Here is a 52,326-nt window from a genome sequence, read left to right on the forward strand (position 1 = left end):
ACGGTCGCGGCTCGCCGGGTCAGGTCAGCGCAAGCCAGGCCTGGATGCCGCCCTCGAGGTTGGTGGCCGGGATCCCCGCCGCGCGCAGCACCTCCGCCGCGACCTGCGACCGGCCGCCGACGGCGCAGTGGACGACGACCTCGCGGTCGCGGGGGATGTCGGCGAGCCCGCTGCCGTCCATCACCCGGCCGAGCGGGACGAGGCGTGCGCCGGGGATCGACGTCTGCGCGGCCTCCGCCGGCTCGCGGACGTCGACGAGGACGAGCGGGTCGGACGGGTCGGCGAGGCGCAGGGCGAGCGCGGCGGCAGAGATCGTCGGGACGCGGTCCTCGGGCACATCGGCATCAGTCACAGCAGCATCATCGGGCACGGGACGACGCGACGAGCCCGCCAGCGGAACCTCGCTCCACCGCGCACGCAGCGCGTCGATCACGAGCAACCGCCCGAGCAGCGGCTCGCCGACGCCGGTCACGAGCTTGACCACCTCGGTCGCCAGCACGGACCCGACCTGCCCGCACAGCGCGCCGACCACCCCCGCCTCGGCGCACGATGGCACCTCGTCGGGAGCGGGAGCCGTCGGGAACAGGTCGCGCAGGGTGACGCCCGGGCCAGCCGGCGGCCGCGACCAGAACACCGAGACCTGCGCGTCGAACCGCAGCACCGACCCCCAGACGACCGGGAGGCCGAGCCGCTCGCACGCGTCGGAGACGAGGTAGCGGGTGGGGAAGTTGTCCGTGCCGTCGACGACGAGGTCGAACCCGGCGAGGATCTCAGCCGCGTTCTCGCTGGTCAGACGCACGGGAATGGTCTCGACCCGGACGGTGGGGTCAAGGGCCGCGATCACGTCCGCGGCGCTGTCGACCTTGAGCCGGCCGACATCGGGCGTGCCATGGATGACCTGCCGCTGCAGGTTGGTGAGGTCGACGACGTCGTCGTCCACCACCCCGAGCGTCCCGACGCCCGCCGCCGCGAGGTACTGCAGCACGGGCGCCCCGAGCCCGCCGGCCCCGACCACGCACACGCGAGCGGCCCGCAGGCGGCGCTGGCCGTCGACGCCGATGCCCGGCAGCAGCAGGTGGCGCGAGGCGCGGGCCGTCTGCTCGGGCGTGAGCGGCGGACCGGGTGCGACGAGCGGGATCACGCCCTCAACCTACGACCCGGCCCGGACGCGGTCAGCCGCCGAACTCGAAGAGGTCGCCGAGCCAGGACTCCTTCTTCTTCTTGCGGGGCGGCTGGCCGGACGAGTCGTAGCGGCGGTCATCGGTGTAGCGGCGGTCGTCGGAGTACCGCGCCGGCGCGGGGACGGACGACGGGGCCGACGACGGCGCCCGGTCGATGATCTTGTCCAGCTCGCCGCGGTCCAGCCACACCCCGCGGCACGTGGGGCAGTAGTCGATCTCCACCCCCTGCCGCTCGGACATCACCAGCTCGGCCTGGTCGACGGGGCAGCGCATGGCATCGTCCTTCCGGTGGGCGGGCGACGACGCGACGCCGTCACCGATCCCAACGCGCGACCCGGGCGTCAGGTGCCCGACGAGCGCCCCAGTGACCCCTGCCACACCACGATCCGGTCCACGGCCTCGCGCACCACCTCGACCGACGACGCGAACGACAGCCGCACCCAGCGGTGCCCGTCCACGGGGTCGAAGTCGGTCCCGGGCGTGAGCGCGACGCCCGCCTCGTCGAGCAGCCGCGCACACCACGTGATCGAGTCGAGGCCGGACGACGAGATGTCGGCGTAGAGGTAGAACGCGCCGTCGGCGGGCGCGACCCGCGACCACCCGAGCTCCGGCAGCCGCTCGAGCAGCAGCGAGCGCGACGACGCGTACCGGGTCACGTTGTCGCGCGCGGCCGCCATCCCGGGGGCCGAGAACGCGGCGACCCCGGCGTGCTGGGCCAGGGCGGGCGGGCACAGCGCCACGTTCCCTGCGAGCGCGTCGACGGGGGCGACGAGGTCGTCGGGCAGGACGAGCCACCCGAGGCGCCAGCCCGTCATCGCCCAGTACTTGGAGAACGAGTTCACGACGACGGCGCCGCGGTCGAGGTACGACGCAGCCGTCGGCACGGACCCGTCGGCGTAGACGATCCCGTGGTAGATCTCGTCGCTGATCAGCCGCACACCGTGCTCGCCGCACCACTGCGCGAGCGCCTCGAGCTCGCCCGCGTCGATCATCGTGCCGGTCGGGTTGGCCGGGCTCGCGATGACCAGGCCCTCGACCGGCTCGTCGAGCGCCTCGAGCTGGGCGACCGTCGGCTGGTACCGCGTCTCCGGACCGCACGGCAGCTCGACGACCTCGCAGCCGAGCGCGCGCAGGATGTTCGTGTACGCGGGGTACCCGGGCCGGGCCAGGGCCACGCGGTCGCCCACGTCGAACGCGGCGAGGAACGCGAGCAGGAAGCCGCCCGACGAGCCCGTCGTCACCGCGACGCGCGCGGGGTCGACCGAGAGCCCGTACCAATCGGAGTAGTGCTGGGCGATCGCCGCACGCAGGCCCGGAGCGCCGAGCGACTCGGTGTACCCGAGGTCCCCCGCGGTCAGCAGCTCGATCGCCCGGTTCCGCACGACGTCGGACGCGCCGGTCGAGGGCTCGCCCGCGCACAGGTTGAGCACGTGCTCCCCGGCGGCGCGGCGCGCGTTGGCGGCGGCCAGGATCTCCATCACGGCGAACGGCGGGACGTGGGCTCTCGCGGCGACCTTCACGGGCGCCATTGTTCACCCCGGGCGGCTAGTCAGCCGGGCGGTAGCGCAGGCCGTCGAGCACGATCCGCAGCGCGCGCTGCGTCTTGGCCGGGTCGCGCCAGTCCGGCGCGGCCATGCAGACGCCCGAGACGGCGCGCAGCACGTCCATCGTCTCGACGTCGTCCCGGATGCCGCCGTCGGCCTGGGCCGCGTGCAGCAGGGCGTCGCCCGACGAGGTGAGACGGTCGTGGACATCGGCGAACACGTGCGACGCGTCGTCACCCAGAGCGGAGCGCAGCGCGCCCGCCAGCCCACGCTTCGAACCCGCGTACGCGACGAACTCGAGGAGCCAGGCCTCGAACGCCGCGCGCGGCTCGAGGGACTCGGCCAGCCGGGCGCCGGAGGCGCAGAGCTCGTCGACGTTGTGCCGGTAGACGGCCTCGATGAGCTCGATCCGCGTGGGGAAGTTCCGGTAGAGCGTCCCGACGCCCACGCCGGCGCGGCGGGCGATCTCCTCGAGCGACGCGTCCGTGCCGGCCTCGTCGAACATCTCGCGCGCCGCCGAGAGCAGCTTCTCGCGGTTGCGGGCGGCGTCGGCGCGCAGGGGTCGAGCGGTCGTCGTCGCGCCCTGCTGACCCACGTGCCCTACCTCCACCACGCATCGGAAACCGTGAACACTTGCGTAACCGGAGGCGGCCTCCGTATAGTTCTTAACCGGAGGCTCTCTCCACTTCCCCCAATACTACGCCGCGGAGGCCCTCGTGTCCGCACCCTCAATCTCCGCCGCCCGGCTCGCCTCTCCGCGACTCGTGCTGGCCGCCATCCTCACCACGCAGCTCATGCTCGTGCTCGACGCGACGATCGTGAACGTCGCCCTCCCGGACATCCAGCGCTCGCTCGGCTTCACCGCCACGGGGCTGTCCTGGGTCATGAACGCCTACACCCTGGCCTTCGGTGGCCTGCTTCTCCTCGGCGCCCGCGCCGGTGACATCCTCGGCCGCCGCCGCATGCTCCTCGCCGGCGTCACGCTGTTCACGCTGGCCTCGTTCGTCGGCGGCTTCTCGCAGTCGCCCGGCCAGCTCCTCGCCGCCCGCGCGGTGCAGGGGATGGGCGCGGCGCTCGCCGCACCGTCCGGCCTGGCACTGCTCATGGCCCGCTTCCCCGAGGGCCGCGAGCGCACGCGCGCCATCGGCTACTACTCCGCCGTCTCGATCGGCGGGTCCGCACTCGGCCTCATCGCCGGCGGGATGCTCACGCAGTGGGTGTCCTGGCGCTGGGTGCTGTACGTCAACGTGCCGATCGGCATCGCGCTGATCGTCGTCGCCCGGGCCGTGCTGCCCGAGACGCCCCGTCACCGCGGCCGGTTCGACCTGCTCGGCGCCGCCACCTCCACGATCGGCATGACGTCCCTGGTCTACGGCTTCGTCCGTGCCGCCACGGCCGGCTGGTCCGACCCGGAGACGCTCGCCGCGTTCGGCGTGGGCGTCCTGCTGCTCACCGCGTTCGTCCTGGTCGAGCTGCGCGCCGAGTCGCCGATCACCCCGCTGCGGCTGTTCGCCGACCGCACGCGCTCGTCGGCCACCGTGGCCCGCCTCCTGCTGGTCGCCGGGATGATGGGGATGTTCTTCTTCCTCACCCAGTTCCTGCAGGACGTGCTCGGCTACTCGCCGCTCGCCACGGGCGTCGCGTTCCTGCCGCTGACGATCATGCTGTTCGTCATGTCCCGCGTCAGCGCGACGCTCATGGCGCGGGTCGGGATGCGGGCGCTCATGGTCGGCGGCCTGACGATGTCGACCGCCGGTCTGCTGATCCTGTCCCAGCTCTCGGCCGACTCGAGCTACCTCGCGGTGCTCGTCCCGCTGCTCCTGTTCGGCGCGGGCAACGGTCTCGCGTTCGTGCCGCTCACGGCAGCCGGCCTGGCCGGCGTCGCACCTCAGGACGCGGGCGCGGCGTCCGGGCTGGTGAACGTCAGCCAGCAGGTCGGCGGCTCGCTCGGCCTCGCGATCCTCGTGACCGTGGCCAGCGCCGGGGCGCGTGGTGCGACCCCCACGGGGACGACCGCCGCCGAGATCGCGCAGCACGCGTTCGTCGTCGGGGCCGACCGGGCGTTCTTCGTCTCGGCACTGTTCCTCGCGGCGACCGTGATCCTGCTGGCGATCACCATCCGGCCGGCCAGGGCCACACAGGCCGCGCCGGTGCAGGAGCCGGAGCTCGCGCTCGTCGACTGAACCACCAGCACGGCAGAAGGGGCCCGTCCGCGGGTCCCTTCTGCGCGTCTCAGGCCAGCGCTCTCAGGCGAGGGCGATCCGCACGTGCTCGACGATCCCGTCCGCCGCCGCCTCGATCTCCGCGAGGCACCGCTCGAAGTCCCCCGGCCCGCCGTACCAGGGGTCGTCGACGTCAGGCGCGTCCGCGGTGGGGTCGAAGCTCCGGAACATGACCGGCTCGCCCCCGAGCCGCTGCAGCGCCCGCGCGTGCTGCGAGGTCATCGCCAGCACCAGGTCGCGCGACGGCAGGTCCGAAGCACTCACCTGCCGCGCGTGGTGCCCCTCCCCGGTCGGGTAGCCGTGCCGCGCCAGAACCGCCCGAGCCCGGCGGTCCACCGGGTTGCCGTGCTCCTCGTCGCTGATCCCCGTCGAGTCGACCTCGACGTCCAGCCCCGCGGCCTCGAACCGCGAGCGCAGCACGATCTCGGCCATCGGCGAGCGGCAGATGTTCCCCGTGCACACGGTCATCACGCGGTAGATCATGCGGCGTTCCGCACGAGCAGGACGCCGACGCCGCCCGTGAACGTGATGCCCGCGAACGAGTCGGAGCGGGCCACCTCGCGGAAGCCGTGCCGCAGGTGCAGGTCGAGGGACGGGCCGTTGGTCGCGTTGATCACGCTGCCCAGCATGTCGGACCGCGGCGCCGCCCACCCGATCAGGTCCAGGAGCAGCCGCTCCCCGATGCCGTGGCGCCGAGCGGCGGGCGCGACCGTCAGGCCGGACACGTAGAGGCCGTCGGGCACGTCGTCGAACCCCGCCCACGGGGCGGCCATGCCCCACCCGACGACGCCGTCGGACACGGCAACGACCACGCGCCGGTCCGGTTCGACCACCCACGCCGGGACGCGCGGTCCGAAGGCCACCGGCCCGCGCGAGGCAGCAACGGCCAGGATCCCGTCGACGTCGGACGGCACCGCGGCCCGCAGCACGACCGCGGGGTCCGGCACCCCGTGCCGGTCCGGCTCGTAGTCGGCGAAGCGGCTCACCGACCCATCCTGAGGTGCCGGGCGCGCCCTGGTCGAGCGCGCCCGGCACCGGCGGGCTCAGCGCACCCGGACCTTGTGGGTCGCGGTCACGCGGAGGTAGGACGAGGAGCCCTCGTAGGTCGCGGTGACCGTGGCCGACCTCGACAGCTTCGGCAGCGTCACGGAGACGCGGCCGTTCGCGACGGTCTTGGTCGCAACCTTCTTGCCGTTGACCTTGACCGTCACCTTGCCGGTCGGGGTCGTGGCCCCACGGACGGTCACCGTGACGACCGGACGCGCGTTCTTCTTCACGGTCCACGACTTCGCGGTGATCGCGACCCTCGGCTTGGCCTTGGCCACGGTCACGGAGGCGGCCGACGAGGAGGACCCCGCGACCGTCGTCGTGCCCGCGTACACCGCCGTGAGCGCGTGCTTGCCGACCGCGAGCGTGCGCGGCAGCGTCACCGTGACCTTGCCGGACGCGAGGCGACCGGTGGCGATCGTCTTCCCGCCGTCGCGGATCGAGACCGTCCCGGACGCCGCCCCGGTCACGGTGACGGTCGCCTTCGCGGCGGAGCCGTACGCGACCTTCGTCGGCGCGATGCGCAGCGCCGTCCGGCTCGTCGCCTTCGCGACCGTGACGGAGACCGCGGCCGACGACGACCCCGACCAGTCCTCGGCCGACGAGACGAACGTGGCCGTCAGCGCGTGCGTGCCGACGCCGAGCGCGAGGCTTGTCGTGGCCCGGCCCGCGGTGACCGCGGCGGTACTGAGGACGCGGGTGCCGTCGCGGAACGTGACCGTGCCCGTGGCGGCCGGGGTCACTGTCGCCGTGAGCGTCTGCTTCGACCCGTAGGTCAGCGCGCCGGTGACGGCCAGGCCGGTCGACGTGGCCACGGCACCGAACACGTGGGCCTTGCTGCCGAGGCGCAGGAAGACCGTCTCGCCGGTCGCGTCGAGCACGCCGTCGTTGTCCGTGATCGCGTACACCTGGCCGTCGATGCCGATCGTCAGGCCCTCGAGCTTCTCCTGCGTCCAGCCCGCGGTGCCCCGCAGGTCGGGCAGCACGTCGTGCGCGAGCTTCTTGGTCAGCGGTGCGACCGCGCCGGGCGCCGGGTCAGCCGGCACGTCGACCGTGTAGATGCGCTTGACCTGGGCGTTCGGGCCGTTGAGCTTGTCGCGCTCGATGACCGCCAGGGTGTCGGCGTCGACCGCGACGACCTCGGAGAGGCCGAGCCAGTCGCCCGTCGTGCTCGTCGTCTCGAGCGGGTAGGCGAACCAGGCCCACGCCTGGGTCGCGACGTCGTACCGGCCCAGGCGCGCGGAGCCCGCGAGGCCGCCCGGGTCCGTGGACAGGCCACGCTGCAGCGCGACCCAGACGTGCTCGCCGGACGCGTCGTCGACGGTGGTGACGCCCTCGATGCCCCACTTGTCGAGGCCGGCAGCGACCTCGGCGGGAAGGGACACGTGCTCGAGCACCTCGCCGGCCGCGGAGGTCCGGACCAGCTGGTTGGCCGCTCCGGTCGCCCCCTCGACACCCAGCCAGAAGCCGCCCGCGGGACGGGACGCGATGCCTTCGACGTCGAGCGTGACGCCCGCGCCGGCCTCGGTGACCCGCACCGCACGGTCGACGACCGCCGGCGTGGAGCTCACGTCGAGCGAGAGCAGGCGCGTGTCGGTGTAGGCCGCGTCGGTGGCGGACCACAGGTGCGTCGGGTCGCTCCGGTCCGGCGTCAGGGCGCCGAGCGCGCCCCAGCCGATCGGGTTGCCGGCGCTGTCGTCGGCCGAGACGACCGACGGGAACGTGGCCGGCGCGTCGGCGTACGCGGCGCCGCGACCGAAGACCGAGACCGACGAGCGCACGTTCTTGGCCGCGTCGTCGGTCTCGCTCGAGACCAGCAGCAGGTCACGCGAGGGGATCGGCAGGATGCCCTCGGGGCCGTTCGTCGTGGCCAGGACCTGCACGAACGCCGGGTTCAGCGCGTCGCTCACGTCGTACACGGCCACGAAGTTGGACCGCTCTGAGCCGACGAACGCGTACGGCGTGCCGCCGAGGGTCGCGACGGCGAGGCCCTCGATCTCCACGCCCTTCTTTGCGGCGCGGTCCTCGGAGTGCAGGCCTGTGCGCACGGCGAGGCGCTCGGGCGTGTTCCCCGCGTCCCAGACCGGCAGCCCGGTCGTCGTGTCGAAGACGGACCAGCCGCGCGTGCCGCCCTTCCAGTCGCCCTCGTTCGCCGTCGCGATGTGGGTCGCGTCGAGCCAGGCGACCGCGTCAGGCTCGCGCGGGGTGGCCGGGATGGACCCGGTCTGGTTGATCACGCCGTCCTTGGCCACGTCGATGCCGCTGACCGCGACCGACCCGGCGCTGAACACCTTGGTCACCGCACCCGACGCGATGTCGATGAGCGCGACGCCGTTGTTCTCCTGCAGCGTCAGCGCGACCGTCGAGCCCGTCGGGTCGATCGCCACGTACTCGGGCTCGGGGTCCGAGGGGGTGTCGACGCCCGCGAGCGCGGCCTCGGTCAGGTCGACCTTGCGCAGCTCCCAGTCCGCCGGTGAGTTCTTGGAGGGCAGGTCGAGGAGCTGGACGAAGCCGCCCGGCGCCTGGGGCAGGTCGCCCTTCTTGCCGCCGGTCGGCTTGAACTCCTCGTCGCGCTGGTTCTCGATGGCGATCGCGGCGTGCGTCTTGTCGGGCGAGAGCACGATCGAGTCGGGCTGACCGCCGAGGTCGAACCGGCGGACCACGCCGTGGGTGGCCAGGTCGACCACGACGAGCTTGCCGCTGGGCTCCGTGAAGGTCTCGGACGTGTCCACGACGACGAGCACGTACCCGCCGACGACGGCGACCGAGGTCGGCTCCGCCTGCGCGCCGACCTTCAGGTCCGCGGCAAGGTCCAGCGTGCCCTTCCCGACGGGGTTCGCCGGGTCGGTGATATCCACGAAGCCGATCCGGCGCGCGAGCGCATCGGTGTGGATGAACGTCTTTCCGTCCTCGCTGACCGCGGAGATCTCGGCGACCGTGGGGTCGGCGGCTGCCGCGGTCGCGGGGCGGTTGAGGTAGACGGGGTAGGTCGCCAGGCGGTGGAACGTCTGGTCGGCGGCCGGCGCGGTCCAGCCCGCGGCGGACCACCCGGGGGTGGGTGCGTCGGCGGCGTGCGCGACGAGCGCACCGCCGAGGGTCGAGACCGCGGCGACGGCGAGCGTCGTCGTCACGGCGGTCAGGGTGCGGCCGCGACGACGCGGGGGCACAGGCAGCATCGAGTTCCTCCAGGTGACGGGGGTGTCGGTCGAGGTTCTCGGCCCGCGGTGTCGTCGGGCGGAAGTCCGGCGGAAGAGCGGGTGAACACCGGCGGTCGAGCCGACTTCCCAGACGCGACATAAACGCGATATATTCGGTGCCGAACATTCGAGATCGAGGAGGAGACGTGGCCCGCACCCGCACCAACCCGTTGGCGCTCGCCGTCCTCGCGCTCCTCTGGGAACGCCCGATGCATCCGTACGAGATGTCGATGACGCTGCGCGAGCGGCGCAAGGACGAGTCCGTCCGGCTCAACTTCGGCTCGCTCTACTCGGTGGTCGACTCGCTCGTGAAGCACGGGCTCATCGAGGCGGCCTCCACCGAGCGCGAGGGGAACCGCCCGCAGCGCACGATCTACCGGATCACCGACGCGGGGGCGACCGAGGCGGTCGACTGGATGAGCGACCTGGTGCGCACCCCGGTCAAGGAGTTCCCGCAGTTCGAGGCCGCGCTCTCGTTCCTCCCGCTGCTGCCCCCCGACGACGTGGCCCGGCTGCTCCGCCTGCGGCGCGCGACGCTGGACCGGGACATCACGGTGCTCGCCACCACGGTCGACGCCGCGACCGCCCAGGGCCTCCCGGCGATATTCGCGATCGAGGCCGCCTACGAGCTGGCCATGCTGCGCGCCGAGCTGGCGTTCGTGGACGGGCTCGCCGCCGCCATCGCCGACGGCACCCTCGGCGGCGTCGACATGTGGCGCACGTTCCACGCGCGCTCGACCGACGGCCGCATCGATCCCGACGAGCTCGCCGCGGCCATCGCCCCCTACCTGGAGGGCGGCTGACCCCACACGTCCCGGGCAGGTCCCGGGCACAAGACCGGCCCAGGTGCGGCAACACCCGGGCCGATCGACGACGAACCGACCGGGTTCCCCCGTGCGATCCGCTGCACGCTCAGCATAGGTGGGCCCCGGTCGTCACCCCCTCCCGTCCGGGAGAGGGCGAGAAGCGACCCGAGAAGGCGATCACCCATGCCATCGACACCGGCCATCGAGGCCGACGACCTCGTCAAGACCTACCCCGGCGGCCGCGGCCGCCCCGACGTCCGGGCCCTCGACGGGCTCACCCTCACGGTGCCCGCGGGCACCGTGCACGGCCTGCTCGGCCCCAACGGCGCCGGCAAGTCGACCACCACCAAGGTGCTCACCACGCTGTCCACACCGACCTCGGGCACGGCCCGGGTCGCCGGGCACGATGTGGCACGCGAGGCGGGCGAGGTGCGGCGGCGCATCGGCTACGTCTCGCAGGGCACGGGCGCCGACCCGCTGCTGACCCCGCGGGAGAACCTCGTCATGACGGGCCGCCTGCGCGGGCTCGGGCGCTCGGCCGCCGCGGACCGGGCGACCGCCCTCGTCGACCGCTTCGGCCTGACCGAGCTCGCCGACCGCGGCACGGCCAAGCTGTCCGGCGGCACGCGGCGCAAGCTCGACGTCGCGCTCGGGCTCGTCGGCTCGCCCCAGGTGCTGTTCCTCGACGAGCCGACGACGGGCCTCGACCCCGAGGCGCGCGCGGCCATGTGGGACGAGATCCGCCGCCTGTCCGGCGAGGACGCGCTCACGGTCCTGCTCACGACGCACTACCTCGAGGAGGCCGACCGGCTCGCGGACGGGCTGAGCATCGTCGACCGGGGCAGGGTGGTCGCGGCGGGGACGCCCGACGAGCTCAAGGCCACGCTGGCCGGCGACACGCTCACGGTGGACCTCGTCGAGCCGGACGCCGACGTCGTCCGCGCCGTCGCCGCGGCAGTTCCGGGCCTCGGCGAGGTGCTCGTGCACGTCGAGGGGCCCGCCGGGCGCCTCGTCGCGCGCACCCCGGACGGGCCGCTGCTCGTCGGCCCGACCATCGCCGCGCTGCAGGCCGCCGGCGTGCGCCACGGCGCCGTCGCGGTCTCCCGGCCCACCCTGGACGACGTCTACCTGCGCCACGCCGGCCGCTCGTGGACCTCGGCCGACACGAGCTCGACGGGGGTGGCCCGATGAGCGCCACGTTCGCCACCCAGCTCGACCAGGTCACCCGCCGCTGGGTGACCGGCGCGATCCGCCAGCCGTGGGGGCTCGGCGTCGCGATCGTGCAGCCGGTCATCTGGATCGTGCTGTTCGGCAACGTGTTCCAGTCCGTGGGGCAGGTCCCCGGGTTCGGGCACGACGACTACCTGTCGTTCCTCGTGCCCGGCATCCTCATGATGACCGTCCTGTACTCCGGCGCCTGGGCCGGCACCGGCTTCATCGACGACATCCGCTCGGGCGTGATGGACCGGATGCTGTCCTCGCCCGTCTCGCGCCCCGCGCTCGTGCTGGGCCAGCTCGTCCAGCAGCTGCTGATCTGCGTGGTGCAGGGCGTGATGGTGCTGGTGATCGGCGCGCTCGCCGGCGCGCACTACGCGGGCGGCGTGCTCGGCATGGCCGTGGCGCTGGGGGCGTCGGTGCTGCTCGCGGCCGCGTTCTGCTCGCTGTCGGCCGCGGTCGCGCTGCTGGCCCGGGACCAGACCGCGCTGATCGGCATCTCGACGATCGTCGTGCTGCCGGCGACGTTCCTCTCGACCGCGCTCATGCCCGTGCAGCTGCTGCCCGACTGGGTCGCGACCGCGGCGAAGTTCAACCCGCTGACGTGGGCCACGTCCATCGCGCAGACCGCGATGTCGCCGGACGTCGACTGGGGTGTCGTGGCGACCCGCTCGGCGTGGCTCGTCGTGCTCGCGACGATCGTCGCGTGGTGGTCGCTGCGCGCCATGCGCAGCTACCAGCGCTCGCTCTGAGCCGTCGGTGAGGCGCGCCCCGGCCGTCACCTGAGACGATCGGGGCGTGCCCCACACGGATGCCCACGCCCACGCCGCCGACCTCGCCGACTTCGTCACCGCGTCGCCCTCGTCGTTCCACGCCGCCCACGAGGTGGCCCGCCGCGCGATCGCCGCGGGCTTCACCGCGCTCGACGAGTCCGCGGAGTGGCCGACGGGGCCGGGCCGGCACGTCGTCGTGCGCGACGGCGCCGTCATCGCCTGGGTGGTCCCGCCGACCGCCGGCCCGACGACGCCCGTCACCGTGCTCGGCACCCACACCGACTCCCCGGGCTTCAAGCTCAAGCCCACGCCCGACGCCTCGCGCGCGGGCTGGCGCCAGGCCTCGGTCGAGGTCTACGGCGGGCCGCTGCTCAACTCCTGGCTCGACCGCGAGCTGGCCGTCGCCGGCCGGATCGCGACCCGCTCCGGGGAGCACCTGGTGCGGACCGGGCCGCTGCTGCGCATCCCGCAGCTCGCGATCCACCTGGACCGGCAGGTCAACGACGGACTCACGCTCGACAAGCAGCGCCACACCCAGCCGGTCTGGGGGCTCGGGGACGCGCCCGGGCTGCTCGCGGCCGTCGTCGGCGACGTGTGCGACCCGGCCGACGTGCTGGGCTGGGACCTCACGCTCGTCGACACCCAGGCGCCGCGGACGTTCGGGGCCGACGACGAGCTGTTCGCCTCCGCGCGCCTGGACAACCTGCTCTCCACGCACGCCGCGCTCACGGCCCTGCTCGTGGCAGGCGAGACCGACACGATCACCGTGCTCGCGGCCTTCGACCACGAGGAGGTCGGCTCCGAGACGCGCTCGGGCGCGGCCGGGCCGTTCCTGTCGGACGTCCTGGCCCGGATCCGCTCCGGCCTGGGTGCCGACGCCGAGCAGGCGCACCGGGCGCTCGCGTCGTCGGTCTGCGTCTCGAGCGACGTCGGCCACTCCGTGCACCCGAACTATGCCGAGCGCCACGACCCGACCACCGTCCCGGTCGCGGGAAGCGGCCCGATCCTCAAGATCAACGCGAACCAGCGCTACGCGACCGACGCGGTCGGCATCGCGCTGTGGACCGACGCGTGCGAGCGCGCGGGCGTGCCGAGCCAGAGCTTCGTCTCCAACAACGCCGTTCCCTGCGGCTCGACCATCGGGCCGATCACCGCGACCCGGCTGGGCCTGCGGACGGTCGACGTGGGCGTGCCGATCCTGTCGATGCACTCCGCGCGCGAGTTGACCGCGGTCGTCGACCCCTGGTACCTGACGCGCGCGATGTTCGCGGTGCTCAGTCCCTCGCGGTGAGCACGACAGGCCCGTCGCGGGTGATCGCCACGGTGTGCTCGGCGTGCGCGGCGATCGAGCCGTCGGCCGTGCGGATCGTCCAGCCGTCGGGGTCGATCACGTAGCCGTCGCCGCCGGCCATGAACCACGGCTCGATCGCGATGACCAGCCCGGGGTTGAGCTTGAGGCCCGTCCGCGCGCGGCCCAGGTTCGGCACGTGCGGGTCCTCGTGCATCGTGCGGCCGACGCCGTGACCGCCGAAGTCGGCGTTGATCCCGTAGCCGCCCGCGCGGCCGATCTTCCCGATCGCCTCGGAGATGTCGCCCATCCGACCGCCCGGCTTCGCGGCGGCGATGCCGGCCGCGAGCGCGCGCTCGGTCGTCTCGATGAGCTTCGTCGCCTCGGGCGTCGTCGTGCCGATCTGGAACGTCAGCGCCGAGTCCGCGACCCAGCCCTGCACCTGCGCGGCGAAGTCGATGCTCAGCACGTCGCCGTCCCGCAGGACGTAGTCGCTGGGCAGCCCGTGCAGCGCGGCGTCGTTGACCGACGTGCACAGCACACCCGGGTACGGCATCGCGCCGAACGAGGGGTGGTAGCCCAGGTACACGGAGTGGGCGCCCGCCGCGTCGATCATCTGGTGCGCGTGCCGGTCCAGGTCCTTCAGGGTCATGCCCTCGCGCGCGATGTCGCGCAAGGAGGACAGGACGCTCGCGATGAACTTCCCGGCAGGGCGCATCGCGTTGACTTCGGCGGGTGTCTTGAGGGCCACGGCCCCACCCTGCCAGACACCGAGCAGGAAACAGCCCGTGGGCTGGGCCCCTTGTCAGGGCCCCGCCGCGAAGGACGAGGTCGCGGCTCCCACGGGCTGCGGTGACTGCCGAGTATTCGCTCGCCGCCCTGCCGGAGTGGTCCGGCGGAGCATGCGGGCGGATCAGCAATCCGTCCGAGTACTCGGGCGACTAGCGGGCAGTCACCTCACGCGTCCAAGAAGACTTCATGTCTCAGACCACCTCCTTCCAGTGTCCTTCGACCGTACGTCCGCCGCATGTGACGTGCCAAGGGTTTTCTCCGACGGGGAACACCGGCCCGCAGGGCGAGGTTGCGAGGTGCCATGACCACCATCGGAATCATCGGCAGCGGCCACATCGGCGGCACGCTCGCTCACCTCGCCGTCCAGAACGGCTACGACGTCGTCGTCTCCAACTCCCGCGGTCCCGAGACGCTCGTGGACCTCGTCGCCGAACTCGGCGACCGGGCCCGCGCCGCGACCGCCACGGAGGCCGCCGAGGCAGGCGACTTCGTCGTCGTCAGCGTCCCGTTCCTCGCCGTCGACCAGGTGCCCGTCGAGCAGCTCAAGGGCAAGGTCGTCATCGACACCAACAACTACTACTGGGAGCGCGACGGCCACCACGAGGCCATCGACTCCGCGTCGACGACCTCGGCCGAGGTCCTCGCCGAGCACCTCGGCAACGACCAGGTCGTCAAGGCGTTCAACCACATCCAGTCCGACCACCTCGGATCGCAGGGCAAGCCGTCGGGCACGCCCGGCCGCCGCGCGCTCGCGATCGCGGGCGACTCCCCCTCCGCGAAGGACCTGGTCGCCGCGTTCATCGAACGCATCGGCTTCGACGTCGTGGACGCCGGCGCCCTCGCCGAGGGCTGGCGCTACCAGCGCGACCTGCCGGCGTACGGCCCGGAGCTGGACGCTGCCGGTCTCACCGAGGCGCTGGCCGCCGCCACGCGCTGACCCCCCCGGACGCATCCCGCCGCACTTGTGACGGACGTGGCCTCCTGAGCACTCGATCGAGTCTCAGGAGGCCACTCCTGCACCAGGTACAGCGGGATCGGTCGCGGTCCGCGCCCCGGAGGGGAACCCTGGAGAGATGGACACCCCTCCGCGCGCCATCCCGAACACGCACGAGGGCCTCGAGTTCTCGATCTCGGCCGCCGTGCTCGAGTCCCGCGACGCCAACGCCCTCGCCGACTTCTACGAGGCCCTGCTCGGCTGGGTCCGCATCCACGACGAGCCCGGCTGGGCGATGCTCCGCCCGCCGCAGGGCGGCCCGGGCCTCTCGTTCAGCAGCGACCCGCTCCACGAGCCGCCGGTCTGGCCCGCGAACGCCGGGCACCAGCAGATGCAGCTGCACCTGGACGTGCTGGTCAGCGACCTGGCGCGCGGCGTGGAGCACGCGCTGGCCAGCGGCGCCCGGCTCGCGGAGTTCCAGCCGCAGGAGCACGTGCGCGTGCTGCTCGACCCGGCCGGCCACCCGTTCTGCTTCTTCGACGAGAACGGGTAAGCCCGGGTCTGCCTAGTCGGCGCCGGGTACTCGATGCCCGGTCGTGGTCGCCACGGCATCGAGGAGACGTTCGACCACGTCCCGCTGGTCGGCTGTAGTCCCGGCCTGGTCTCGCCCGCGAAATCGCCTGACGGCCTTGTCGAGGGCAACTGACGCTTCGGAGGTGAGCCCCGACCGCCGAAGTCCGCCAGCGAGCACAGCCAGGATCTCCTCCACGTCGCCGAAGGCCTCCCACGCTGCCTCCGTCGCGTCGTCCTGTGGCAGGAGGAAGGCCGCGGCAACGTCTCGCGTCGCCTCAACGACGCTCCTCCGAGCGGTAGGCACGGAGTGAATCTACTGATCCGGTCGGCGCACGGATGCCAGACTCGGCCGATGCCGACCCTCAGCACCCAGACACTCGCGGTCGTGCGTCGCGTGTGGGCCGCGCGGCTGCGAGTGGACGAGCGCGCGCTCGCCTCGTGCGGCGTCGCGCTCGTCGAGCGCGAGGACCTGGATGCGGTCGTCGTGGTCGCGCTGGGCGAGTCCGTCGTCGCCACCGGGCCGGCCGCCGCGCTCGGCACCCTCGCCTCGCTCGAGGTCGGCCAGCTCCTCGTCATCCCTGACCTGCTGGCCGCCCTGCGCGACCATGCGCCCGTGCCGATCGGCGCGGCGACGCTCGCGTACGCGGAGCCCTCGGCCGGCACGCCCACGGCTCCGCCACCGGCGACGAGATCCGCAGCGTGCTGGACGCCTGCAACGAGTCGGACCGGGACGAGAGCGGCCTGCGGGAGATGAGCACGAGGTTCGCTGTCCAGGACGACGGACGGCCCGTCGCCCTCGCGGGCTACGAGGTGTGGAACGACGAGGTGGCCCACCTCGGCGTCCTCGTCGTGCCCGACGCCCGCGGCCGCGGCCTCGCGCTCACCGCGGCGCGCACCGCGATGGACCACGCGCCCGGGCTCGTCCCGCAGTGGCGCGCGTCGGTCGAGAATCCGGTCTCGGCGGCGGTCGCCGACCGGCTCGGGTTCGTCCGGGCCGGCGGGCAGATCGCGATCGAGGTCAGTCGCTCTCGTCCGGCACGAGCGTGAGTCCGCGCGGCTGAGGCTCGGCCAGCAGCTCCGCCTCGAGCGCCTCGACGAACTCGGCTGGATCCGCCGACTCCTGCTCGGGCTCGTCGGTGCCGTAGATCAGCTCGACCCCGTCGTCGCGAACGACGCCCAGGTAGCGCGGCTGCACCATCGGGTCACGCGGTGCGCCGGGCGCCTTGCCTCCGGGGATCGACTCGAGCATCGGACAACCCTAAGCGGCGAGGCGGGTCGCGATGTCGATCGCGCGCGTGGCCAGGTGGTCGAGAGCGGCGAGCTCCTTCTCGCCCAACGGGGCGTCGTTGTTGGCGCCGCTCGCGTGCGAGACGCCGTACGGGTTCCCGTCGGCGAACTTCAGCGGGTCGGTGTAGCCGGGTGCGACGACGAGGCCGCCGAAGTGCGCCACCATCCGGTAGATCGAGAGCAGCGTCGTCTCCTGGCCGCCGTGCGCGGTCTGTGACGACGTGAACCCGGCGTAGACCTTGTCGGCGAGCTTGCCCTCTCCCCACAGCGGCCCGAGCTGGTCGATGAACTGCTGGAACTGGCTCGTGACGTTGCCGAACCGGGTCGGGGAGCCGAGCAGGACGACGTCCGCCCAGTCGATGTCGGCCGGCTCCGCGACGGGCTCGTCCGCCATCGCTGCGACGTGCTCGGCCCACTCCCGCCGCGACTCGATCGCCGCGCGCGGGGCGATCTCGCGGACGTGCCGTCGCCTGACCTCGGCGCCCGTGCCGGCCGCGGCCTGCTCCAGCCGCTCGGCCATGGCCTGCAGGCTGCCGGTGGCGGAGTAGTAGACGATCGCGACTCGGACGCTCATGAGGGGCTCCTTCGTGGTGGGGACCCTTCGATCGTCACCCGGCTCCGGCCACCCCGCACGTTGGTTGCACGCGTGGTTGAACGACACGCCGCGGGATGCACGGCGTGTCGTTCAACCATCGGTGCAACGCCCGACGAGGGCCGCCGGCTACCCCTGCTCGACCAGGAACTGCGTGTAGGCGGGGACCGTGAGGAACGTCGGGAAGTCCTCCGCGAGCGCGACCTGCTCGAACAGGTTCGCCGCGTCGTCGAACCGGTCGCCCTCGGACCGCGGGACCGACGCGAGGACGGAGTCCAGCACGTCGCGGACCAGCGCGTCCGTGATCGTCGTCCCCTCGGCCGTGACGACCCCCTGGTGGACCCACTGCCACACCTGCGATCGCGAGATCTCGGCCGTCGCCGCGTCCTCCATGAGGTTGTCGAGCGCCGCCGCGCCCACGCCGCGCAGCCACGACTCGAGGTAGCAGACCGCGACCGAGACGTTGCCGCGCAGCCCCGCGTCGGTGACCGAGCCGCCGGCCGACGGGATGTCGAGCAGCTCGGCCGCGGTGACGTGGACGTCGGAACGCAGCAGGTCACGCTGATCCACCCGCGCGCCGAGGAACGCGTCGAACGCCTCCCGGGCGACCGGCACGAGGTCCGGGTGCGCGACCCAGGTGCCGTCGTACCCCTGCCCGGCCTCGCGCCGCTTGTCTGCGCGGACCTGCTCGAGCGCCCGCGCCGTGACCTCGGGGTCGCGGCGGTTGGGGATGAACGCGCTCATCCCGCCGATCGCCTGCGCCCCGCGCCGGTGGCACGTCGAGACCAGCAGCTCGGTGTACGCCCGCATGAACGGCACCGTCATCGTCACCTGCGACCGGTCGGGCAGGACGAAGCGCGGCCCGCGGTTCCGGAAGTTCTTGATGACGCTGAAGATGTAGTCCCACCGGCCCGCGTTCAGGCCCGCGCAGTGGTCGCGCAGCTCGTAGAGAATCTCCTCCATCTCGAACGCGGCGGTGATCGTCTCGATGAGGACCGTCGCGCGGATGGTGCCGTAGCGCAGGCCGAGGTACGTCTCGGTGAACCGGAAGACCTCGTCCCACAGCCGCGCCTCGAGGTAGCCCTCGAGCTTGGGCAGGTACAGGTACGGGCCGCGGCCGGAGTCGATGAGCGCCTGCGCGTTGTGGAACAGGTACAGGCCCGCGTCGACGAGGCTCGCGGACGCGGCACCGTGTTGGCCGGCGCGGTCGACGAAGTCGAGGTGCTTCTCGGTCAGGTGCCACCCGCGAGGGCGGAACACGATCGTCGGCGTCTCCGACCCCACCGTGTAGGCGCGACCCTCGTCGGTGGTGAAGTCGACCTTCCCGCGGATCGCGTCGAACAGGTTGAGCTGGCCGCCGACGACGTTGGTCCACGTGGGGCTCATCGCGTCCTCGTGGTCCGCGAGCCAGACCTTCGCGCCCGAGTTCAGCGCGTTGACCGTCATCTTGCGGTCGGTCGGGCCGGTGATCTCGACCCGCCGGTCCTCGAGGCCGGGCCCCGGGCCGGCGACGCGCCACGTCGGGTCGGCGCGGATGCCCGCGGTCAGCGGCTGGAACTGGGGGTCCATCCCGTTGGAGAACCGGTCACGGCGGTGCTGGCGGCCCAGCAGCAGATCGTGGCGGCGGCCGGCGAACCGGGCGTGCAGGTCGGTGAGGAAGTCGAGCGCCTCCGGCGTGAGGATCTCGTCGGTCCCGGGGACGGACGGCCCGGTGATGTCGAGGCGCGGGCGGGCGAACGGGTCGGTCAGCCGGTTCCGGCTGGGCGACGGCGTGATGACGGTCATGGCGATGCTCCTGTCGAACAAAGATCAGTGGGTGAACTGGGCCGTCTCCGTGGAGCCCGCGAGCGCGAGGGTGGCGCTGTCCGGGCTGATGGCGGTGGCGACGCGGTCGAAGTAGCCGGTGCCGACCTCGCGCTGGTGGCGCGTGGCGGTGTACCCGGCGGCCTCGGAGGCGATCTCGGCCTCCTGCAGCTCGACGTAGGCGGACATGCCCGACGTGGCGTAGCCGTTGGCCAGCGCGAACATCGAGTGGTTGAGGGCGTGGAAGCCGGCGAGGGTGATGAACTGGAACGCGTACCCGTGGCCGGCGAGCTCGCGCTGGAACCGCGCGATCTCGGCGTCGGACAGGTGCTGGCGCCAGTTGAACGACGGCGAGCAGTTGTACGCGAGGAGCTTGCCGGGGTACTCGTCGTGGATCCGCTCCGCGAACTCGATCGCGAGGCCGATGTCCGGCGTCGAGGTCTCCACCCAGATCAGGTCGGCGTGCGGCGCGTACGCCGAGGCCCGCGCGACGACGGCGTCGAGGCCGGGCCGGACCCGGTAGTACCCCTCGGCGGTGCGCTCGCCGGTGAGGAAGGGCTCGTCGCGCTCGTCGACGTCGGACGTGAGCAGGTCCGCGCCCAGGGCGTCGGTCCGGGCGACGACGACGGTCGGCACCCCGGCCACGTCGGCGGCCAACCGCGCCGCGGACAGCGTGCGCACGTGCTGCGACGTGGGGACCAGGACCTTGCCACCCAGGTGCCCGCACTTCTTCTCCGCGGCGAGCTGGTCCTCCCAGTGCACGCCCGCGGCGCCGGCCGCGATCATCGCGTGCATGAGCTCGTACGCGTTGAGCGGGCCGCCGAAGCCGGCCTCGGCATCGGCGACGATCGGCGCGAGCCACTCGCGGGTGCGGCGACCGTTCTCGGCGACATCGATCTGGTCGGCGCGCAGCAGCGCGTTGTTGATGCGCCGCACGACGGCCGGCACGGAGTTGACCGGGTACAGGGACTGGTCCGGGTACGTCTGACCCGAGAGGTTCGCATCGGCGGCCACCTGCCAACCGGAGAGGTAGATCGCCTCGAGGCCGGCCCGGACCTGCTGGACCGCCTGGTTGCCCGTGAGCGCACCCAGCGCGGGGACGTGCGTCCGCGAGTGCAGCAGCTCCCAGAGGCGCTCGGCCCCCCTGCGGGCGAGCGTGGGCTCCTCGCGCACCGATCCACGCAGTGCGACGACGTCCTGCGCGGTGTGGGTGCGGCGGATGCCGGCCCACCGCGGGTCGAGCTCCCAGTCCGCGGCGAGCTCGTCGGCCGTCTGCGTCTGGTCGCCGGGGCGGACCGTCGTGCCACCCGACGTCGTTGCCGGGTGAGTCTGCGGGGTCATGACTGCCTCCTTCGATCTGTGCGTTCTTCTCGGCCCTGTGGCCTGACCACCACGTTCCTGCACCGCGACCAGCTCTTCCCCTGCCAACCGAGCAGAAGATCGGCGTTCCTTCTCCTGGACGGAAGCCTGGCGGCGTGTGACCGTGGGAGGCATGACGACGACGTCCCCCACGACCAGCTCCGGCGGCATCGACACGCTCGTGCTGGGCCGGCGCATCCGGCACCTGCGCACGGCGCGGAACATGACGCTCGACGACCTCGGTGCGGCCATCGGGCGTGCGGCGTCGCAGGTCTCGATGCTCGAGAACGGGCACCGGGAGCCCAAGCTGTCGCTGCTCGCGCTCGTGGCGGACGCGCTCGAGGTCCCGCTGGCCGAGCTGCTGCGCACGGATCCGCCCAGCCGCCGCGCCGCGATGGAGATCGAACTCGAACGCGCCCAGCGCGGCCCGCTGTTCGCCAACCTCGCGGTGCCCCCGGTCAAGGTGGGGCGCTCGCTGCCCGCCGATGCGCTCGAGGCGCTGGTCCGGCTGCAGAACGAGGTGCAGCGGCTGCTCACCGAGAACGCCGCGACGCCGGAGGAGGCCCGCCGCGCCAACGCCGAGCTCCGCGCCCGGATGCGCGCGCAGGACAACTACTTCCCCGAGCTCGAGGACCACGCGCGCCGGCTGCTCACCGCGATCGGCCACCCGGGCGGGCCGCTCTCGCAGCGATCGACCGCGGACATCGCCGCGCACCTCGGCTTCTCGCTGCACTACGTGCAGGACCTGCCGCACTCGACCCGCACCGTCACGGACCTGGCCAACGGCCGGATCTACCTGCCGCAGGGCAACCCGGGGTTCAGCGACGGACGCTCACCGCTGCTGCAGGCCATCGCGAGCCACGTCCTCGGCCACGCCGAGCCGGCCGACTACGGCGACTTCCTGCGCCAGCGGGTCGAGGCCAACTACCTCGCCGCGGCGCTGATGATCCCCGAGGACGGCGCCGCGCCCTTCCTGCAGGCCGCCAAGAACGAGCGGCGCCTGTCGGTCGAGGACCTGCGCGACGCGTTCGCCGTGCCGTACGAGACGGCCGCCCACCGCTTCACCAACCTCGCGACGCGGCACCTGGGCATCCCGGTGCACTTCATGAAGGTCCACGAGGGAGGCACGCTGCACAAGGCGTACGAGAACGACGGCGTCGTGTTCCCGTCGGACCCGCTCGGCGCGATCGAGGGCCAGCCCGTGTGCCGGCAGTGGACCGCGCGCGTCGTCTTCACGCTCGCGGACCGGTTCACGCCGTACTACCAGTACACCGACACCTCGTCGGGCACGTACTGGTGCACGTCCCGGGTGCAGACCTCGTCGCAGGGCGCGTTCTCGGTCTCGGTCGGCGTCCCGTTCGCGCACGTGCGCTGGTTCCGCGGCCGCGAGACGACCGAGCGCTCCGCGTCGCGCTGCCCCGAGCCGACCTGCTGCCGCGAGGCCCCGCCCGAGCTCGCCGCGCGATGGGCCACGCAGTCGTGGCCGTCCGCCCGTCCGCACGCCTCGCTGCTCGCGGCGCTGCCGGTCGGGGTGTTCCCCGGGGTGGACACCACCGAGGTGTACCGGTTCCTCGACCGGCACGCGCCGGAGGCGTGAGTCAGCGCTTCTGCTCGTCCAGGTACTCCTTGGCCTTCTCGACCACGTCGTCGACCTTGGCGTCCGTACCGTCGCCCGTCCGCGCCTTCACGGCACCGGCCGCCTTGTCGAGCGCATCCTTGGCCTGCTCCTCGTGGCCGCCGAGCGCGCCCTTCGCCTTGCTCACCAGATCGTCGAGCCCCATGGCCATCCCCTATCGCTGGTCGTGTGCGGACCTCCACCATGCCCCCGTCCGGCGGCGGGCGCACGTGTGGGTGGTCGGCGGGACGATGTCCGGAAGATCCCGATCGACGAGAGGCATCGCGATGGACATCCGCATCGAGCTCATCCTCGTCCCGGTCACGGACGTGGACAGGGCCAAGTCGTTCTACGCCGACCAGGTCGGCTTCGTCGTCGACCACGACGTGCGCGTCTCGGAGACGCTGCGCTTCGTGCAGCTCACCCCGCCGGGGTCGGCCTGCTCGATCGCGATCGGCGAGGGGATCATCGACACCGTCCCGGGCTCGATGAAGGGGATCCAGGTGGTCGTCGACGACGCCGACGAGACGCGGGCGTTCCTCGTGGCCAACGGCGTCGACGCCCCCGAGGTCCAGGAGCTGGCGTGGGGGCGGTTCACCGGGTTCACGGACCCGGACGGCAACGAGTGGTCGATCCAGCAGCTCCCCGCTCGCGGGTGAGGTGGTTGACGGGCGTCAGGCCTCGTCGCGCTGCGTGGGGACCTCGTTGATGGTGCGCTGCATGGGCGCGGTACGGCCCTCGACGCGCAGGTGACCCGTCTCGGACAGGAACGGGTTGGGCTCCGTGAACGCGTGGTTCACCGGGGCGGCGGTGGCGACGGCGCCGTTCGACTGCTCGCTCATCGTCGTCCTCCTCTCGTGCGTGGACTTCCATCAGAACCCCGCACCGGAGCGCGGAGGTGGGACCAACGGCCGACTGTAGCCACGGGCCCTGGGGGATCGACCTCGCAATTCAGGACACCTGGGGACAACTTGACGGACACCCGTGGCGGAAATCACCCCACCTTCTGGAACCCTGACGAGCGCGGAGGGGCCCGAAGTGCGGCCCGACGGCGCGGCGGTGGCAGTCGTGTCAGTGGTCGGGCGCACCCTGGTGACATGGTGACGATCTCCTGCTCGTGCGGCTCGGCCTCGACCACGCGCCGCAACCCGCTGCGCGGCCTGTCCCTCGAGGACCGGGTCGAGCTCGTCCGCGACGCGTACTCGGTGCACGCCGGGTTCGCGACGCTCGAGGTCGACGCGTCCTGGCACCCCGCACAGGACGACGCGTCCGAGGCCTGCGTGGTGCTGCTCGACCTCGACGCGCTCGACGCGACCGAGGGGTTGGACGACGCCGACGCCCGCTGCCTGCGCAACCTGCTCGAGGTCGCGCACGTGCGGGGACGCCTGCTCCCACCCCTGGTCGCGGTCGACGGTGTGCAGTTCCGCATCGCTCCGGACGACGTGTTCACGGGCGACGTGACCTACCTCGTGCACGACGGGTCGACGACGCTGCTCGAGCACACCGGCCCACTCGAGCGCGCACTGCTCGACGAGCTCGTCGGGCTGCACCGCGCCTTCGGGCCGGCCGCACTCGTGCAGGTGGACGGCCTCGCGCCGCGCCTCGGGCTCCGCGCCGCGGTCGACGGCGTGCTGCGCGCGAGGACCCCGTCGGTCGCTTGACCGCGGGCCGCCGTTAGGCCGATCGGGTGAGCCGACCGGTACGGTTCCGGCATGTCTTCTCCCGGACCCCAGCACGGACGCGCCGTCGGACCGACCCGCGCGACGGCGGTGCTCCGCGCCGTCGCGGTGATCGTCGCCGTCGTCGGCGTCGTGGCGGCGGCCGCTCTCGCCGGGCGGGGCGACCCGAGCCCGACGGTCGAGCCCCCGGTCGCCGACCGACCGACCGGTCCCGCGGCCACGGAACCGTCGTCGGCCGCAGTGCCCGGCACGACGAGCAGCCCGACGCCGTCCCCGAGCGCGACAGCGAGCGCAACGGCGACCCCGACCGCCACCCGGTCCCCGCGCCCGTCCACCACCCCGGCAAGCTCCCCCACGCGCACCCCCAAGGCCACCGCGAAGCCCCGCGCGACGCACGCCCCGAAGGCCGCGCCGGAGCCCACCCGTAAGGCGGCCAGCCCCCAGCCCACGGTCAAGGCAGAGCGCGCACCGCAGTCCCTGGTCGACGAAATCGTCACGCGCACCAACGCCGAGCGCACCAAGGCCGGCCTCCCGGCACTCAAGGTCTCGAGCTGCGCCGCCAAGCAGGCAGCAGCCCGCACCAAGGTGCTGGTCGAGGAGGACCGGTTCGAGCACGACCCGCTCGGCCCGATCGTCGAGGCGTGCGGGATCGGCACGGTCGGGGAGAACCTCGCCCTCGGCTACCCGACGGCCAAGGCTGTCGTCGCCGGCTGGATGGGGTCGGCGGGGCACAAGGCGAACATCCTCGGCGAGCAGTACACGAAGATCGGCGTCGGCTGCACGAAGGGACCGAAGGGGCAGCTCTGCGCGCAGGTGTTCCTGGGCTGATCAGCTCGCGGTGGTCACCGGCACGTCGGCGAGCTCGAACACCCCGGCGGTGACGATGACGTCGACCTTCGACGCCGCGACGACCGGCGCGGGGAACGTCGCGACGTAACGTGCGGGCGCGCCGGGCACCAGATCGACCGTGCCCAGCTGGTCGGTCGACCACGTCTGCCCGGTGTTCGAGAGCACCGAGTACTGCACGAGGTTCTCGCGGTCGATCACCAGGGGGCGCGAGAGGCCCGGCACCAGGTCACTGGCACGCACCGGCGCCCCGCCGACCTGCTCGACCAGCATGCTGACCTGCATGACGTTGCCGCGCACCACGACCGACTCGATCCCCACCCGCGCGGTCGCGCCCGGTGCCTCGGGGGACTCGGCGGTCGTGTCTGCCAGGACCCCGTCCCAGCTCGGCACGTCGCGCACGGTCAGCGGTCCGGTCGGGGCCGTCGTCGAGGCCGTCGACGCGTTGGCGGTCGGGCTCGGGGTGGCCGAGCCCTCGTAGCGCAGCTCGACCCGACGGTTGGCGGCCCGCGCCGCCTCGGCGTCCTCGCCCGACTCCTGCTCCTTGAGCCTCGACTCCCCGTAGCCGTGCACGTCGAGATCCAGATCGGGCCGGGCGTCGGCGACCGCGGCCGCGACGGCCTTCGCCCGGCGCTCCGAGAGGGCCTGGTTGTGGGCCGGGGTGTCCACGGAGTCGGTGTGCCCGTCCACCTGCACGGTCGCCGACTTCGGCACGTCGTCGACGAGCTCGCCGATCCGCTTCGTCGCGGCTGCGGAGAGCTTCGCGCTGTCGGAGGTGAACAGGATGTCGGAGGCGAGGGTGACCACGGTCTCGCCGGAACCCGCGGTGACGTCACCGAGCTGCTCGACGGCGTACGCCGGGTCGTAGGACCTCGTCGTGAGGATCCCCGTGAGGTTGTCGTACGGGCGGACGTTGAAGAGGCTCGTCAGCATCCCGTCGCTGATCGGGGGCAGGTCGTCGAGCGTCAGGACGTCGTCGGCCGCTGTCGCCGCCGACGGCGCGACGAGCACGAGGACGGCCGCGAGCGCGGCACTGCGGAGGTGGCGGCTCACGCGTCAGCCCTCGTAGGTGAGCGGGAGGTTCTCGAACGGTGGCCACGCCGCCGACAGCTGCAGGTCCAGCACCTCGGCCCGGGACTGCGGGGCCGCGAACCAGGCCTGGTAGAGCACCGGCGTTCCGTTGGTGACCTCCGTGGTGGTGTCGGTCTCCCAGTCGAGCCCCGTGTTGGAGAGCACGAAGTACTGCGTCAGGCCGATCGTGTCGTTGAGCACCGGCCGCAGGTTCTGGTCCGTCATCTCGTTGATCGTCACCGTGTCGTCGGGCGCGACCGAGGTGAAGTGCGGCGTGAGGACCACGCGCAGCTCGGTCGTCTTGCCCGACACCACGAGCGACTGGATCACCACGTCGACGGTGTCCTCGGGCGAGCCCGGCACCGCGAACGTCGCGCTCGCGATCCCCTCACCCGCGAGCGAGGCGGCGTCGTCCCCGACCGGCCCGGGCGTGCCGGACGCGCTCGGCTGCGCGGCCGTCGTGCCCGTCGGCGACGGTTCGTCGTCGCCTCCTGTGCAGCCCGCGAGCGCGAGGACCGCACTGACGACGACGGTGACGATGGCTGCCCTGCGCACGAATTGCCCCCCGGTGTCCGATCCGTGCTCCGCAGGCTAGCCGACGACGCGGAGCACGACCGTCCGTGACGCAGGTCACACCTGTCCGGCGTGACGAAACGATGCGCTCGGAGGACTTACCCCCGAGCGCATCGGAGGCGTCAAGGGGCCGCCTCCGGGCCTGCGACCACGTGCCGCCACCCGGGAAGCGTCCGGGTGGCGGCAGCGGTGGTCGGCGATCAGGTCGCGATCGGGACATCACCCGCCGAATGCCCCGCGCGACGAGTCTCGATGGGGCAGGATGACCGCGACCGACACTCGAGCTGCCCCCCTGCGCTCGGGTGTCGGTCCCTTTGTGCGTCCGGGTGCCCTCAAGTCCCGGCGCTCGATTCCCGATGTGCCTGACAATTGCTGCGAGCACGCGACGCCGGTTGTGCGCGAACGAGTACCAGCGCACGACGAACGGGGTCAGTCATCTCAGGGGCATCAGCTGCTCGACCAGCGGCGGAGTTCGAGGCGTTCTTCGCCGCGACCGCTCCGCAGGTGCGCCGGTACGCGCACCGCATGGTCGACCACGCAAGCGTCGACGACATCGTCGCCGAGACGTTCACCGTGGTCTGGCAGCGCTGGGCCGACGTCCCGACCGACCCCGACCGGCGTCGCGCCTGGGCGTTCCGCGTCGCGCACCACCGCGTGCAGCACTGGTACGAGGCCAAGCAGCGCGAGGTCCGCCTGCACCGCCGCCTGGGCCCGGCGCGCGCCGACGCGGTCGATCACGCTGCGGACGTCGTCGGCGAGCACGACGTCGCCGCGGTCCTCGCGCTCCTGCCGCCCGCCGAGCGCGAGGCCATGTGGCTCGTCGTCTCCGTCGGCCTCTCGCCCAAGGACGCCGCCTTCGTCCTCGACTGCGCACCCAGCGCACTCACCTCCCGTCTCACCCGGGCCCGCCAGCGGCTCGCGGTGGTCCTCGCCGAGCGCGTCGAGCAGGAGGTGAGCCGATGAACGACCTCCAGCGCGCCCAGGCCGAGGCCGACGCGATCACCGCGCTCCTCGTCGGGCACGGCTTCGACCCCACGGACGCGCCCGCCGAGCTCGGGCCGCAGGACGAGGCGCTGCTCGCGCGCATCCTGACGCCGCGCCCGCACCGCACCGTCCGCCGCGGATGGCTCCAGGTCGCCTCGGCGGCGTGCGTCGCGGTGCTCGCGCTCGTCGGCGTGCTCGGCGTGCAGTCCAAGCAGAGCCCCGCCGTCGCGGGCGTGCCGCCGGCGTTGAGGTTCGGGACCGCGTCCCTGGCCCAGCTGTTCGCGGGCACGGCACCGTCGGCGTCCGACGAGCTGCGCCGGCTCTCGGCCGTGGCCGCCGCCCAGCTCCCGAGGAGCGAGGTGGGCAGCCCGCACGTCGAGAGCTACGCATGGTGGTGGGCGAGCGGCACCGACGAGAACGGCGTCACCGTCTCGGCGTTCGAGCCTGTCTTCCGCAGCAGCTTCGTGCACGCCGACGGCTCGGTGACCAGCACCGAGGACCGGTCGTCGGGCCTCGACGTCAACGGCAAGGTCGTCGACCGCCGCGCGGACGCCGCCGCGGGCACGGTCGCCACGGACCACTTCCCCGCCGGGACGATGGATCCCCGCTGGGCGCTCGACCTGCCCCGCGACGACGCCGCTCTGCGCGCGGCGCTGCTCGAGCGGATGGGCGGTGAGGAGTTCTGCACCGCCACGTGGCCCGGGTTCGACGGCGTGCCCTTCTGCCTCGGGTCAGTGCTCCAGGAGCTCTACGGCTGGCATGTGGTCCCGTCCGGGCTCGCGGCCGCGCTGTGGCGCATGATCGCCGACGAGGGCGGCGCGTACCTGCTGGGCCCGACGGTCGACCGTGTGGGGCGCCAGGGCGTCGCGATCGCGATCATGGAGCCGCCCGGCCTCGAGGTACCGCGCGCCGACGTCTACGTGATCTCCCCGCAGACCGGCCAGCTGCTGTCGTGGGAGCTGGTCGAGGAGGCTCCCGCGGAACTCGCAGGCGGCACGGTCAACGGCTTCGAGGCCATCACGCTCTCGGAGCTCGTCAAGCCGTAGCCGGGGGACCTTCGACCCGCGCTCGGTGGTCCGGTCCACGCCACGGTGGGGCCATGACTGCGCTGCTCGTCTTCGAGTCCATGTACGGGAGCACCGCGGCGATCGCCGAGGCCATCGCCGCAGGCCTGGCCGACGTCCGCGTCGCGTCGACCGTCTGCGAGGTGGGCCTCGCCCCGACGAGCTACGCGCCGAGCCTGCTGATCGTCGGCGCCCCCACGCACCAGCGCGGGATGTCCACGCCGCGCTCGCGCGAGACCGCGCGCGGCGACGTCGAGCGGACGATCTCACCGGGCGACGGGGTGCGCGAGTGGCTCGACGAGCTCACGACCCACGCACGCGGCCTCTCGGTCGCGGTCTTCGACACCGCGCTCCCCGGCCGCCTCGCCGGGTCCGCCGCGCACACGATCGCCCGGCGGTTCACCAGGGCGGGCGCGACGCTCGTCGTGCCGCCCGAGTCGTTCGCGGTGACCGGCCGCAGCAGCGGCCTGCGCCCCGAAGAGCTCGAGCGCGCCCGCCAGTGGGGCCGCTCGCTGGCGCTCTTCGCGACGGCCGCCGCGAGCTGACTACGACGCGGTCAGGCTGCCGGGACTGTCCGCTTCCGACCGATCAGCGCGGCCAGGCCTCCCGCGACGCAGAGCAGGGCGCCCGCGAGCGCGGCGTCGACGGGCAGGGAGGTCGGGATGCCCAGGTAGGTCGTGAAGCCCAGGATGCGGTGCAGCCCCCAGGGGAGCAGCACCAGCTGGTCGTTCCACGTGCTGAGCACCGTCTCCAGCCCGATGCCGGCGACGACGAGGCCGCCCACGAGGAGCACCGCCCCGATCCCGAGCGCGACCACGCCGACCGCGCGGCGTCGCGTCGTCGAGCGGCCGCTGCGCAGCGCGGCGAAGGTCGCCACGAAGAGCCAGCAGAAGCCGGCGAACGCGACGGTCACGTAGAGGGCGCGCTGGCCCGGCAGCGTCCAGAACCCGTACCAGTAGCGTCCCGGGCCTCGCCACGCCAGCACCCCGAGCAGCAGCGCCGCGCGCAGCTGGGCGACCCCGCCGATCGCCGCCAGCACCGACCACCGCGCCTGCCGTCCCGCCAGTGCGCACGCCACGAGCGCGAACAGCAACCACGCGCCGATCGTCGCGACGACGTGGACGGGGGCGGCGAACCACGAGTAGGCGAGCCGTGAGAGGACGAGGACCGCGAGCGGGAGCGCCACGACGAGGACCTTGTCGAGCCGCCCGAGCGCGGGCGTCGTGCCGTTGAGCCGCCACGGTCGCGTCGCGCCGGTCCAGAGCACGCGCAGCGCCTGGTGACCCGCGAACCTCGGCACACCGCGCGACCACGCACCCAGGCCCAGCGCGACCAGCACGAGGACGAGCAGTCCCCGCGAGGTCCACGCCATCGCGACGTCCCGGTCGGCGCGCTCGAGGCCGAGATCGGCAGCGGTGAAGTTGTATGCGGGCAGCTCCAGGTCGTCGCCGTAGCGCGCCTCGTGGCCGGCGCGCGCCACGGCGAAGCGCGCCTCCGCCTCCCGCCACGCGGTCCGCGCGGAGGTCGAGCCGGTGTCGAGCCACTGCGCGCGGCGCAGCATCGTCTCGCGGTACGCGGCGAGGGTCGTCAGGAGGTCGTGCTCGTAGTCCGCGGCCGCCAGCAACGCCTCGCGCTGCGCCGGATCCCGCCACGACGAGGGTTGCGTGCTCGCGAGGACGTCCCGCATCGACGCCGCCGCCCGAGCAGCGTCATGGCCCTCGGCGATGGCCTCGTCCACACGGCCCTTCGTCAGCGCGTAGATCGTGTCGAACGTGGCGCTGTCACCCGAGACGATGTCCCACTCGAAGATCCACATCATGGGCGGCGGCTCGAGGCCGAGCGCTTTGACCGACTGGTCGGCGTACGGGCCGATGTACAGGCCCTGGGTGATCGCCGACCGGGACAGGGCGTAGGCCTGCGAGATCGCCGCGACCGTCGAGGGGTCCGACGAGAAGGTCTGGCGCACCCAGTCCGCGCGTGCACTCGCGACGTCGACGTCCGGGTCCGCGGCCAGCCGCGCGGCGAGGTAGGCGTTGGCGTCCCACGTCTGCCACAGGCCGTCCCGCAGGTAGAGCGCGCGCGGGCCGGCGTACAGCGGGCCGCCGGTCTGTGCCCAGTCCCAGATGCCCTCGATGTTCGGGTTGGCCGCGAGCAGCTCCCGCAGCGCCTCCTGCGTGAGCGCGCCGAGGTCGTTCGGCAGGACGCCCTGACCCTCGAACTCGCGACGCGCCTGCAGCTCGATGATCCGCCGCTGGCCGCCCACCTCCAGGGTCGGGTTGAGGGGCAGGTGGCTGTAGAAGTCACCCGCGGAGTACTTGGTCGACACGATCAGGTGCGGGTCGTCGATCCCGCCCAGCACGGTCTCGTACGAGTCCGGGTTCGTGTGCAGGTCACCGACGGCGCCGAACCCGACGGTCCAGGTCCGGAAGATGATGTCCTTGTCCGCCTCGCCGGCCGTCGCGAGCAGCGCACGCAGCATCGCCTGCACGGACTCCGGCGTCGTCACCGCGATCTTCGAGGTGTAGTCCCAGCCCGGGAGCTTGTAGGCGGAGCCGCCCTCGCCGATCCGGATCATCAGGCCGTCGACGAACGGCATGCTGCCGAAGAGCTCCTTCAGGGCTGACTGGTAGACCGACCAGAGCTCCGGCGAGCTGGTGTCCAAGCCACCGACCATGCGGTCGAGGTAGTCCTCGAGCTCGGGGTCGAGCGCGAGCATGTCGGTCATCAGGTAGACCTTCATGCCCATGTCGTGCGCGTACCGCCAGACGGGGCCGAACGCCTCGACCATGGCGCGGGCGCGCGCGACGTGCGGGTCTCCCGGCGGGTACACGCCGAGCTCGTCGAACGTCACGTACTCGAGGAAGCCCTGCAGCACGATGCCGTTGTATCCCTGCGCGAGGGCGTGGTCGACGAGGGCCCGGTACTCCTCGGAGATGGCCGCGACCGCGTCCGCGTCGACCCACGGAGCCTCGGGCAGCACCGCGGATCCGACGATGTCCGAGTTGAGCGAGTAGTTGTCACCGGAGGCGAACTGCTCGGGGTCGTCGTCGAGTCCGACGGCTCCGACGTCTGTAAGGCGCAGCCCGAGGCGGGGACCCTGCGTGACGTCCTGCTCGCCCGGCGGCACGACCGCGCCGGCCGACCGGATGCGATCGGCCACGGTGGTGAGCCCGGCCCGGGCGCCCGCGGCCGTGCCCGCGGTGATCGTCACGCCGGAACCCTCGTGCAGCCGGAACTGCTCGCCCGTGAGGCCGGTGGAGGCGTCGACCGCGGCGACGATGCTGCAGCACGAACCCCGGCCGTCGTCCTCGGACGAGACGCTCGGACGGCTCAGCCCTCGGGCCGCGTACGCCTCGGCGACGGACCGGGCGGCCAGCTGGAGCGCGGGGTCGTCGGGTGCGACGACCGCTCGGACCGCGGGCGGGGCGACGTCGGCGCGGGCGGGCAGCGCCGCGGCCCGCTCCGCCGGGACGTCAGCCGCGGTGTGACTCAGCCCGAGCAGGCCGCCGACCTGCCAGGCGACGACTGCTCCCAGCGCGAGGAGCAGCCCGATGACCAGGGCGACGGTGGCGGCTCGCGGCGAAGCGGCATCGGTCCGACGAAACACGCGCGCAGTGTGTCACGCGTCCTGGGCCGCCGAGGGAGAACGGCGGTTTCGGGATCACCGTCGGCCTGCACGCAGAACAGGCCGGAACCTGGGGGTCCGGCCTGTTCTGGTCGATGTCCGGCGAAGACATCATCTGTGCGCGAGGGGGGATTTGAACCCCCACGCCCTTTCGGACACTGGCACCTGAAGCCAGCGCGTCTGCCGTTCCGCCACTCGCGCGCGCCGAGAAGATTAGCACGGTCGGCGGGTGGTCCCGAACTGGCCCCGAGACGGGACCGGCAGGCCCCCAAGACCGGCACCCGCACGGGTGCAACTCGCGCCCGCCACGGGCCGTTGACCACGGGTTCACCGGTCACGTGGATACCATCAAGGCGGATCGACAGCGGCTGTCGTGCGACGAGCACGGCGGCCGCATCCCACCGACCGCACCCGCGGTACGGCCGACGGTGCAAGAAGGAGGTGGGCATGGGCTTCCTCGACAAGTTCGAGAACGGCGTGGAGCGCGTGGTCAACAACGCCTTCGCCAAGGCCTTCCGCGGCGAGCTCAAGCCCGTGGAGCTGGCGAGCGCACTGCGCCGCGAGGTCGACGAGCGGGCCGCCGTGGTGGGTCGTGACAGAACTGTCGTGCCGAACGAGTTCACGATCGAGCTCTCGACTGCCGACTACGACCAGGTGGAGGCATGGGGAGCGGAGGCGCTGGCGGACGAGTTCGCCGCGAACGTCACCGACCATGCCGCCAGCCAGCGCTACGCGTTCGTCGGGCCGGTGACGGTGAGCTTCTCGGAGGACACCGAGCAGGAGGCCGGCCGCTTCAAGGTGCACAGCGCCACCGTGCGCGGCGCGGTCGCCCCGGCGGCGAACAACGCACCGAGCGCGCGGCACCCGCTGGTCGACATCGACGGGCAGCGCTACCTCCTGACCGGGCCGATCACGGTCATCGGGCGCGGGAGCGAGGCGGACATCATCGTCGACGACCCCGGTGTCTCGCGGAAGCACCTCGAGATCCGCGTGACGCCCGAGGGCGTCGTCGCGAGCGACATGGGCTCCACCAACGGACTGTTCGTCGAGGGCCACCAGGTCCCCGCCGCGACGCTCCTGGACGGCAACACCCTCACCATCGGACGCACCCGGATCCTGTTCTGGACGGGTGGCGAACCGGACCCGGACGAGTGACGCCGACGCGATGAGCGAGCTGACGATCACCCTGCTGCGGCTGGGCTACCTGGCGCTGCTCTGGATCTTCGTGCTGTCCGCCATCGCCGTGCTGCGCCGTGACCTGTACGGGACGCGGATCGTGGAGCGCCGCGCCGCGCGCAAGCGGGCCGCGGCTCCCGAGGCGAGCGCGCCCGAGGCCGCACCGGCGCCGCGACAGCAGCGCACCCAGAACCTGCGCCTCGTCGTGACCGAGGGGCCGCTGACCGGCACGATTGTCCCGCTGGCCTCGTCGTCGGTCCTCATCGGCCGCGCGCCCGGCTGCACGCTCGTGCTGGACGACGACTACTCCTCGTCGCGCCACGCCCGCATCTTCCCGCAGGGCGGCGCCTGGTTCGTCGAGGACCTGGGCTCGACGAACGGCACGTTCGTGGGTGACCAGCGCGTCGAGGCGCCCACGCAGCTCGCGACCGGTACACCGGTCCGCGTGGGCCAGAGCGTGATCGAGCTGCAGAGGTGACCGTCGCGCTCCGCTACGCGGCCCGGTCCGACGTCGGGCTGGTCCGCAGCAACAACCAGGACTCCGGCTACGCCGGTCCGCACCTGCTCATGGTCGCCGACGGCATGGGCGGACACGCCGGCGGTGACGTCGCCTCGAGCGTCGCGGTCGCCGCGTTCGCGCCGCTGGACGGCGAGTCGCACGGGCCCGACGACGCGCTCGACGAGCTCGAGGCCGCGCTCGAGAACGCGCGCGACGAGATCATCGCCCGCAGCGAGGCCGAGCCCGAGCTCGCCGGCATGGGCACGACCGTCATCGCCATCCTGCGCGCGGGCAACAAGCTCGCGATGGTGCACCTGGGAGACTCGCGCGGCTACCTCATGCGCGACGGCGTCCTGACGCAGGTCACGACCGACCACACGTTCGTCCAGCACCTCGTCGACATCGGCCGGATCACGCCCGAGGAGGCCGAGCACCACCCGCAGCGCTCGGTCGTCATGCGCGTGCTCGGCGACTTCGACGCCGAGGTCACGCCGGACATGTCGATGCGCGAGGCGCGCGTGGGCGACCGCTGGCTGCTGTGCTCCGACGGCCTGTCCGGCTTCGTCAGCGCGGATACGATCGCCGAGACGCTGCGCACCCTCACCGACGTCGACCAGTGCGCTGACCGTCTCGTGCAGCTCGCGCTGCGGGCGGGCGGCGGCGACAACGTCACCGTGGTCCTCGCGGACGTCGTCGAGCTCGACGACCTCGCGGACGGCGCGGGCCCGACGACGAACGCGACGGTCGTCGGCTCGGCCGCCGCGACGTTCGACGCCCCGACGAGCGCGGCCGACGGCCCGGCCGCCCGGGCCGCGAACCTGACCAAGGCCGAGGCCGAGGTCGACGAGGACGAGCACGAGCACGACGAGACCCCCGCCCCCCGTCGTCGCCGGCGCGGCTGGATCGTCGCGGCGGGCGTCGTCGTGCTGCTCGTCGCGGTCGGCGTCGGCTCCTGGGCCTGGACGCAGACGCAGTACTACGTGGGAACCGAGAACGGTCAGGTCGCGATCTTCCGCGGCATCCCGCAGTCGCTCGGCCCGATCGAGCTCTCGCAGCTCGTCGAGACCACCGACGTCGCGGTCGACGACCTGCAGTCCGCCTACCTGCGCGTGCGCGTCGAGGAGACCATCCACGCGGACAGCCTCGAGGCCGCGCGCACGCAGGTAGACCTGCTCGTGCAGGACGCCACCGTGCCGGTCCCGACGCCCACCCCCACGCCGACACTCACTCCCGCGCCCACCCAGACGCCGCTGCCGACCCCGTCGACGGCCGTCACGGGCGATGCGTGAGCCGGTAGTCATGACCACGATCGAGCCGCACCGCGTCCGGGCGGGCCGGGGCACGGAGCTGGGGCTCCTGGCCATCGCGCTCATCATCGGCATCGGTGCCTACGCGCTGGTCGGCCTCGGGGTCGAGGGCGAGGTCCCGCCCGACGTGGTGGGCTACGCCGCGGGCCTCGTCGGGCTCGCGCTGGCCATGCACGTGGTGCTGCGCTGGCGGGCGCCCTACGCCGACCCCGTGATCCTGCCCCTGACCGTCGCGCTGAACGGCGTCGGCCTGGCGATGATCTACCGGCTCGACCTCGCCTACGCGGCCAAGCCGAACCACGACCACGGCTTTGCAGGGCGCCAGCTCGCCTGGACCGCGATCTCCGTGGCACTGGCCGCGATCGTGCTGATCCTGCTGCGCGACCACCGCACGCTGCGGCGCTACACCTACACCGCGATGGTCGTGGGTCTCGCGCTCGTGGCGCTGCCGCTCGTGCCCGGCATCGGGCAGCAGATCAACGGCGCGCGCATCTGGGTGCGGATCGGCCCGATCGGCATGCAGCCCGCCGAGTTCGCCAAGATCGCGCTGGCCATCTTCTTCGCCGGGTACCTGGTCACGCACCGCGACACCCTCGCGCTGGCCGGCACCAAGGTGCTGGGCCTGCAGCTGCCGCGCGCGCGTGACCTCGGCCCCATCATCATCGTCTGGGCCGCGTCGCTCGCGGTCCTGGTGCTCGAGCGCGACCTCGGCACCTCGCTGCTGCTGTTCGGCATGTTCGTCGCGATGCTCTACCTCGCGACCGAGCGGCTGAGCTGGGTCGTCATCGGCCTCCTGCTCTTCGTCGGCGGCGCCGCCGTGGCCGCGACCGCGTTCTCGCACGTCGGAGCGCGGTTCGAGGCCTGGCTGCACGCGCTCGACCCGGACGTCTACTCGCGCACCCCGGGCGGCTCCGGGCAGCTCGTGCAGGGCCTGTTCGGCATGGCGGCCGGCGGCCTGTTCGGCACGGGCCTCGGGCAGGGTCGGCCGGACACCGTCCCGTACGCCGAGTCGGACTTCATCGTCGCGTCGCTGGGCGAGGAGCTCGGCCTGACCGGCCTCATGGCCCTCCTGATGATCTCGCTCGTGCTCGCCGAGCGCGGCCTGCGCACCGCGATCGGCGTGCGGGACGGGTTCGGCAAGCTGCTGGCCGGCGGCCTCGCGTTCGTCGTCGCGTTCCAGACGTTCGTGGTCGTCGGCGGCGTCACGCGCCTCATCCCGCTGACCGGCCTGACCACGCCGTTCCTCGCGTACGGCGGCTCGTCCCTGCTCGCCAACTGGGTCATCGTCGCGCTCCTGCTGCGCATCTCGAACGACGCCCGCCGCCCCGCCCCGGTGCTGTCCGCGCTCACGCCCGCCGGCGGCATCCCCGCCCTCGACGAGCCGGAGGGCGACGACGAGCCCACCGAGCGGATCAGGACGGTGCGATGAACCAGCCCCTGCGCCGCCTCGCCACGGTCGTCATCGTCATGTTCATCGCGCTCATGGGCGCGACCACGTGGGTCCAGTTCTTCTCGGCCAAGGACCTCAACGCCGACCCGCGCAACGCCCGCACCCTGTACCGGGAGTTCGGCAACGCGCGCGGCCCGATCGTCGTGGGCGGCAAGGCGATCGCCGAGTCCGTCAAGGTCGACGACCCCTTCAACTACCAGCGCAAGTACGCCGACGGCGAGCTGTACTCCGCCCTGACCGGCTTCTACTCGATCGTGAACGGCAGCACCGAGCTCGAGTACGCGGAGAACGCCAACCTCACGGGCAAGAGCGACCAGCTGTTCTTCAGCCGCGTGCGTGACCTGCTCACGGGCCGGCAGCCGGAGGGCGCGGCGGTCGAGACGACGATCAACGCCGAGGCGCAGAAGGCGGCGTTCGACGGGCTGGAGGGCCAGGCCGGCGCGGTGGTCGCGATCGAGCCCTCCACGGGCCGCATCCTCGCGCTCGTCTCGACCCCGGGCTACGACCCCAACAAGCTCGCGTCGCACAGCAGCAAGAAGGCCTCGGCGGCCTACAGCAAGCTGCTCGACACCGACGGCAACCCGCTGCGCAGCAACGCGACCCGCGAGACCTACCCCCCGGGGTCGACGTTCAAGCTGGTCACGGCCGCGGCGGCGCTCGAGAGCGGCGAGTACCAGGCGTCGACCGAGCTGCCGGCGCCCGTGCGTCTCGACCTGCCGCAGACCACCGCGAGCATCGGCAACTTCGGGGGCGGCGGCTGCGGTGCCGACCCGATCACGCTCGCCGACGCGCTGCGCGTCTCGTGCAACACCGCGTTCGCGCAGCTCGGCATGGACGTGGGCGTCGACGCGCTGCGCGAGCAGGCCGACCGCTTCGGGTTCGACGACGACGACCTCACGATCCCGATGGGCACCGCCACGAGCCGCTTCCCTGCCACGGCGAACGCCCCGCAGACCGCGCAGGCCGCGATCGGCCAGTTCGACGTGCAGGCCACGCCGCTGCAGATGGCGATGGTCTCGGCCGCGATCGCCAACGGCGGCCGGCTGATGACTCCCTACGTCGTCGACCGCGTGCGCGCCGCGGACCTGAGCGTCGTGTCCGAGACGAAGCCGACCCTCAAGTCGACCGCCGTCTCGCCCGGCACCGCGTCCACGCTGCGCGACATGATGATCGGCGTCGTGCAGAGCGGCTCCGGCACCGCGGCGCAGATCTCCGGCGTGCAGGTGGCCGGCAAGACGGGCACGGCCCAGAACGCCGAGGGTGCCGCGCCGCACGCCTGGTTCACCGGCTTCGCGCCGGCCGACAACCCGAAGGTCGCCGTCGCGGTGATCGTCGAGCACGGCGGCAACGCGGGGAGCGAGGCGACCGGGGGTCGCGTCGCCGCGCCGATCGCCCGTGCCGTCATGGAAGCGGTGCTGGGCTCATGAGGACGGCCATCGGGATCGCGCTCGGCGACCGCTACCGGCTGGTGCGGCAGATCGCCGTCGGCGGCATGGGCGAGGTGTGGGAGGCGTACGACGAGTCCCTCGCGCGCTCGGTCGCCGTCAAGGTGCTCAAGGCCGAGTTCGCGGGCGACCGCGGCTTCCTCGACCGGTTCCGCACCGAGGCCCGCAACTCCGCCGCGCTCTCGCACCCGAACATCGCCCAGCTTTTCGACTACGGCGAGCAGGACGGTTCCAGCTACCTCGTCATCGAGCTCGTCGTCGGCGAGCCGCTGTCGGACCTGCTCGAGCGCGAGCCCGTGCTGCCCGCGCGCAAGCTGCTGCCGATCCTGGCGCAGACCGCGCGCGGCCTGCACTCCGCGCACGAGGCCGGTGTCGTGCACCGCGACGTGAAGCCCGGCAACATCCTGTTGGGCCGCGGCGGGCGCGTGAAGATCACCGACTTCGGGGTCTCGCTCGCGCAGAACCAGATGGTGATGACCGCCACCGGCATGGTCATGGGCACCGCGCAGTACCTGTCGCCCGAGCAGGCCGTCGGCCGGGCCGCCACGCCGCTGTCCGACCTGTACTCGCTCGGGATCATCGCGTACGAGGCGCTCGTCGGGCACCGTCCCTTCACCGGGCCGACGGCCGTCGACATCGCCGTCGCGCACGTGAACAACCCCGTGCCGCCGCTGCCCGCCACGGTCGACCGCGCGCTGTCCGACCTCGTGATGCGCCTGCTGTCCAAGGACCCGGCCGCGCGGCCGCAGTCGGGCGCCGAGCTGGCCGAGACGCTCGACCGCCTCGTGCCACGGACCCCGCCCAGCGGCGTCCCGGTGCTGGTCACGACCGTGCCGGAGCGCGCCCCGGACCCCATCGTGCAGCCCACGCGCCGGAACCCCGCGCCGCCGCCCTCGTTCCCTCCGCCCGCCGACCGGCGCCCGCCGGCCCGGACCAGCGGGCACGGCGGCGCGCACCTGCACCGCACCGAGCGCGGCGAGACCGGGGTCCAGGTGGGCTCGCGCCGGTTCGGCTGGCCGCTCGTGGCGCTGCTCCTGCTGCTCGTCGGGCTGCTCGGGGCGGCGTTCGCCGACAGGCTCATCGGTGCGTCGGCGGCCGATCCCGGCGCGACGCTGCAGGTCGTGGCAGGGCCGGTGACCGGTCAGTACCCTCGTGACGGTGCGTTCGATGCGATGATCCCTCAGGGTGTGCGTGACGCAGACCCTCATGCGACGGAAGTGAAGGACGCCTAGTGGTGGACGACGGATCCCGGATCCTCGCCGGACGGTACGAGGTCGGCGAGCTCATCGGCCGTGGTGGCATGGCCGAGGTGCACATCGGCCACGACACCCGGCTCGGACGCACGGTCGCGATCAAGATCCTGCGCTCGGACCTGGCGCGCGACCCCTCGTTCCAGAACCGCTTCCGCCGCGAGGCGCAGGCGGCGGCCTCGCTCAACCACCCGGCGATCGTCGCGGTGTACGACACGGGCGAGGACGTCACGACCGAGGCGACCGGCGTCGTCGGGCACGTGCCCTTCATCGTCATGGAGTACGTCGAGGGCCACACCGTCCGCGACATCCTGCGCGACGGGCACGCCGTGCCGATCGAGGAGGCCGTCGAGATCTCGGCCGGCGTTCTCTCGGCGCTCGAGTACTCCCACCACGCGGGCATCGTGCACCGCGACATCAAGCCCGCCAACGTCATGCTCACGCCCACGGGCGCGGTCAAGGTCATGGACTTCGGCATCGCGCGCGCGGTCGCCGACTCGGCCGCGACCATGACGCAGACGCAGGCCGTCATCGGCACCGCGCAGTACCTGTCGCCCGAGCAGGCGCGCGGCGAGACCGTCGATGCCCGCTCCGACCTGTACTCCGCCGGCTGCCTGCTCTTCGAGCTGCTGACCGGCCGCCCGCCGTTCGTCGGCGACTCGCCCGTCTCGGTGGCCTACCAGCACGTGCGCGAGCCCGCGCCGGTGCCGAGCACGCTCGCGTCCGACGTGCCGGACTCACTCGACCGCATCACGCTCAAGGCCCTGGCCAAGGAGCGCGACTCGCGGTACTCCACCGCGGCCGAGTTCCGCTCCGACCTCGAGGCCGTGCTGCGCGGCGGTGCCGTCGCGGCGCCCGCCGTCGGCACGATCGTCCCCGCGGTCGCCGCGGCCGAGGCCACGCAGGTGCTCGCGCCCCAGGCGCCCATCACGCAGGCCCTCCCGCCCACGCAGCCGCCGTGGGGCACGACCGGCCTCGCCGAGGTCGCGACCGTGCCCGAGGACGAGGAGCGCAAGCGGCCCTGGCTCATCTGGCTGCTCGTCGCCATCGCGGTGCTCGCGGTCGCCGGCATCGTGGCGCTCCTGATCGCGAACGCGAACAAGGAGAAGGAGCCCGAGACGGTCACGGTGCCGACGCTCGTCGGGAAGACCGAGACCGAGGCGAAGAACCTCTTGCAAGAGCTCAACCTCGTCTACAAGGGCGAGCAGGGCACGTCCGACAGCATCCCTGAGGGGAGCGTCATCTCCTCGCTCCCCGCCGAGGGAGCAACGGCCACGGTCGGGGACACCGTCACGGTCACCATCTCGACCGGCACCGGCAAGGTCACCGTCCCGGACGTGACCGGCAAGTCGGTCCAGGAGGCGTCGGACATCCTCACAGGTCTGGGCCTGACGATCGATCCCACCCAGAAGTCCGACGACAACCCCAAGTACGACGAGGGCCAGGTCACCAAGACCGATCCCGAGGCGGACGCCTCGGTCGACTCGGGCACCGCCGTCCAGCTCTCGGTCTCCACGGGCCTGGTCGACGTGCCGAGCTTCGTCGGCAAGGACCAGAAGGAAGCCACCGACAAGCTCAACAACGACCTGAACATGCGCCCCGTGGTGCGTGAGAAGGAGACCGCCGACGAGAAGCCGGGCACCGTCCTCAGCCAGGACCGCGACGGCCTCCTCAAGCAGGGCACGCAGATCACGCTCGAGGTCGCCGTCGCGCCGACGAACGCGGTCGTGCCGGACGACCTCATCGGCATGACTTACGACGACGCGGTCAAGGCCATCAAGGAGGCCGGCATCACCGGCACTCCCACGCGCGTCGACGAACCGTCCGACGACGTCGAGGCCGGCAGGGTCCTGTACACCGACCCGGGCCCCGGCACCCAGGTCGAGCTCGACCAGATCGTCGAGATCCACGTCTCCTCGGGTCCGGCCACTCCGGACCCGAACGCCACAACACCCGCACCACCCGCTCCGTAAGACCGCAGAAGGGCCGGTGACCTCACGGTCACCGGCCCTTCGTGCGTCTGGAGCGCCGTCCGATCAGAGGCGGACGAGCGGGTGCAGCCCTTCCGAGCGGGACACGGCGTCGGTCGAGCCGCAGATCTCGAGCCAGTTGGCCAGCAGGCGGTGGCCACCCTCGGTCAGCACCGACTCGGGGTGGAACTGCACGCCGTGCAGCGGGAGCGTGCGGTGCTGCAGGCCCATGATGATGCCGTTCGCGGTCGCGGTGACCTCGAGCTCGTCCGAGACCGTCCCGTCGACGACCGCGAGCGAGTGGTAGCGCGTCGCGGTGAACGGCGTCGGAAGCCCGGTCAGCACACCCTCACCGTCGTGCGCGACCTCGCTCGTCTTGCCGTGCATGAGCTCGGGCGCGTGCGTGACGGTCCCACCGAACACCTCGCCGAGGGCCTGGTGGCCCAGGCAGACGCCGAGCATCGGGGTGCCCGTCGCCGCGCAGTCGCGGATGACATCCATGCTCGCGCCGGCCTCGGCGGGCGTGCCCGGCCCGGGCGAGACGAGGATGCCGTCGTAACCCGCGCGCTCGGCGAGCGGCGGCACGGCGTCGTTGCGCACCACGACCGTCTCGGCACCCAGCTGGTCCAGGTACCCGACGATCGTGTAGACGAAGGAGTCGTAGTTGTCGATCACGAGGATCCGGGTCATCACTCACCCACCGTGGTCTCGTTGAAGGGCATGTGCGGGGCGATTGCAGGGTAGAGCCAGGCGAAGCATGCCGCGACCACCGCGGCCAACAGCACGAGCGAGATGAGCACGCGCACGAGCGTCGGGCCCGGCAGGTGCCGCCACAGCCATCCGTACATCATCAGCCCTTCGCCGTCGTCTGCTCGACCAGCTCGGCCGGGGTCCCGCTGGAGACGGGTGCCCAGTAGTCGAGCTCGAGGTGCACGATGTACCGCTCGCGCGCGGAGAACATCGGGTGGCACGTGGTCATGGTCATCATGCGCTTGGTCGGCTCAGCGGCCGGCTCGCTCGGCACGGGGGCGATCACGGCGACGTCGGTGGGCGCGACGATCTGGGTCGAGACCACCCGGTAGACGTACCAGGTGTCCGTGCCCTTCCCGCCGTCCAGCGTCGAGGTCCGCACGACGACCGCGTCGTCCTTCTTGAGCTCGGCGACCCGGTTGAACGGCTTGGCGTACGTGGTGCGGTGGCCGGCGACGGCGAAGTTGCCGATGTCTCCCGGCATCGCCGTGCCCTCGTAGTGCCCCACGCCCAGGACGTCCAGGACCGTCGCGCGGTCGGTGCCCTCGCTGATCGGTCGCTCCGGCTCACCGTCCCAGCGCGGGCCCTGCATCGTCGCGAACGTCGTCGCGTGCGGCTGCTGCGCGAGCACCGGCGGGGCGTCCCGCCGCGGCTCGGCGATCTTCACCGCGCCCTTCGTCGCCCCGGCCGTCGGCGCGGGCGGGGTCTCGCGCACGATCTCGCGCACGATCTCGGCCTGGGCGCGGTTGCCCTGCACGTCGGTCCACCACAGCTGCCAGACGAGGAAGCCGAACAGGAGCACGCCGAGCGTGATGAGCAGCTCGCCGATCACCCCGACGATGCCGTAGGCGATGTGCGCGCCGCGCGAGGACTTCCTGCGGCCGCTCGTCGGCGCGGCGGTCGGCTGGTCGCTCATCGGGTGCGCTCGTCGGGGGTCGCGGTGGCCTTCGGCACGTCCAGCGCCGGCGAGGGCTCGCCCGCCGCGGGGAGGCCGGGCAGGATCGGCGTGCCCGTCGGGACGGACGCCGAGGTCAGCTCGGTCGCACCGGCGTACGCGGGCAGGTCGAGGCTGCCCGACGAGACGTTCCAGCCGAGCCCCACGTCGGCGGCATCACGCTGGTAGGCGTCGACCGAGGGATCGGCGTCGAGTGCCGCGCGGAGCTTGTCCGGGTCGCCGATCGCGCGTACCTCGTACGGCGGGGAGTACAGCAGGCCGTGCAGCCGCAGGACGTTGCCGACGCAGCGGAACGCGCTCGTCGAGATCACGCGCTGGTCCATGAGCGCCATCGCCTCCGCGCCGCCCGCCCACAGGGCGTTCATCACGGCCTGCAGGTCCTGCTGGTGCACGACGAGCACGTCGGGAGCGATGTCGTCGCGGCGCGGCGAATCGGACGGGGCGTCGTCGAGCCGGACGGTCAGGCCCGGGCCCGTGACCTCGGTCGACCCCGACTCGACCAGGTAGGCGGTGGTCGGCGAGCCGACCGTCGTGCCGCTGGCCGCGTTCGCGGACGCGGCCAGCGCGTCGACGTCCGTGTGCAGTGCGTCGACCTCGCTCGTGAGCGTGTCCACCCGGCCCAGCTCGACGCGCGCGAGGTCGTTGAGGTCCTGCGGGTGCCGGTCCCCGCCCGAGGCCTGGGCGAACTTGGCGTTCGCCGCGAACAGCGCCCCGGACAGCGCGAGCACGATGGCCACGGAGACCGTTCCGCGCGCCACGGAGCGCCGCGCGCGGTGCGGGTGGTCGCTCACGAAGTCTCCGGATGCTCAGGCGGTGGTTCCCGCGCACTACGCTAGGCCATGGTTCGCGCGCTGGTGCGCGCGAGCCGTAGCCGTACACATGCCTATCCACACGCGCCCCCACGGCCGCCCGCGACGATGCGCGGCTCGGCCGCCACCGGACAGGAGTACCGGACGTGCCCGAGTCGAGGTCCCGCAAGAAGGCCGCGTACATCCCGCCGCCCACCAAGTCGGCCGGTCCCAAGGTCAACCCGCCGTGGTTCGTACCCGTCATGCTCGGGCTCATGCTGCTCGGCCTGGCCTGGATCGTCGTGACGTACCTGTCGCAGTCCCAGTACCCGATCCCGTCCATCGGGTCGTGGAACCTGGCGATCGGCGGCGTGCTCATCGTCGCCGGCTTCGGCATGACGACCCGCTGGCGCTGACCCACAGGTTTCGCGGGTCCGTCCACAGGACTTACGCACAATGTGGATAACTACACTGGTGTAGTTCCACAGGTGTGAGTCCCGCTGTGGACGGCCCCGTCGGTCCGTGTGAGGGGCTACAGGAAGACGATGTTGACGCTCGCGTAGACGAGCTTGACCGCCACCGCCATGACGACGACGAGCGCCACGGGCACGGCCACCGCGACGAGCCGCCGCCGCGCGGGTGGGGCGAACGCGTACGCGGCACCCAGCAGCGCACCGACGACGAGCCCGCCCGCGTGGGCCTGCCACGCGATGCCGGGGACGACGAACCCGATCAACACGTTCAGCACGATCACGCCGATGATCCCGGTCGCGTTCCCGCCGAGCCGGCGCATGACGAAGAAGATGGCGCCGAACAGCCCGAACACGGCGCCGGACGCGCCGACGACCCAGGTGTTCCAGCTGCCCGTCGGCCCCGCGAGAAGCACGACGCCGACCTGGCCACCGACTGCGGCGAGCAGGTACAGCGTGGTGAACCGCGCTCGCCCGAGCGCCTGCTCGAGGTATGGGCCGATGAACCACAGGGCGATGAGGTTGGACGCGATGTGGATCGTCGAGGCGTGCAGGAACGCCGCGGTGAGGAACCGGTACGGCTGGCTCTGGCCGAGCAGGGGGTTGAACGCGAGCTGGTCGACCCACGCGGGGTTGACCAGGCCGATCACGTAGCTCGCCGCGCACAGCCCGATGAACGTCAGCGTGACGACGGGCGGGCCCTGCCGGAGCTGGCCCCCCAGCGTCGTGCGCCGGGCGGGGATCGCCGCGGCGGCCTCCGCGACGCAGTCGGGGCACTGCACGCCGACCGGTGCGGGCCGCTGGCAGTCCGCGCAGACCGGCCGGCCGCACCTCTGGCAGCGCACGTACGACACCCGGTCGGGGTGTCGCGGGCACACCGGAGGTGCGGCCGGCCGGTTCGCGGCGAGCTCCTCGGAGATGTCAGTCCTCGATGTCGATGGACTCGATGGTGATGTCGTCGACCGGGCGGTCACCGGGGCGCGTGCGCGCCGAGGCGATCGTGTCGACCACGGCGCGGCTCTCGTCGTCGGCGACCTTGCCGAAGATCGTGTGCTTGCCGGTGAGCCACTCGGTCGGGGCGACCGAGATGAAGAACTGCGAGCCGTTGGTGCCGCCGACCTTGCCCGTGATCGGGTCCAGCTGCTTGCCCGCGTTGGCCATGGCCAGCAGGTACGGCTGGTCGAAGCGCAGCTCGGGGTGGATCTCGTCGTCGAACCGGTAGCCCGGGCCGCCGCGGCCGGTGCCCAGCGGGTCGCCGCCCTGGATCATGAAGTCGGGGATCACGCGGTGGAACACGACGCCGTTGTAGAGCGGGTCCGTGCGGTCCTCGCCCGTCTTGGGGTCGCTCCACGGCTTGGAACCCGTGGCGAGGCCGACGAAGTTCTCGACCGTCGTCGGCGCGTGGTTGGGGTAGAGCTCGATCCGGATGTCTCCGGCGGACGTGTGCAGGGTCGCAAACATGGCGCCCAGTCTGTCACGCACCACGCGCGCGCGTCCGTGCGGGTTGTGTGGTGATGCCCTCGTCCTCGCGAATTCCCCCCTGCGCGCTGCCCGACGAGATGGCAGAGTGGGCAGTCAGTGCAGCCGACTGACCAGGGAGTAGACATGCCCTTCACCCGCCATCCGAAGATCGACGTGGACACGGACAAGATCAAGGAACAGGCTGCCGACCTGGGTTCGACCCTCAGCGACGCGGCCACCTCGGCCGCCGCAGGCGCGAAGCAGGCCGCCGGCAAGGCGCAGGACGCCGCCGAGAGCGCCAAGGAGTGGACGACGCCGAAGGTCGAGGCCTTCGTGGACTGGCTCGTGCCCCGCGTCGAGCACCTCTACAAGGAGAGCGTGAAGGTCGCCGCGCCCAAGGTGCAGACGGCCGCGGAGAAGGCGAGCCCCGCCATCGACACCGCGCACGACAAGATCGTCGACGAGGTCCTCCCGCGCCTGATCCAGGCGATGAACGACGCCGCCGTCCGCGCGGGCGCCGCCATCGAGAAGGCCGCGGACGCCGCTGCCGACAAGGCGAACGCCGGCTCGGCCGCCGTCGCCGCGGCGGCAGCCGCCAAGGCGGGCAAGAAGCACCGCGGTGGCAAGGTGTTCGTGCTGGTCATCGGCCTGCTCGGGCTTGGTGCGGCCTTCGCCGCGTGGCGCCGCTCGCAGACGACGGTCGACCCGTGGGCCGAGCCCTGGGAGCCGACCGACACCTTCGGCTCGACGTCCTCCACCAAGTCGGACCTCGGCGACGCCGCGGACTCGATCGGCGAGGCCGCCGGCAGCGCGGTCGCCAAGGGCCGCGAGGCGACCCGCAAGGCCGCCGACTCCGTCTCGGCCGCCGCCGAGTCGCTCGGCGAGAAGGTCGCCGAGGTCAAGGACGTGGCGGTCGAGAAGATCAGCGAGGCCACCGACGCCGCCACGGAGACCGCCAAGAAGGTCACCCGCCGCGCCGCGCCGAAGAAGCCCACCGAGTCGGGCGACGCCGAGGCGTAAGCCACCCGCTCGAACCGCGAAGCCGCGGCCGCCCTCCGGGGAGGTCGCGGCTTCGTCATCCCGTCGTACGTCGGGCAGCGTCAGTCGACGGGCGGTATCAGTCGAGGAACAGCGCGCGCAGGCGGACCGTGGTGAACGAGAGCCCGAGGGCGATCATCGCGGCGAAGTAGGCCACGTGGATCGCGATCGCACCGGTCAGGTCGCCCGTCGTCAGGGAGCGGACCAGCTCGACCGCGTGCCACAGCGGCAGCGCCTTGATCAGCCACTGGATCGGCTCGGAGTACACGCTCAGCGGGTAGAACGTGGCGGAGAACAGGAACATCGGCAGCATGACGATGTTGATCCAGTCCATCTGCTGGAAGGTCTTCATGTAGCTGGTGATCGCCATGCCGAGGCTCGCGAACCCGAAGGCCACGAGCAGCACCGCGGGGATCGCCAGGGCGGCCGTCCAGGACAGGTTCAGCCCCAGCACCTGCATCACGGTGAGGAACCCGATCGCGTAGACGCCGCCGCGCAGCAGCGCGTAGAGGATCTCGCCGAGCGCCACGTCGAGCGGGCCCATCGACGTCGAGAGCATCGAGTCGTAGAGCTTGCCGAAGTGCATCTTGAAGAACACGTTCCACGTCGAGTCGTAGACCGCGCCGTTCATGGCGGAGACCGCCAGGAGACCGGGCGCGATGAACGCCGCGTAGGAGACGACCGTGCCGGAGGGGAGCGTGACGTCGCCGATGAACTGCCCGAGCCCCCAGCCCATCGCGAGCAGGTAGAACACGGGCTCGAAGAACCCGGAGAACACGACGACCCAGTTGGTGCTCTTGGTCGCGAGCAACCCGCGCGCGACGACGATCCGCGCGTTGCCCGAGTACAGCGCCCGCACGCCACCGCCACCCGACCGGGCGTTGACGGCCTTCTCGACGATGCTCATCCGCGCAGCCTCCCCACGAACGTGCGGCGCGCGAGCACCCAGCCGACGCCGGCCATCACGAGCAGCACCGCGAGGTGCGTCCACCACGGCCAGCCGCCGCTCGTGCCGTAGGACAGGTCCCGCCCGAGCTCGCTCGCGTGCCACAGCGGTGACACCCACCCGATCCACTGCAGCCACGCCGGGACGCTGTCGAGCGGGTAGAAGGTGCCGGAGAACAGGAACAGCGGCGTGAAGATGAAGCGCTGCACCACCGCGAACTGACCGCCGTCGTCCTTCAGGCTGGCCGAGTAGGCGAGCAGCGGGAGTCCGAAGGCCAGCCCGGCGAGCAGCCCGACGAACGGCATCGCGAGCCCGGCCCACGGGTTGCCGACCGCACCGAACGCGAGCATCAGCGCGTAGTACGCGGTGGTGGTGAACAGGATGCGCGCGCCGACGGACAGGATCAGACCCGTGCAGATCTGCTCGGGGGAGACGGGTGAGGCGTTCATGCCCCAGAAGATCCGGCGCCACTTGAAGCCGGCCATCACCACGTAGGTGAACTCGTCGAGGGCCACGCCCACCGCGGCTGCTGCGAGCAGTGCGGGCGCGACGAACCACACGTAGTCGACCGGCCCCGCGGTTCCGCTCGCCACCGGCTGGTCGATGAAGGCGGCCAGCCCGAGGCCGATCCCGAGCAGGTAGACGAGCGGCGACCCCACGGCGGTGACGACGATCGTCCAGCCGTACGCGCGCATGGCACGGACCTGGTGCTCGGCGATGTAGAGCGCGCCGAACCGCCGGGGCCGCTCGGCACCCCGGATCGCGGCCTCGGTCATGGGCTCGACGACGGTCATTCGATGAGGCTCCGCCCGGTGAGGCGCAGGAAGACGTCCTCGAGGCTCGACCGGCGGACCAGGCTCGTCGTGGGGTGCAACCCGAGGTGGGCGACGCGCTCGAGCAGGCCCTCGCCGTCGTCGGTGTAGAGCAGCACGCGGTCGGGGAGGACCTCGACACGCTGGGCGGCGCCCTCGAGCTGGGCCGCGGCCGACGCGTTGTGGTCCGAGCCGAAGCGCAGCTCGACGACCTCGCGGGTCGAGTACTCGCGGATCAGCGACGCCGGGCTGCCCTCGGCCATGATCCGGCCGTGGTCGACGACGACCAGGCGGTCGCAGAGCTGCTCGGCCTCGTCCATGTAGTGCGTGGTCAGCACCAGCGTCGTGCCGCGTTCCTTGAGTCGGAACAGCCGGTCCCACAGCACATGACGCGCCTGGGGGTCGAGGCCCGTCGTCGGCTCGTCGAGCATGAGGATGCGGGGCTCGTTGATCAGCGCGCGCGCGATGGTGAGCCGGCGCTTCATGCCGCCGGACAGGTCGTCGACCTTGGCGCGGGCCTTGTCCTCGAGCTGGGCGAACGTCAGCAGCTCGTCGGCGCGCGTCGCGCACAGGCGCCGCGGCAGCCCGAAGTACCGGCCGTAGACGATGAGGTTGTCGCGCACGCGCAGCTCGGTGTCGAGGTTGTCCTCCTGCGGGACGACACCCAGCTGGGAGCGGATCTCGGGCCCGTGCGTCTCGGGGTCGAGGCCGAGCACGGTCAGCGACCCGGAGGTGCGCGACGACACCGCGCCGACCATCCGCATCGTCGTCGACTTGCCCGCCCCGTTGGGACCCAGCAGCCCGAACGACTCGCCCGGCGGCACCTCGAAGTCGATGCCGGCGACGGCGGTCAGGTCCCCGAACGTCTTGGTCAGACCCTGGGCGGCGATGACGGGAGCACTCACGCCGGACAACCTATGCGGTGCCTCCCACAGCCGACGAACGGAATCGGCTTGACCCGGCTGCGGGGTGCCGACCAGCCTGCAGCCATGACGACGCTCGCCGACCTGTGGCCGCCCGCCGGACTCTCCCTGACCTGCGGAGACCTCGAGCTGCGGACCCCCGACGACGAGCTCCTGGTCACCCTCGCGCAGCTCGCCGCCGAGGGTGTGCACGACCCCGGATCGATGCCGTTCTTCGTCCCGTGGACCCGCGGCACGCCCACCGAGGTGGCGCGCTCGGTCCTCACCTACCAGTGGGGCACGCGGTCGCGGATGGCACCCGACGCGTGGGCGCTCGAGCTCGCGGTCCTGCGCCGGGGCGAGGTGCTCGGCATCCAGTCGATCAGCAGCACGCACTACCCCCGGCTGCGCACGGCGGAGTCAGGATCATGGTTGGGCCGACGGTTCCAGGGCCAGGGTGTCGGCACGCGCATGCGCCTGATGGTCCTGCACCTGCTGTTCGACGGCCTGGGCGCCGAGCGCGCGACCACGGGCGCGTTCGAGGACAACCCCGCGTCCAACGCCGTGACGCGCCGCATCGGCTACGCGGCCAACGGCAGCGAGATGCTCCTGCGCGAGGACGAGCCGTCGGTCAACCTGCGGTACGTGCTGACGCGCGAGGCCTGGACGGCCCGGCCCGACGAGCAGCGGCTAGACGTCACGTACACCGGCCTCGAGCCGGTCCGGGAGTTCCTGCAGATCACCTGACGTTTCACGTGGAACCAACGCCGCCTCCTAATCGATTCGGCTCGTTGACCCCCTTCCGCCCCGCCTGGACGATGCGCGAGCGGGCGTGTGCCCGCGCCCATCTTCAACGACGCAGAAGGGGATCCCCATGTCACGCCTCGATCCCGGCACCTCGTCCGGGCACGCCGGGCACGCCGAGCCGCCGCGGTCCCACCGCCGCCGCGCGGCCGTCGCGGTCAGCGCCACCCTCGCCCTCGCGGCCGGCATGCTCGCCGCGCCGCTCGCGACCGCTGCGAGCGCCGCCGACCCCGCCTTCAACTACGCCGAGGCGCTGCAGAAGTCGATGTACTTCTACGACGCGCAGCGCTCGGGCGACCTGCCCGACGACTTCCGGGTGAGCTGGCGGGGCGACTCCGGCCTGACCGACGGCGCCGACGTGGGCAAGGACCTCACGGGCGGCTGGTACGACGCGGGCGACCACGTGAAGTTCGGGCTCCCGATGGCGTTCACCTCGACGATGCTCGCGTGGGGTGCGATCGCCAGCCCACAGGGGTACACCACGTCGGGCCAGCTCGACGAGCTCAAGTCGAGCCTGCGCCACGTCAACGACTACTTCCTCAAGGCGCACACCGCGCCCAACGAGCTGTACGTGCAGGTGGGCGACGGCGAGGCCGACCACAAGTGGTGGGGCCCGGCCGAGGTCATGACGATGGCCCGCCCGTCGTACAAGATCGACCCGTCCTGCCCCGGCTCCGACGTCGCGGGCGAGACCGCCGCGTCCCTGGCCACGGCGTCGATCCTGTTCAAGACGGACGACCCGGCCTACTCGGCCAAGCTCCTGCTCAACGCCAAGCAGCTCTACAGCTTCGCGGACACCTACCGTGGCAAGTACTCCGACTGCGTCACCGCCGCGGCGGCCTACTACAAGTCGTGGTCCGGCTACCAGGACGAGCTCGTCTGGGGCGCCTACTGGCTCTACAAGGCGACCGGTGACGCGTCCTACCTGGCCAAGGCCGAGGCGGCGTACGACGGCCTGTCGGTGGAGAACCAGACCTCGACGCACTCCTACAAGTGGACCGTCGCGTGGGACGACAAGACGTACGCGACCTACGCGCTGCTCGCCATGGAGACCGGCAAGCAGAAGTACATCGACGACGCGAACCGCTGGCTCGACTACTGGACGGTCGGCGTCAACGGCCAGCGGGTCCCGTACTCGCCCGGTGGGGAGGCGGTCCTCGACAGCTGGGGGTCGCTGCGCTACGCCGCGAACACGTCGTTCGTCGCCCTCGTCTACTCCGACTGGATCACGGACGCGACGCGCAAGGCGAGGTACCACGACTTCGGCGTCCGGCAGATCAACTACGCGCTCGGCGACAACCCCCGCAAGTCGAGCTACGTCGTGGGCTTCGGGGCCAACCCGCCGCAGAACCCGCACCACCGCACCGCGCACGGCTCCTGGCTCGACTCCCTGACCGACCCGGTCGCGACGCGCCACGTGCTGTACGGCGCGCTCGTCGGCGGTCCCAGCGGCGCGAACGACGCCTACACCGACAGCCGGTCCGACTACGTCTCCAACGAGGTCGCGACCGACTACAACGCCGGGTTCTCGAGCGCGCTCGCGCGGCTCGTCCAGGAGTACGGCGGCACGGCGCTGACCACGTTCCCGGTGGCGGAGAAGCCGGACGGCGACGAGATCTTCGTCGAGGCCAAGCTCAACCAGCCGGCCACCGCGAACTTCACCGAGATCAAGGCCATGATCCGCAACCAGTCGGCGTTCCCGGCCCGGTCGCTCAAGAACGGCACGTTGCGCTACTGGTTCACGCTCGACGCCGGCGACTCCGCGGCCAACCTGGCGTTCTCCGCCAACTACAGCGAGTGCGGCCCGCAGACCGGCAAGCCCGTGTCCGCCGGCGGCAGCCTCTACTACGTCGAGGTCGGCTGCATCGGGCAGAACATCTACCCGGGCGGCCAGTCGCAGCACCGCCGCGAGATCCAGTTCCGGGTGACCGGCGGTTCCCCGTGGAACGCGGCGAACGACCCGTCCTTCGCGGGGCTCAACGGGACCGACCTCGTCAAGACGAAGGCCATCACGCTGTACGACGGCGGCAAGCTCATCTGGGGCACCGAGCCGACGACCGTCCCGCCGACGCCGGACACCACCGCGCCCTCGGTCCCGGCCGGTGTCACCGCGTCGGGCGTCACGCAGACGGGCGCGACCCTGACCTGGACCGCGTCCACCGACACCGGTGGCAGCGGCCTGGCCGGCTACGACGTCCTGCGCGTCAACGGGACGACGACGACCCTCGTCGCC

At 72.4% G+C, this 52,326-nt stretch carries 53 protein-coding genes and 1 tRNA gene; 27 read left to right on the forward strand and 27 right to left on the reverse strand.

What is annotated here, in order from left to right:
• Positions 1-19: 19 nt before the first annotated feature.
• The 4 genes from moeB to D1825_RS17700 all read right to left on the reverse strand — a co-directional run bounded on the left by moeB (position 20) and on the right by D1825_RS17700 (position 3,320).
• Positions 20-1,138, reverse strand: a complete 1,119-nt coding sequence (moeB, locus tag D1825_RS17685) for a molybdopterin-synthase adenylyltransferase MoeB (RefSeq protein WP_456064391.1) — start codon at positions 1,136-1,138, stop codon at positions 20-22.
• Positions 1,139-1,172: 34 nt separating this feature from the next.
• The gene (locus D1825_RS17690; protein WP_118768785.1) at positions 1,173-1,454 is read right to left on the reverse strand and encodes a TFIIB-type zinc ribbon-containing protein; all 282 of its coding nucleotides are present in this window, start codon (positions 1,452-1,454) and stop codon (positions 1,173-1,175) included.
• 68 nt (positions 1,455-1,522) lie between these two features.
• A complete protein-coding gene (locus D1825_RS17695; protein WP_118768786.1) occupies positions 1,523-2,701 on the reverse strand; it encodes a pyridoxal phosphate-dependent aminotransferase in 1,179 nt (392 codons plus the stop codon).
• Positions 2,702-2,726: 25 nt separating this feature from the next.
• Positions 2,727-3,320, reverse strand: a complete 594-nt coding sequence (locus tag D1825_RS17700) for a TetR/AcrR family transcriptional regulator (RefSeq protein WP_233549972.1) — start codon at positions 3,318-3,320, stop codon at positions 2,727-2,729.
• Between the two features lie 121 nt (positions 3,321-3,441).
• Between D1825_RS17700 and D1825_RS17705 the strand changes: the two genes are divergently transcribed.
• A complete protein-coding gene (locus D1825_RS17705) occupies positions 3,442-4,908 on the forward strand; it encodes an MFS transporter (RefSeq protein WP_233549973.1) in 1,467 nt (488 codons plus the stop codon).
• Between the two features lie 63 nt (positions 4,909-4,971).
• Here D1825_RS17705 and D1825_RS17710 read toward each other — a convergent pair whose 3' ends face one another.
• From D1825_RS17710 to D1825_RS17720, 3 genes are read right to left on the reverse strand one after another with little or no spacing between them, the layout of a single operon-like run.
• Complete coding sequence (locus D1825_RS17710) at positions 4,972-5,430, reverse strand: low molecular weight protein-tyrosine-phosphatase (RefSeq protein ID WP_118768731.1); 459 nt, start codon at positions 5,428-5,430, stop codon at positions 4,972-4,974.
• Entirely contained in the window at positions 5,427-5,933 is a 507-nt protein-coding gene (locus D1825_RS17715; protein ID WP_118768732.1) for a GNAT family N-acetyltransferase, read from the reverse strand. The genes D1825_RS17710 and D1825_RS17715 overlap by 4 nt, the downstream gene beginning before the upstream one ends.
• Before the next feature lie 57 nt (positions 5,934-5,990).
• The gene (locus D1825_RS17720) at positions 5,991-9,125 is read right to left on the reverse strand and encodes an esterase-like activity of phytase family protein (protein WP_233549974.1); all 3,135 of its coding nucleotides are present in this window, start codon (positions 9,123-9,125) and stop codon (positions 5,991-5,993) included.
• 212 nt (positions 9,126-9,337) lie between these two features.
• On the opposite strand from D1825_RS17720, the gene D1825_RS17725 reads away from it, so the two are divergent.
• The 4 genes from D1825_RS17725 to D1825_RS17740 all read left to right on the forward strand — a co-directional run bounded on the left by D1825_RS17725 (position 9,338) and on the right by D1825_RS17740 (position 13,276).
• Positions 9,338-9,994, forward strand: a complete 657-nt coding sequence (locus D1825_RS17725; RefSeq protein ID WP_233549975.1) for a PadR family transcriptional regulator — start codon at positions 9,338-9,340, stop codon at positions 9,992-9,994.
• 186 nt (positions 9,995-10,180) lie between these two features.
• Positions 10,181-11,188, forward strand: a complete 1,008-nt coding sequence (locus D1825_RS17730; protein ID WP_118768734.1) for an ABC transporter ATP-binding protein — start codon at positions 10,181-10,183, stop codon at positions 11,186-11,188.
• Complete coding sequence (locus tag D1825_RS17735) at positions 11,185-11,964, forward strand: ABC transporter permease (protein WP_118768790.1); 780 nt, start codon at positions 11,185-11,187, stop codon at positions 11,962-11,964. Before D1825_RS17730 ends, D1825_RS17735 begins: the two co-directional genes overlap by 4 nt.
• Positions 11,965-12,010: 46 nt before the next feature.
• Positions 12,011-13,276, forward strand: coding sequence for a M18 family aminopeptidase (locus D1825_RS17740; RefSeq protein WP_118768735.1), 1,266 nt, complete (start codon positions 12,011-12,013; stop codon positions 13,274-13,276).
• Here D1825_RS17740 and map read toward each other — a convergent pair.
• The gene (gene map / locus D1825_RS17745) at positions 13,260-14,024 is read right to left on the reverse strand and encodes a type I methionyl aminopeptidase (protein WP_118768736.1); all 765 of its coding nucleotides are present in this window, start codon (positions 14,022-14,024) and stop codon (positions 13,260-13,262) included. The two genes, D1825_RS17740 and map, sit on opposite strands and share 17 nt — an antisense overlap.
• A gap of 342 nt (positions 14,025-14,366) precedes the next feature.
• On the opposite strand from map, the gene D1825_RS17750 reads away from it, so the two are divergent.
• The 4 genes from D1825_RS17750 to D1825_RS17770 all read left to right on the forward strand — a co-directional run bounded on the left by D1825_RS17750 (position 14,367) and on the right by D1825_RS17770 (position 16,619).
• Entirely contained in the window at positions 14,367-15,002 is a 636-nt protein-coding gene (locus D1825_RS17750) for an NADPH-dependent F420 reductase (protein WP_118768737.1), read from the forward strand.
• Between the two features lie 136 nt (positions 15,003-15,138).
• Complete coding sequence (locus D1825_RS17755) at positions 15,139-15,552, forward strand: VOC family protein (RefSeq protein WP_118768738.1); 414 nt, start codon at positions 15,139-15,141, stop codon at positions 15,550-15,552.
• Positions 15,553-15,924: 372 nt separating this feature from the next.
• The gene (locus D1825_RS17765) at positions 15,925-16,326 is read left to right on the forward strand and encodes a hypothetical protein (protein ID WP_118768740.1); all 402 of its coding nucleotides are present in this window, start codon (positions 15,925-15,927) and stop codon (positions 16,324-16,326) included.
• Positions 16,272-16,619, forward strand: a complete 348-nt coding sequence (locus tag D1825_RS17770; RefSeq protein WP_158580772.1) for a GNAT family N-acetyltransferase — start codon at positions 16,272-16,274, stop codon at positions 16,617-16,619. The genes D1825_RS17765 and D1825_RS17770 overlap by 55 nt, the downstream gene beginning before the upstream one ends.
• On the opposite strand, the gene D1825_RS17775 is transcribed toward D1825_RS17770, so the two are convergent.
• From D1825_RS17775 to aceA, 4 genes are all read right to left on the reverse strand, one after another.
• Positions 16,591-16,821, reverse strand: coding sequence for a hypothetical protein (locus tag D1825_RS17775; protein WP_118768742.1), 231 nt, complete (start codon positions 16,819-16,821; stop codon positions 16,591-16,593). The genes D1825_RS17770 and D1825_RS17775 overlap by 29 nt on opposite strands.
• Positions 16,822-16,830: 9 nt before the next feature.
• Positions 16,831-17,433 carry an NAD(P)H-dependent oxidoreductase gene (locus tag D1825_RS17780; RefSeq protein ID WP_118768743.1) on the reverse strand — a complete coding sequence of 201 codons (603 nt, stop codon included), beginning with the start codon at positions 17,431-17,433 and terminating at the stop codon, positions 16,831-16,833.
• A 147-nt stretch (positions 17,434-17,580) separates the two neighbouring features.
• On the reverse strand, positions 17,581-19,236 hold the full coding sequence (gene aceB / locus D1825_RS17785; RefSeq protein WP_118768744.1) for a malate synthase A: 1,656 nt from the start codon (positions 19,234-19,236) through the stop codon (positions 17,581-17,583).
• 24 nt (positions 19,237-19,260) lie between these two features.
• The gene (gene aceA / locus D1825_RS17790; protein ID WP_118768745.1) at positions 19,261-20,595 is read right to left on the reverse strand and encodes an isocitrate lyase; all 1,335 of its coding nucleotides are present in this window, start codon (positions 20,593-20,595) and stop codon (positions 19,261-19,263) included.
• A 151-nt stretch (positions 20,596-20,746) separates the two neighbouring features.
• Here aceA and D1825_RS17795 point away from each other — a divergent pair, with 151 nt between their 5' ends.
• Positions 20,747-22,210 (forward strand): XRE family transcriptional regulator, encoded by a 1,464-nt coding sequence (locus tag D1825_RS17795; protein WP_118768746.1) that lies wholly within the window; start codon positions 20,747-20,749, stop codon positions 22,208-22,210.
• Position 22,211: 1 nt separating this feature from the next.
• On the opposite strand, the gene D1825_RS17800 is transcribed toward D1825_RS17795, so the two are convergent.
• Positions 22,212-22,394 carry an antitoxin gene (locus D1825_RS17800; RefSeq protein WP_118768791.1) on the reverse strand — a complete coding sequence of 61 codons (183 nt, stop codon included), beginning with the start codon at positions 22,392-22,394 and terminating at the stop codon, positions 22,212-22,214.
• Positions 22,395-22,515: 121 nt separating this feature from the next.
• Between D1825_RS17800 and D1825_RS17805 the strand changes: the two genes are divergently transcribed.
• Entirely contained in the window at positions 22,516-22,887 is a 372-nt protein-coding gene (locus tag D1825_RS17805) for a glyoxalase superfamily protein (protein WP_118768747.1), read from the forward strand.
• A gap of 15 nt (positions 22,888-22,902) precedes the next feature.
• Here D1825_RS17805 and D1825_RS18345 read toward each other — a convergent pair whose 3' ends face one another.
• Complete coding sequence (locus tag D1825_RS18345; protein WP_158580773.1) at positions 22,903-23,070, reverse strand: hypothetical protein; 168 nt, start codon at positions 23,068-23,070, stop codon at positions 22,903-22,905.
• Positions 23,071-23,325: 255 nt separating this feature from the next.
• Here D1825_RS18345 and D1825_RS17810 point away from each other — a divergent pair, with 255 nt between their 5' ends.
• Together D1825_RS17810 and D1825_RS17815 are read left to right on the forward strand one after the other, a co-directional pair.
• The gene (locus D1825_RS17810) at positions 23,326-23,889 is read left to right on the forward strand and encodes a hypothetical protein (RefSeq protein ID WP_118768748.1); all 564 of its coding nucleotides are present in this window, start codon (positions 23,326-23,328) and stop codon (positions 23,887-23,889) included.
• 51 nt (positions 23,890-23,940) lie between these two features.
• Positions 23,941-24,735: a CAP domain-containing protein gene (locus tag D1825_RS17815; protein WP_138067708.1), complete on the forward strand. Its 795-nt coding sequence runs from the start codon at positions 23,941-23,943 to the stop codon at positions 24,733-24,735.
• Here D1825_RS17815 and D1825_RS17820 read toward each other — a convergent pair whose 3' ends face one another.
• Entirely contained in the window at positions 24,736-25,806 is a 1,071-nt protein-coding gene (locus D1825_RS17820; RefSeq protein WP_118768750.1) for an OmpA family protein, read from the reverse strand. It lies immediately after the preceding gene.
• Positions 25,807-25,809: 3 nt separating this feature from the next.
• Positions 25,810-26,379, reverse strand: coding sequence for a hypothetical protein (locus D1825_RS17825; protein ID WP_118768751.1), 570 nt, complete (start codon positions 26,377-26,379; stop codon positions 25,810-25,812).
• Positions 26,380-26,766: 387 nt separating this feature from the next.
• On the opposite strand from D1825_RS17825, the gene D1825_RS17830 reads away from it, so the two are divergent.
• The 3 genes from D1825_RS17830 to D1825_RS17840 are packed head-to-tail and all read left to right on the forward strand — an operon-like array spanning position 26,767 to position 28,990.
• Entirely contained in the window at positions 26,767-27,360 is a 594-nt protein-coding gene (locus D1825_RS17830) for an RNA polymerase sigma factor (RefSeq protein WP_118768752.1), read from the forward strand.
• Entirely contained in the window at positions 27,357-28,427 is a 1,071-nt protein-coding gene (locus D1825_RS17835) for a hypothetical protein (protein WP_118768753.1), read from the forward strand. The genes D1825_RS17830 and D1825_RS17835 overlap by 4 nt, the downstream gene beginning before the upstream one ends.
• 53 nt (positions 28,428-28,480) lie before the next feature.
• Positions 28,481-28,990 (forward strand): flavodoxin family protein, encoded by a 510-nt coding sequence (locus tag D1825_RS17840; RefSeq protein WP_118768754.1) that lies wholly within the window; start codon positions 28,481-28,483, stop codon positions 28,988-28,990.
• Between the two features lie 11 nt (positions 28,991-29,001).
• Here the strand turns inward: D1825_RS17840 and D1825_RS17845 are convergent, their stop codons facing one another.
• Positions 29,002-32,052 (reverse strand): hypothetical protein, encoded by a 3,051-nt coding sequence (locus D1825_RS17845; protein WP_118768755.1) that lies wholly within the window; start codon positions 32,050-32,052, stop codon positions 29,002-29,004.
• Between the two features lie 136 nt (positions 32,053-32,188).
• Positions 32,189-32,271 (reverse strand) — tRNA-Leu (locus tag D1825_RS17850).
• Between the two features lie 246 nt (positions 32,272-32,517).
• On the opposite strand from D1825_RS17850, the gene D1825_RS17855 reads away from it, so the two are divergent.
• The 7 genes from D1825_RS17855 to pknB are packed head-to-tail and all read left to right on the forward strand — an operon-like array spanning position 32,518 to position 41,170.
• Positions 32,518-33,225 (forward strand): FhaA domain-containing protein, encoded by a 708-nt coding sequence (locus D1825_RS17855; protein WP_118768756.1) that lies wholly within the window; start codon positions 32,518-32,520, stop codon positions 33,223-33,225.
• Between the two features lie 10 nt (positions 33,226-33,235).
• The gene (locus D1825_RS17860; RefSeq protein ID WP_118768792.1) at positions 33,236-33,724 is read left to right on the forward strand and encodes an FHA domain-containing protein FhaB/FipA; all 489 of its coding nucleotides are present in this window, start codon (positions 33,236-33,238) and stop codon (positions 33,722-33,724) included.
• Positions 33,721-35,034 (forward strand): Stp1/IreP family PP2C-type Ser/Thr phosphatase, encoded by a 1,314-nt coding sequence (locus tag D1825_RS17865; RefSeq protein ID WP_118768757.1) that lies wholly within the window; start codon positions 33,721-33,723, stop codon positions 35,032-35,034. The genes D1825_RS17860 and D1825_RS17865 overlap by 4 nt, the downstream gene beginning before the upstream one ends.
• Positions 35,035-35,044: 10 nt before the next feature.
• Complete coding sequence (locus D1825_RS17870; RefSeq protein ID WP_118768758.1) at positions 35,045-36,481, forward strand: FtsW/RodA/SpoVE family cell cycle protein; 1,437 nt, start codon at positions 35,045-35,047, stop codon at positions 36,479-36,481.
• A complete protein-coding gene (locus D1825_RS17875) occupies positions 36,478-37,929 on the forward strand; it encodes a peptidoglycan D,D-transpeptidase FtsI family protein (RefSeq protein ID WP_118768759.1) in 1,452 nt (483 codons plus the stop codon). Before D1825_RS17870 ends, D1825_RS17875 begins: the two co-directional genes overlap by 4 nt.
• Complete coding sequence (locus D1825_RS17880; protein WP_118768760.1) at positions 37,926-39,179, forward strand: serine/threonine-protein kinase; 1,254 nt, start codon at positions 37,926-37,928, stop codon at positions 39,177-39,179. The genes D1825_RS17875 and D1825_RS17880 overlap by 4 nt, the downstream gene beginning before the upstream one ends.
• Positions 39,179-41,170 (forward strand): Stk1 family PASTA domain-containing Ser/Thr kinase, encoded by a 1,992-nt coding sequence (pknB, locus tag D1825_RS17885; RefSeq protein WP_118768761.1) that lies wholly within the window; start codon positions 39,179-39,181, stop codon positions 41,168-41,170. The genes D1825_RS17880 and pknB overlap by 1 nt, the downstream gene beginning before the upstream one ends.
• A 63-nt stretch (positions 41,171-41,233) precedes the next feature.
• Here pknB and D1825_RS17890 read toward each other — a convergent pair whose 3' ends face one another.
• The 4 genes from D1825_RS17890 to D1825_RS17900 are packed head-to-tail and all read right to left on the reverse strand — an operon-like array spanning position 41,234 to position 43,663.
• Positions 41,234-41,857, reverse strand: coding sequence for an aminodeoxychorismate/anthranilate synthase component II (locus D1825_RS17890; protein ID WP_118768762.1), 624 nt, complete (start codon positions 41,855-41,857; stop codon positions 41,234-41,236).
• On the reverse strand, positions 41,857-42,018 hold the full coding sequence (locus D1825_RS18350) for a hypothetical protein (protein ID WP_158580775.1): 162 nt from the start codon (positions 42,016-42,018) through the stop codon (positions 41,857-41,859). The genes D1825_RS17890 and D1825_RS18350 overlap by 1 nt, the downstream gene beginning before the upstream one ends.
• Positions 42,018-42,833, reverse strand: coding sequence for a class E sortase (locus D1825_RS17895; protein WP_118768763.1), 816 nt, complete (start codon positions 42,831-42,833; stop codon positions 42,018-42,020). The genes D1825_RS18350 and D1825_RS17895 overlap by 1 nt, the downstream gene beginning before the upstream one ends.
• Positions 42,830-43,663, reverse strand: a complete 834-nt coding sequence (locus tag D1825_RS17900) for a DUF881 domain-containing protein (protein WP_118768764.1) — start codon at positions 43,661-43,663, stop codon at positions 42,830-42,832. The genes D1825_RS17895 and D1825_RS17900 overlap by 4 nt, the downstream gene beginning before the upstream one ends.
• A gap of 164 nt (positions 43,664-43,827) precedes the next feature.
• On the opposite strand from D1825_RS17900, the gene D1825_RS17905 reads away from it, so the two are divergent.
• Positions 43,828-44,076, forward strand: a complete 249-nt coding sequence (locus D1825_RS17905; RefSeq protein WP_118768765.1) for a cell division protein CrgA — start codon at positions 43,828-43,830, stop codon at positions 44,074-44,076.
• Positions 44,077-44,192: 116 nt separating this feature from the next.
• Here D1825_RS17905 and D1825_RS17910 read toward each other — a convergent pair whose 3' ends face one another.
• Together D1825_RS17910 and D1825_RS17915 are read right to left on the reverse strand one after the other, a co-directional pair.
• Positions 44,193-44,975, reverse strand: a complete 783-nt coding sequence (locus D1825_RS17910) for a rhomboid family intramembrane serine protease (protein ID WP_233549977.1) — start codon at positions 44,973-44,975, stop codon at positions 44,193-44,195.
• Positions 44,976-45,051: 76 nt separating this feature from the next.
• Entirely contained in the window at positions 45,052-45,591 is a 540-nt protein-coding gene (locus D1825_RS17915) for a peptidylprolyl isomerase (RefSeq protein ID WP_118768766.1), read from the reverse strand.
• Positions 45,592-45,735: 144 nt separating this feature from the next.
• Here D1825_RS17915 and D1825_RS17920 point away from each other — a divergent pair, with 144 nt between their 5' ends.
• Positions 45,736-46,611 carry a hypothetical protein gene (locus D1825_RS17920; RefSeq protein ID WP_118768767.1) on the forward strand — a complete coding sequence of 292 codons (876 nt, stop codon included), beginning with the start codon at positions 45,736-45,738 and terminating at the stop codon, positions 46,609-46,611.
• A gap of 97 nt (positions 46,612-46,708) precedes the next feature.
• Here D1825_RS17920 and D1825_RS17925 read toward each other — a convergent pair whose 3' ends face one another.
• Genes D1825_RS17925 through D1825_RS17935 form a run of 3 tightly spaced genes read right to left on the reverse strand, consistent with a single transcriptional unit; the run spans position 46,709 to position 49,292 of the window.
• Positions 46,709-47,536 carry an ABC transporter permease gene (locus D1825_RS17925; RefSeq protein WP_118768768.1) on the reverse strand — a complete coding sequence of 276 codons (828 nt, stop codon included), beginning with the start codon at positions 47,534-47,536 and terminating at the stop codon, positions 46,709-46,711.
• Positions 47,533-48,369 carry an ABC transporter permease gene (locus D1825_RS17930; RefSeq protein ID WP_118768769.1) on the reverse strand — a complete coding sequence of 279 codons (837 nt, stop codon included), beginning with the start codon at positions 48,367-48,369 and terminating at the stop codon, positions 47,533-47,535. The genes D1825_RS17925 and D1825_RS17930 overlap by 4 nt, the downstream gene beginning before the upstream one ends.
• Complete coding sequence (locus tag D1825_RS17935) at positions 48,366-49,292, reverse strand: ABC transporter ATP-binding protein (RefSeq protein ID WP_118768770.1); 927 nt, start codon at positions 49,290-49,292, stop codon at positions 48,366-48,368. The genes D1825_RS17930 and D1825_RS17935 overlap by 4 nt, the downstream gene beginning before the upstream one ends.
• 84 nt (positions 49,293-49,376) lie before the next feature.
• On the opposite strand from D1825_RS17935, the gene D1825_RS17940 reads away from it, so the two are divergent.
• Together D1825_RS17940 and D1825_RS17945 are read left to right on the forward strand one after the other, a co-directional pair.
• Complete coding sequence (locus D1825_RS17940) at positions 49,377-50,036, forward strand: GNAT family N-acetyltransferase (RefSeq protein WP_118768771.1); 660 nt, start codon at positions 49,377-49,379, stop codon at positions 50,034-50,036.
• A gap of 127 nt (positions 50,037-50,163) precedes the next feature.
• Positions 50,164-52,326, forward strand: a 2,163-nt coding sequence (locus D1825_RS17945; protein ID WP_118768772.1) for a glycoside hydrolase family 9 protein, incomplete at its 3' end; no start/stop codon positions are given.

Origin of the sequence: Cellulomonas rhizosphaerae (genome assembly GCF_003470205.1) — a bacterium.
Classification (GTDB): Bacteria; Actinomycetota; Actinomycetes; order Actinomycetales; family Cellulomonadaceae; genus Cellulomonas; species Cellulomonas rhizosphaerae.

What these genes read in the sequence shown, in the direction of transcription:
- D1825_RS17755 (WP_118768738.1), top strand. Translation starts at nt 15,139, where the DNA reads ATGGACACCCCTCCGCGCGCCATCCCGAACACGCACGAGGGCCTCGAG.
- aceA (WP_118768745.1), bottom strand. Translation starts at nt 20,595, where the DNA reads ATGACCCCGCAGACTCACCCGGCAACGACGTCGGGTGGCACGACGGTC.
- D1825_RS17800 (WP_118768791.1), bottom strand. Translation starts at nt 22,394, where the DNA reads ATGGGGCTCGACGATCTGGTGAGCAAGGCGAAGGGCGCGCTCGGCGGC.
- aceB (WP_118768744.1), bottom strand. Translation starts at nt 19,236, where the DNA reads ATGACCGTCATCACGCCGTCGCCCAGCCGGAACCGGCTGACCGACCCG.
- D1825_RS17765 (WP_118768740.1), top strand. Translation starts at nt 15,925, where the DNA reads ATGCCGACCCTCAGCACCCAGACACTCGCGGTCGTGCGTCGCGTGTGG.
- D1825_RS17890 (WP_118768762.1), bottom strand. Translation starts at nt 41,857, where the DNA reads ATGACCCGGATCCTCGTGATCGACAACTACGACTCCTTCGTCTACACG.
- D1825_RS17690 (WP_118768785.1), bottom strand. Translation starts at nt 1,454, where the DNA reads ATGCGCTGCCCCGTCGACCAGGCCGAGCTGGTGATGTCCGAGCGGCAG.
- D1825_RS17750 (WP_118768737.1), top strand. Translation starts at nt 14,367, where the DNA reads ATGACCACCATCGGAATCATCGGCAGCGGCCACATCGGCGGCACGCTC.
- D1825_RS17855 (WP_118768756.1), top strand. Translation starts at nt 32,518, where the DNA reads ATGGGCTTCCTCGACAAGTTCGAGAACGGCGTGGAGCGCGTGGTCAAC.
- D1825_RS17940 (WP_118768771.1), top strand. Translation starts at nt 49,377, where the DNA reads ATGACGACGCTCGCCGACCTGTGGCCGCCCGCCGGACTCTCCCTGACC.
- D1825_RS18345 (WP_158580773.1), bottom strand. Translation starts at nt 23,070, where the DNA reads ATGAGCGAGCAGTCGAACGGCGCCGTCGCCACCGCCGCCCCGGTGAAC.
- D1825_RS17795 (WP_118768746.1), top strand. Translation starts at nt 20,747, where the DNA reads ATGACGACGACGTCCCCCACGACCAGCTCCGGCGGCATCGACACGCTC.
- D1825_RS17915 (WP_118768766.1), bottom strand. Translation starts at nt 45,591, where the DNA reads ATGTTTGCGACCCTGCACACGTCCGCCGGAGACATCCGGATCGAGCTC.
- D1825_RS17880 (WP_118768760.1), top strand. Translation starts at nt 37,926, where the DNA reads ATGAGGACGGCCATCGGGATCGCGCTCGGCGACCGCTACCGGCTGGTG.
- D1825_RS17860 (WP_118768792.1), top strand. Translation starts at nt 33,236, where the DNA reads ATGAGCGAGCTGACGATCACCCTGCTGCGGCTGGGCTACCTGGCGCTG.
- D1825_RS17840 (WP_118768754.1), top strand. Translation starts at nt 28,481, where the DNA reads ATGACTGCGCTGCTCGTCTTCGAGTCCATGTACGGGAGCACCGCGGCG.
- D1825_RS17815 (WP_138067708.1), top strand. Translation starts at nt 23,941, where the DNA reads ATGTCTTCTCCCGGACCCCAGCACGGACGCGCCGTCGGACCGACCCGC.
- D1825_RS17710 (WP_118768731.1), bottom strand. Translation starts at nt 5,430, where the DNA reads ATGATCTACCGCGTGATGACCGTGTGCACGGGGAACATCTGCCGCTCG.
- D1825_RS17930 (WP_118768769.1), bottom strand. Translation starts at nt 48,369, where the DNA reads ATGACCGTCGTCGAGCCCATGACCGAGGCCGCGATCCGGGGTGCCGAG.
- D1825_RS17875 (WP_118768759.1), top strand. Translation starts at nt 36,478, where the DNA reads ATGAACCAGCCCCTGCGCCGCCTCGCCACGGTCGTCATCGTCATGTTC.
- D1825_RS17895 (WP_118768763.1), bottom strand. Translation starts at nt 42,833, where the DNA reads ATGAGCGACCAGCCGACCGCCGCGCCGACGAGCGGCCGCAGGAAGTCC.
- D1825_RS17870 (WP_118768758.1), top strand. Translation starts at nt 35,045, where the DNA reads ATGACCACGATCGAGCCGCACCGCGTCCGGGCGGGCCGGGGCACGGAG.
- D1825_RS17735 (WP_118768790.1), top strand. Translation starts at nt 11,185, where the DNA reads ATGAGCGCCACGTTCGCCACCCAGCTCGACCAGGTCACCCGCCGCTGG.
- D1825_RS17780 (WP_118768743.1), bottom strand. Translation starts at nt 17,433, where the DNA reads ATGAGCGTCCGAGTCGCGATCGTCTACTACTCCGCCACCGGCAGCCTG.
- D1825_RS17775 (WP_118768742.1), bottom strand. Translation starts at nt 16,821, where the DNA reads ATGCTCGAGTCGATCCCCGGAGGCAAGGCGCCCGGCGCACCGCGTGAC.
- D1825_RS17805 (WP_118768747.1), top strand. Translation starts at nt 22,516, where the DNA reads ATGGACATCCGCATCGAGCTCATCCTCGTCCCGGTCACGGACGTGGAC.
- D1825_RS17920 (WP_118768767.1), top strand. Translation starts at nt 45,736, where the DNA reads ATGCCCTTCACCCGCCATCCGAAGATCGACGTGGACACGGACAAGATC.
- D1825_RS17835 (WP_118768753.1), top strand. Translation starts at nt 27,357, where the DNA reads ATGAACGACCTCCAGCGCGCCCAGGCCGAGGCCGACGCGATCACCGCG.
- D1825_RS17810 (WP_118768748.1), top strand. Translation starts at nt 23,326, where the DNA reads ATGGTGACGATCTCCTGCTCGTGCGGCTCGGCCTCGACCACGCGCCGC.
- D1825_RS17730 (WP_118768734.1), top strand. Translation starts at nt 10,181, where the DNA reads ATGCCATCGACACCGGCCATCGAGGCCGACGACCTCGTCAAGACCTAC.
- D1825_RS17925 (WP_118768768.1), bottom strand. Translation starts at nt 47,536, where the DNA reads ATGAGCATCGTCGAGAAGGCCGTCAACGCCCGGTCGGGTGGCGGTGGC.
- D1825_RS18350 (WP_158580775.1), bottom strand. Translation starts at nt 42,018, where the DNA reads ATGATGTACGGATGGCTGTGGCGGCACCTGCCGGGCCCGACGCTCGTG.